The organism is Mesorhizobium ciceri WSM4083 (assembly GCF_000519305.1).
Taxonomy (GTDB): Bacteria; Pseudomonadota; Alphaproteobacteria; order Rhizobiales; family Rhizobiaceae; genus Mesorhizobium; species Mesorhizobium ciceri_B.
This window is the reverse complement of sequence record NZ_JAFG01000016.1, coordinates 1-57,671: the sequence shown is the minus strand read 5'-3', so window position 1 is coordinate 57,671 and position 57,671 is coordinate 1. Positions and strand designations below refer to the sequence as shown.

At 59.4% G+C, this 57,671-nt stretch carries 46 protein-coding genes and 8 pseudogenes (1 of these 54 running past the window's edge); 35 read left to right on the top strand and 19 right to left on the bottom strand.

Annotated elements, in window-relative coordinates:
• Both panB and panC read left to right on the top strand, forming a co-directional pair.
• Nucleotides 1-277, top strand: the 3' end of a protein-coding gene (panB, locus tag MESCI2_RS0123490; protein ID WP_027038696.1) for a 3-methyl-2-oxobutanoate hydroxymethyltransferase. It extends 563 nt beyond the left edge of the window; the window shows 277 of its 840 coding nt (coding positions 564-840); its start codon lies off the left edge, out of view; the stop codon is at nucleotides 275-277.
• Nucleotides 277-1,158 carry a pantoate--beta-alanine ligase gene (gene panC, locus MESCI2_RS0123485; protein WP_027038695.1) on the top strand — a complete coding sequence of 294 codons (882 nt, stop codon included), beginning with the start codon at nucleotides 277-279 and terminating at the stop codon, nucleotides 1,156-1,158. The genes panB and panC overlap by 1 nt, the downstream gene beginning before the upstream one ends.
• 95 nt (nucleotides 1,159-1,253) lie before the next feature.
• Here panC and MESCI2_RS0123480 read toward each other — a convergent pair whose 3' ends face one another.
• From MESCI2_RS0123480 to MESCI2_RS01000000135240, 4 genes and pseudogenes are all read right to left on the bottom strand, one after another.
• A complete protein-coding gene (locus tag MESCI2_RS0123480) occupies nucleotides 1,254-2,237 on the bottom strand; it encodes a beta-ketoacyl-ACP synthase III (RefSeq protein ID WP_027038694.1) in 984 nt (327 codons plus the stop codon).
• Nucleotides 2,234-2,947, bottom strand: a pseudogene (locus MESCI2_RS01000000135250) (aminotransferase class III-fold pyridoxal phosphate-dependent enzyme); the annotation flags it as partial. The gene MESCI2_RS0123480 and the pseudogene MESCI2_RS01000000135250, both read right to left, overlap by 4 nt.
• Nucleotides 2,917-3,219, bottom strand: a complete 303-nt coding sequence (locus MESCI2_RS0123470) for a hypothetical protein (RefSeq protein WP_027038693.1) — start codon at nucleotides 3,217-3,219, stop codon at nucleotides 2,917-2,919. The pseudogene MESCI2_RS01000000135250 and the gene MESCI2_RS0123470, both read right to left, overlap by 31 nt.
• A 1,628-nt stretch (nucleotides 3,220-4,847) precedes the next feature.
• A complete protein-coding gene (locus MESCI2_RS01000000135240; RefSeq protein ID WP_050596648.1) occupies nucleotides 4,848-5,270 on the bottom strand; it encodes a phasin in 423 nt (140 codons plus the stop codon).
• Between MESCI2_RS01000000135240 and MESCI2_RS1000000138935 the strand changes: the two genes are divergently transcribed.
• The 4 genes from MESCI2_RS1000000138935 (at nucleotide 5,176) to MESCI2_RS0123440 (ending at nucleotide 7,151) form a co-directional block, all read left to right on the top strand.
• Nucleotides 5,176-5,706, top strand: coding sequence for a DUF6946 family protein (locus tag MESCI2_RS1000000138935; RefSeq protein WP_245270442.1), 531 nt, complete (start codon nucleotides 5,176-5,178; stop codon nucleotides 5,704-5,706). The two genes, MESCI2_RS01000000135240 and MESCI2_RS1000000138935, sit on opposite strands and share 95 nt — an antisense overlap.
• Nucleotides 5,648-6,169: a hypothetical protein gene (locus MESCI2_RS0123450; RefSeq protein WP_027038692.1), complete on the top strand. Its 522-nt coding sequence runs from the start codon at nucleotides 5,648-5,650 to the stop codon at nucleotides 6,167-6,169. The genes MESCI2_RS1000000138935 and MESCI2_RS0123450 overlap by 59 nt, the downstream gene beginning before the upstream one ends.
• A gap of 295 nt (nucleotides 6,170-6,464) precedes the next feature.
• Nucleotides 6,465-6,713 carry a type II toxin-antitoxin system Phd/YefM family antitoxin gene (locus MESCI2_RS0123445; RefSeq protein ID WP_027038691.1) on the top strand — a complete coding sequence of 83 codons (249 nt, stop codon included), beginning with the start codon at nucleotides 6,465-6,467 and terminating at the stop codon, nucleotides 6,711-6,713.
• A gap of 3 nt (nucleotides 6,714-6,716) precedes the next feature.
• Nucleotides 6,717-7,151, top strand: a complete 435-nt coding sequence (locus MESCI2_RS0123440; protein ID WP_027038690.1) for a PIN domain-containing protein — start codon at nucleotides 6,717-6,719, stop codon at nucleotides 7,149-7,151.
• Between the two features lie 500 nt (nucleotides 7,152-7,651).
• On the opposite strand, the pseudogene MESCI2_RS01000000135235 reads toward MESCI2_RS0123440, so the two are convergent.
• From MESCI2_RS01000000135235 to MESCI2_RS0123425, 3 genes and pseudogenes are all read right to left on the bottom strand, one after another.
• Nucleotides 7,652-8,561, bottom strand: a pseudogene (locus MESCI2_RS01000000135235) (LysR family transcriptional regulator).
• Nucleotides 8,562-8,881: 320 nt separating this feature from the next.
• The gene (locus tag MESCI2_RS1000000137275; RefSeq protein ID WP_081738868.1) at nucleotides 8,882-9,103 is read right to left on the bottom strand and encodes a hypothetical protein; all 222 of its coding nucleotides are present in this window, start codon (nucleotides 9,101-9,103) and stop codon (nucleotides 8,882-8,884) included.
• Nucleotides 9,104-10,309: 1,206 nt separating this feature from the next.
• On the bottom strand, nucleotides 10,310-11,422 hold the full coding sequence (locus MESCI2_RS0123425; RefSeq protein WP_027038689.1) for an IS110 family transposase: 1,113 nt from the start codon (nucleotides 11,420-11,422) through the stop codon (nucleotides 10,310-10,312).
• Nucleotides 11,423-11,697: 275 nt separating this feature from the next.
• On the opposite strand from MESCI2_RS0123425, the gene MESCI2_RS1000000138060 reads away from it, so the two are divergent.
• On the top strand, nucleotides 11,698-12,222 hold the full coding sequence (locus tag MESCI2_RS1000000138060) for a hypothetical protein (RefSeq protein ID WP_155936655.1): 525 nt from the start codon (nucleotides 11,698-11,700) through the stop codon (nucleotides 12,220-12,222).
• Between the two features lie 122 nt (nucleotides 12,223-12,344).
• Here the strand turns inward: MESCI2_RS1000000138060 and MESCI2_RS0123420 are convergent, their stop codons facing one another.
• Both MESCI2_RS0123420 and MESCI2_RS1000000139205 read right to left on the bottom strand, forming a co-directional pair.
• Nucleotides 12,345-13,442: an IS1595 family transposase gene (locus MESCI2_RS0123420; protein ID WP_027038688.1), complete on the bottom strand. Its 1,098-nt coding sequence runs from the start codon at nucleotides 13,440-13,442 to the stop codon at nucleotides 12,345-12,347.
• Between the two features lie 625 nt (nucleotides 13,443-14,067).
• Nucleotides 14,068-14,376, bottom strand: a pseudogene (locus MESCI2_RS1000000139205) (KUP/HAK/KT family potassium transporter); the annotation flags it as partial.
• On the opposite strand from MESCI2_RS1000000139205, the gene MESCI2_RS01000000135230 reads away from it, so the two are divergent.
• From MESCI2_RS01000000135230 to MESCI2_RS1000000138540, 6 genes are all read left to right on the top strand, one after another.
• Nucleotides 14,369-14,881 (top strand): hypothetical protein, encoded by a 513-nt coding sequence (locus MESCI2_RS01000000135230; protein ID WP_050596647.1) that lies wholly within the window; start codon nucleotides 14,369-14,371, stop codon nucleotides 14,879-14,881. The pseudogene MESCI2_RS1000000139205 and the gene MESCI2_RS01000000135230 overlap by 8 nt on opposite strands.
• An 872-nt stretch (nucleotides 14,882-15,753) precedes the next feature.
• On the top strand, nucleotides 15,754-18,864 hold the full coding sequence (locus tag MESCI2_RS1000000136250) for a Ulp1 family isopeptidase (protein WP_245270440.1): 3,111 nt from the start codon (nucleotides 15,754-15,756) through the stop codon (nucleotides 18,862-18,864).
• Between the two features lie 198 nt (nucleotides 18,865-19,062).
• Nucleotides 19,063-19,299: a hypothetical protein gene (locus MESCI2_RS0123395; RefSeq protein ID WP_197031588.1), complete on the top strand. Its 237-nt coding sequence runs from the start codon at nucleotides 19,063-19,065 to the stop codon at nucleotides 19,297-19,299.
• A 36-nt stretch (nucleotides 19,300-19,335) separates the two neighbouring features.
• Nucleotides 19,336-19,482 (top strand): hypothetical protein, encoded by a 147-nt coding sequence (locus MESCI2_RS1000000139310; RefSeq protein ID WP_430981681.1) that lies wholly within the window; start codon nucleotides 19,336-19,338, stop codon nucleotides 19,480-19,482.
• Between the two features lie 11 nt (nucleotides 19,483-19,493).
• Nucleotides 19,494-20,534 carry an IS110 family transposase gene (locus tag MESCI2_RS0123390; protein ID WP_032901240.1) on the top strand — a complete coding sequence of 347 codons (1,041 nt, stop codon included), beginning with the start codon at nucleotides 19,494-19,496 and terminating at the stop codon, nucleotides 20,532-20,534.
• A gap of 204 nt (nucleotides 20,535-20,738) precedes the next feature.
• On the top strand, nucleotides 20,739-21,485 hold the full coding sequence (locus MESCI2_RS1000000138540; RefSeq protein WP_197031587.1) for a hypothetical protein: 747 nt from the start codon (nucleotides 20,739-20,741) through the stop codon (nucleotides 21,483-21,485).
• Nucleotides 21,486-22,091: 606 nt separating this feature from the next.
• On the opposite strand, the pseudogene MESCI2_RS1000000137250 reads toward MESCI2_RS1000000138540, so the two are convergent.
• Together MESCI2_RS1000000137250 and MESCI2_RS1000000138930 are read right to left on the bottom strand one after the other, a co-directional pair.
• Nucleotides 22,092-22,378 (bottom strand): annotated as a pseudogene (locus MESCI2_RS1000000137250) (transporter substrate-binding domain-containing protein); the annotation flags it as partial.
• A 187-nt stretch (nucleotides 22,379-22,565) separates the two neighbouring features.
• Nucleotides 22,566-22,866 (bottom strand): annotated as a pseudogene (locus MESCI2_RS1000000138930) (ISKra4-like element ISMet1 family transposase); the annotation flags it as partial.
• Between the two features lie 181 nt (nucleotides 22,867-23,047).
• Here MESCI2_RS1000000138930 and MESCI2_RS01000000135210 point away from each other — a divergent pair.
• Together MESCI2_RS01000000135210 and MESCI2_RS0123360 are read left to right on the top strand one after the other, a co-directional pair.
• Nucleotides 23,048-23,359: pseudogene (locus tag MESCI2_RS01000000135210) on the top strand (hypothetical protein); the annotation flags it as partial.
• 78 nt (nucleotides 23,360-23,437) lie between these two features.
• Nucleotides 23,438-23,728, top strand: coding sequence for a hypothetical protein (locus tag MESCI2_RS0123360; protein WP_155936652.1), 291 nt, complete (start codon nucleotides 23,438-23,440; stop codon nucleotides 23,726-23,728).
• Between the two features lie 169 nt (nucleotides 23,729-23,897).
• Here the strand turns inward: MESCI2_RS0123360 and MESCI2_RS0123355 are convergent, their stop codons facing one another.
• Nucleotides 23,898-24,587, bottom strand: a complete 690-nt coding sequence (locus MESCI2_RS0123355; RefSeq protein ID WP_027038681.1) for a GntR family transcriptional regulator — start codon at nucleotides 24,585-24,587, stop codon at nucleotides 23,898-23,900.
• A gap of 168 nt (nucleotides 24,588-24,755) precedes the next feature.
• Between MESCI2_RS0123355 and MESCI2_RS01000000135205 the strand changes: the two genes are divergently transcribed.
• The 20 genes and pseudogenes from MESCI2_RS01000000135205 (at nucleotide 24,756) to MESCI2_RS1000000137235 (ending at nucleotide 51,082) form a co-directional block, all read left to right on the top strand.
• Nucleotides 24,756-26,765 carry a hydantoinase/oxoprolinase family protein gene (locus MESCI2_RS01000000135205; RefSeq protein WP_050596644.1) on the top strand — a complete coding sequence of 670 codons (2,010 nt, stop codon included), beginning with the start codon at nucleotides 24,756-24,758 and terminating at the stop codon, nucleotides 26,763-26,765.
• On the top strand, nucleotides 26,762-28,519 hold the full coding sequence (locus MESCI2_RS0123345) for a hydantoinase B/oxoprolinase family protein (RefSeq protein ID WP_027038680.1): 1,758 nt from the start codon (nucleotides 26,762-26,764) through the stop codon (nucleotides 28,517-28,519). The genes MESCI2_RS01000000135205 and MESCI2_RS0123345 overlap by 4 nt, the downstream gene beginning before the upstream one ends.
• On the top strand, nucleotides 28,516-29,406 hold the full coding sequence (locus MESCI2_RS0123340) for a 3-keto-5-aminohexanoate cleavage protein (RefSeq protein WP_027038679.1): 891 nt from the start codon (nucleotides 28,516-28,518) through the stop codon (nucleotides 29,404-29,406). Before MESCI2_RS0123345 ends, MESCI2_RS0123340 begins: the two co-directional genes overlap by 4 nt.
• Nucleotides 29,403-30,179, top strand: coding sequence for an SDR family oxidoreductase (locus MESCI2_RS0123335; protein WP_027038678.1), 777 nt, complete (start codon nucleotides 29,403-29,405; stop codon nucleotides 30,177-30,179). The genes MESCI2_RS0123340 and MESCI2_RS0123335 overlap by 4 nt, the downstream gene beginning before the upstream one ends.
• A gap of 34 nt (nucleotides 30,180-30,213) precedes the next feature.
• The gene (locus tag MESCI2_RS0123330; RefSeq protein ID WP_027038677.1) at nucleotides 30,214-31,476 is read left to right on the top strand and encodes an ABC transporter substrate-binding protein; all 1,263 of its coding nucleotides are present in this window, start codon (nucleotides 30,214-30,216) and stop codon (nucleotides 31,474-31,476) included.
• 66 nt (nucleotides 31,477-31,542) lie between these two features.
• Nucleotides 31,543-32,406 carry a branched-chain amino acid ABC transporter permease gene (locus MESCI2_RS01000000135200; RefSeq protein ID WP_050596643.1) on the top strand — a complete coding sequence of 288 codons (864 nt, stop codon included), beginning with the start codon at nucleotides 31,543-31,545 and terminating at the stop codon, nucleotides 32,404-32,406.
• Complete coding sequence (locus MESCI2_RS0123320; RefSeq protein ID WP_027038676.1) at nucleotides 32,403-33,338, top strand: branched-chain amino acid ABC transporter permease; 936 nt, start codon at nucleotides 32,403-32,405, stop codon at nucleotides 33,336-33,338. Before MESCI2_RS01000000135200 ends, MESCI2_RS0123320 begins: the two co-directional genes overlap by 4 nt.
• On the top strand, nucleotides 33,331-34,089 hold the full coding sequence (locus tag MESCI2_RS0123315) for an ABC transporter ATP-binding protein (protein ID WP_027038675.1): 759 nt from the start codon (nucleotides 33,331-33,333) through the stop codon (nucleotides 34,087-34,089). Before MESCI2_RS0123320 ends, MESCI2_RS0123315 begins: the two co-directional genes overlap by 8 nt.
• Nucleotides 34,082-34,786, top strand: a complete 705-nt coding sequence (locus MESCI2_RS0123310; protein WP_027038674.1) for an ABC transporter ATP-binding protein — start codon at nucleotides 34,082-34,084, stop codon at nucleotides 34,784-34,786. Before MESCI2_RS0123315 ends, MESCI2_RS0123310 begins: the two co-directional genes overlap by 8 nt.
• A gap of 41 nt (nucleotides 34,787-34,827) precedes the next feature.
• Nucleotides 34,828-35,292 (top strand): acyl-CoA thioesterase, encoded by a 465-nt coding sequence (locus MESCI2_RS0123300; protein WP_245270436.1) that lies wholly within the window; start codon nucleotides 34,828-34,830, stop codon nucleotides 35,290-35,292.
• Between the two features lie 365 nt (nucleotides 35,293-35,657).
• A complete protein-coding gene (locus tag MESCI2_RS0123295; protein WP_027038671.1) occupies nucleotides 35,658-36,371 on the top strand; it encodes a CoA transferase subunit A in 714 nt (237 codons plus the stop codon).
• Nucleotides 36,371-37,012, top strand: a complete 642-nt coding sequence (locus MESCI2_RS0123290) for a 3-oxoacid CoA-transferase subunit B (protein WP_027038670.1) — start codon at nucleotides 36,371-36,373, stop codon at nucleotides 37,010-37,012. Before MESCI2_RS0123295 ends, MESCI2_RS0123290 begins: the two co-directional genes overlap by 1 nt.
• A 567-nt stretch (nucleotides 37,013-37,579) precedes the next feature.
• Nucleotides 37,580-38,139, top strand: a pseudogene (locus tag MESCI2_RS1000000138925) (IS66 family transposase); the annotation flags it as partial.
• A 1,040-nt stretch (nucleotides 38,140-39,179) separates the two neighbouring features.
• On the top strand, nucleotides 39,180-39,935 hold the full coding sequence (locus MESCI2_RS1000000137240) for a 4'-phosphopantetheinyl transferase family protein (protein ID WP_081738864.1): 756 nt from the start codon (nucleotides 39,180-39,182) through the stop codon (nucleotides 39,933-39,935).
• Between the two features lie 310 nt (nucleotides 39,936-40,245).
• Complete coding sequence (locus MESCI2_RS0123275; protein ID WP_027038668.1) at nucleotides 40,246-40,971, top strand: GntR family transcriptional regulator; 726 nt, start codon at nucleotides 40,246-40,248, stop codon at nucleotides 40,969-40,971.
• Between the two features lie 387 nt (nucleotides 40,972-41,358).
• Nucleotides 41,359-43,287 (top strand): amino acid adenylation domain-containing protein, encoded by a 1,929-nt coding sequence (locus MESCI2_RS01000000135190; protein ID WP_081738863.1) that lies wholly within the window; start codon nucleotides 41,359-41,361, stop codon nucleotides 43,285-43,287.
• 89 nt (nucleotides 43,288-43,376) lie between these two features.
• A complete protein-coding gene (locus tag MESCI2_RS0123265; protein WP_081738862.1) occupies nucleotides 43,377-48,698 on the top strand; it encodes a type I polyketide synthase in 5,322 nt (1,773 codons plus the stop codon).
• 853 nt (nucleotides 48,699-49,551) lie between these two features.
• Nucleotides 49,552-50,148, top strand: coding sequence for a phospholipid N-methyltransferase PmtA (gene pmtA / locus MESCI2_RS0123260; protein WP_032901238.1), 597 nt, complete (start codon nucleotides 49,552-49,554; stop codon nucleotides 50,146-50,148).
• A gap of 219 nt (nucleotides 50,149-50,367) precedes the next feature.
• On the top strand, nucleotides 50,368-50,670 hold the full coding sequence (locus MESCI2_RS0123255; RefSeq protein ID WP_027038664.1) for a DUF982 domain-containing protein: 303 nt from the start codon (nucleotides 50,368-50,370) through the stop codon (nucleotides 50,668-50,670).
• A 163-nt stretch (nucleotides 50,671-50,833) separates the two neighbouring features.
• Nucleotides 50,834-51,082, top strand: coding sequence for a DUF982 domain-containing protein (locus MESCI2_RS1000000137235; RefSeq protein WP_081738870.1), 249 nt, complete (start codon nucleotides 50,834-50,836; stop codon nucleotides 51,080-51,082).
• Nucleotides 51,083-51,517: 435 nt separating this feature from the next.
• Here the strand turns inward: MESCI2_RS1000000137235 and MESCI2_RS0123250 are convergent, their stop codons facing one another.
• The 7 genes and pseudogenes from MESCI2_RS0123250 to thiC form a co-directional block, all read right to left on the bottom strand.
• On the bottom strand, nucleotides 51,518-52,993 hold the full coding sequence (locus MESCI2_RS0123250; RefSeq protein ID WP_027038663.1) for an NAD-dependent succinate-semialdehyde dehydrogenase: 1,476 nt from the start codon (nucleotides 52,991-52,993) through the stop codon (nucleotides 51,518-51,520).
• Nucleotides 52,994-53,143: 150 nt separating this feature from the next.
• Nucleotides 53,144-53,929: a hydroxymethylpyrimidine/phosphomethylpyrimidine kinase gene (locus MESCI2_RS0123245; RefSeq protein WP_032901236.1), complete on the bottom strand. Its 786-nt coding sequence runs from the start codon at nucleotides 53,927-53,929 to the stop codon at nucleotides 53,144-53,146.
• Entirely contained in the window at nucleotides 53,899-54,501 is a 603-nt protein-coding gene (locus MESCI2_RS0123240) for a thiamine phosphate synthase (protein WP_027038661.1), read from the bottom strand. The genes MESCI2_RS0123245 and MESCI2_RS0123240 overlap by 31 nt, the downstream gene beginning before the upstream one ends.
• Nucleotides 54,498-55,271, bottom strand: a complete 774-nt coding sequence (locus tag MESCI2_RS0123235) for a thiazole synthase (protein ID WP_027038660.1) — start codon at nucleotides 55,269-55,271, stop codon at nucleotides 54,498-54,500. Before MESCI2_RS0123235 ends, MESCI2_RS0123240 begins: the two co-directional genes overlap by 4 nt.
• Before the next feature lie 2 nt (nucleotides 55,272-55,273).
• Nucleotides 55,274-55,471: a sulfur carrier protein ThiS gene (gene thiS, locus MESCI2_RS0123230; RefSeq protein ID WP_019863212.1), complete on the bottom strand. Its 198-nt coding sequence runs from the start codon at nucleotides 55,469-55,471 to the stop codon at nucleotides 55,274-55,276.
• Entirely contained in the window at nucleotides 55,440-56,441 is a 1,002-nt protein-coding gene (gene thiO, locus MESCI2_RS0123225; RefSeq protein ID WP_027038659.1) for a glycine oxidase ThiO, read from the bottom strand. The genes thiS and thiO overlap by 32 nt, the downstream gene beginning before the upstream one ends.
• Nucleotides 56,438-57,671: pseudogene (gene thiC / locus MESCI2_RS01000000135185) on the bottom strand (phosphomethylpyrimidine synthase ThiC); the annotation flags it as partial. The gene thiO and the pseudogene thiC, both read right to left, overlap by 4 nt.

Below are 57,671 nucleotides of genomic sequence, written 5' to 3'. Positions count from 1 at the left end.
ACCGGAAGCTCTTGCTCGGCTGATTACAGAGCAAGTAGCCATTCCCACAGTCGGTATCGGTGCATCGTCCGCCTGCGATGGGCAGATCCTTGTTGTCGACGATATGCTGGGCCTGTTTGGCGCGTTCAAGCCAAGTTTCCTCAAACGCTATGCAGAGCTGGGACCGGCTGCCGACGCAGCGATCGCAGCCTACGCAAGCGAGGTGCGCGAACGCCGCTTCCCGGCTCTCGATCATGTCTTCGGCGATGAGCCGCGGAAAGTCAGTGAGGTTGTCTGATGAGCACCGCAATCGTCCGCATCGTCTCCGAACTGCGTAGCATCGTTGCCGCTTGGCGGCGCGAGGGTCTAAAGATTGCTGTTGTGCCAACAATGGGCGCCCTGCATGAGGGTCATCTCAGCCTCGTGCGAGCCGCCCTGGCCAAGGCTGATCGGGTGATTGTGACCCTGTTCGTCAACCCGAGCCAATTCAACAATGCCGCTGATCTGGCTGCCTATCCGCGCACGGAACACGATGACGCGGCGAAGCTCGCATCGGTCGGCGCCCATATTCTTTATGCTCCCAACGCAGCCGACATGTATCCGCCAGGCTTCGTGACCACAGTTTCGGTCGGCGGCGTGAGTGAGGGGCTGTGCGGCACGTTTCGGCCTGGCCACTTCGATGGTGTGGCGACGGTGGTCACGAAACTTCTTCTGCAGAGCGGCGCCGATCTGGCGTTTTTTGGCGAGAAGGACTTTCAGCAACTCCACGTCGTTCGCCGGCTTGTACGTGACCTCGATATCCCAATCGAGATTATCGCAGGCCCGACGTTGCGCGAGGCCGACGGCCTGGCGCTGTCGTCGCGCAACACGCGGCTGTCTTTGACCGAGCGCCACAGGGCGCCCCGACTGGCTGAAATCCTGCTGCAAACCGTCAAGCAGCTGAGTTCGGGAGAGTCTGTAGAGCGTGCCCTGACTGAAGGTCGAAAGGCAATTCTCGCGGCCGGCTTCTCGAAGGTTGAGTATCTGGAACTGCGCGCGGATACCGACCTTGCTTCGCTGGTGACAATGGATCGACCAGCGCGGCTGCTCGTCGCGGCCTGGCTCGGCCAAACACGGCTGATCGACAATGTCGAGGTGCCGTTGCGGCGTCCTGCAGTGGCGCAGCAAGCCGCTGCCTGAACGACGTGGCATGAGCGCCCGGGCGGCGCATATAATGCTTAGTTGGCGCTCCACATAGGGCGCTGCCGGCGCGCCGATTGGCGGGGATCCGCCGGTTAAATGCCGACCACCAGTGCACCGCCTGTCAGGCCAGCGCCGGCTGCGGCCAACAGCAGTTTCTCGCCTGGCTGAAACGGATTGGCGCCATGCGCGACCGACAGCGATAGCGGGATCGTTGCGGCCGACGAGTTGCCGTAGTCGGCGATGGTCTTGACGATGCGCTCGTCCTCGATGCCGAGCGATTTGCCGACAGCATTGAAGATGCGGGCATTTGCCTGGTGTGGCACGAAGCGTGTGATGCCACATGTCGCAACGCCCGCCAACTCCAGCGCCTCTGCGGAACAGCGGCTCATCATCTCCACAGCCTTAACGAAGACCTCGCGGCCATCTGCAATGGTCATGCGGGTTTCGGCGATGTCAATTTCTTCGGAAAACGGCCGATTGCTGCCGCCCGCGGGGATATGGATCAGGCCATAGACGGAACCGTCCGAGGCAAAAGAAGAGCCGAGGATGCCGTGGGCGGCATCGCTGTATGGGGCGAGTACCACAGCGCCCGCGGCATCGGCGAACAGCACGGCGCTGGCGCGCTCGGCCGGATTGATGCGACGGCTCAAGATGTTGGCAGCGATGACGATGGCCGGTTTGTTGTGCAGGCGAACAAAGCCATCGGCGAAGCTCATGGCATAGATGAATCCGGCGCAGGCACCCGCGAGGTCGACCCCGCCTGCCTTCTCGAGGCCGAGCCCGTGCGCCACCAGCGGCGCGCTCGGCGGCAGCAGGTGGTCCGGTGTCGAGGTGGCGAGCAGCAGCAGGCCGATCTCCTTGCGATCAATGCCGGCGGCCTGCAGCGCCATGTCGCCTGCCTTGGCCGCCAAGCCGGAAAGCGTGTCGCCTGGCTCGGCCCAGTAACGCGAGCGGATCCCGGTACGCCCCTCGATCCAGCCTGCCTCCAGCTCGAGGCTTGCCTCGATCTCACCATTGCCGACCCTGCGCGCCGGCACGTGATGGCCAAGGCCTATGATGCGCGCCGCGCGGTTCATTGGCTGTTGCCCGCAAGCCCGGCCGCCTCGTCTATTGCCGCGTAGAGGCCGTCGAGCTCGTCCGACGTCACGCAATAGGGCGGCAGCACATAGATGACGTTGCCGAGCGGTCGTACCAGCAATCCGCGTTCGAGGAAGAAGGCGCGCAGCCTTGGGCCGACCTCGGCCAGATAGCCTGCATTGCCAACGCGAAGGTCGAGCGCGGCGATGGTGCCGGTCGTTCGCACATTCTCAAAACGCGGGTCCCCGTTGAACGGTGCAATTTTCTCAGCTTGCATCCGCGACAGCGCGGCCACGCGTTCCGCTACTGGCTCGTCCTTCCAGATGCCGACATTCGCGAGCGCTGCCGCGCAAGCGATCGGGTTCGCCGTGTAAGAACTCGAATGGAAGAAGGTCTTGGCTCTGTCGCGGGAAAAATGTGCGCGAAAGATCTCATCGGTGGCAAGCGTCGCCGCGAGCGGCAGCGAGCCGCCCGTCAGCCCGTTGGACGTGCACAAGATGTCGGGCGCGACCGCTGCTTGCTCGCAGGCGAACATGGTGCCGGTGCGGCCCCAGCCAGTCATGACTTCGTCGGCGATGAACAGCGTCCCGGAGCGCTCGGCAATCCGTTTGAGTTCTGCGAGAACCGAAGCCGGATACATCAGCATGCCTCCGGCGCCGAGTACCAACGGCTCGACGATCAGTGCGGCAACCTCGCGGTCGCGCGCCAGTATCGATCATCCGGCGCCGCCTGGACGCGCTCTCTGGGGATAAACCACTCCCCTCCTTGTGGCTCATTCATGTAGGTGGGACGAGTTAGCCTGACGTAATAGCCGTCTTTGGTCGCCCTGACGTCGCTGGAATCGATTGGGTGACAGTCTTTGTTGCCGCAGCAGTTATAATGAAGAATGGGATCCGTCTTGCCGGTGTACCAATCGTGGGCCTCCGCATCGCCAGCCAGGATGAGCCACACCAGTGCAATATGCCTTTGCGACAGCCCCATGGAATTAACCCCTCACATTTTTGCATATAGCATATTAGCAATCGCTAAAGGAACTGGCAGAATGCTGGCAGGCACCAGATCATGACCGGTCGCGATGCCATTTGATGTTGCTCTTGATGTTGCAGCCGGCGGATGAGCCGATTGCGCTTACCGCGATCACCAGATCGGATGAGTTTCTGCCACAAGCAATTTCCAATCCCCGCGTCCGCCAAGGCACCGACAAAGATCCAAGCATAGGGCGCCGGCGAACGTTGCTAATTCTTCGAGGTCGATCCATCGCCGCGTTTTGACCTAACAAGGGACGAAATCCTCTTGTCCAGTTCATCCAAAGTCGCCATCAGGCGATTCACTTGGGACAACGTGTTCGTCATCTCCGGACCGTACCGGGTGACTACATACTCCCGTGCGGATGTCATCTGCTCGAGATGCTGCTGCGTGCGCTTGCGCAGAACCAGACCGGACTTCTTCGCACGTTCCACCCGCTTGGAAAGGTCGTGTGCTGGAAGCCACGTATTTCGGCAGCATGAACGCCGGCTTCCCGAAGAAAAACGTTTAAATAGAGCTCAATGGCATGAACAGCGACAAGCCGGCACGGCGCCAAGGATAGCCCGTTCAGTTTACGGGCGAGGAGACTGTGCGCTGCCTCACGATATTCACTTGCCAGCCGAATGATCTGCGCCGTGTCGGCGCCTTCGCCTGGGTAAGCCCCTTCGCCCATCTACTGCCCCCACGGTATGCTCTGGTGGCGAGCATTGCCCAACTGCTGCTGTTCCGCAAGGTGAATGACTCCGTTCGTACCCGCATATGCTGTGCTTGACGCCGAGGCCGACGAGCGATCATCATTTCGCGAATCTACAGGGCGCGCGGCAATGCTTATGTTGGTTGCTGACAGGTGGCCAATCTATGAAAGTCGATGGATCCTACATCGATCGACGAGGTACTCCACAAGCGCAATTCCTCCTACCGTTGCCCAGAGTGCGATCCGGCGAGGTGCTATTTCCCGAAGCAGAGCTCGTCGTCGCCGCTACCGACTACGCCTTCTGGCAGACGGTCAGCACGCCGTTGATATGGTCGGGATGCATGAGTGATCAGCAAAGTGTCGACCTGGTCCGGAGGGACGGCCGGCAAGCCCGCATAGCCGCATCCTCGTCAATGCCTATCACGCTAATCTCGGCAACCCTGTGCTTATCGACGCCGGTATGTCGGACAGCAGGGCTGGCGCTGGGCCGTCCCCCGGCGTGCTCTGGGCTTGTTGAGGCTAGCCGCTCTTGTTTGCGAAGGGTAGTCGCGGCAATGGACCCTAGACTAAGACTAGCTTCCAGGCGGGAACACGTCGCTGTCGACCTTGGTGGATTGGCAGAGACCCCGAAGCGGTGCGCAGCGCGATTGTCGAGACGGCGACAAGCGGGGCATTCCCCGACTTGCCGCGCACCACCTCATTGCATGAAAAAAATCGCACGGATTGTCCGCCTACAGCGGGGAGAACCAAGAAGCGCCGAAAACCGCGAGGACGACGTCACTGCGATGAGGTCGGGCAGACAAAGCCGTCCGACCAAATGGAAGAAGACCAGCGCGAGGTGCCCCAGTGGACGAGGTACTGACTTTCGGTCTCGGGTTGCCTGAAAGAATCAGGCGGCCTTGTGTACCTTCAAAGCCTTCTCAAAGGCATCCTTGATCGGCTTGGACACGTCCTCCGTAGCTCTCAACATCAATGCCTGGAGGGCCTTGGCCTGCTCGGCGGACTTCTCGATCTGTTTGCGCAGGAATGCGGTCTGCAGTTCGAAAAACTCGGACGGCGACTTCACGGCAACCAGTGCTTCGAGGTGCGTGAAGCCGGCTTCGGCATTGGCTTGCAGAGCGGCAATCGTCTTCAGGAGCATCTCGTTGCTGGTGGTCTTGGCCATTTCAAAGGTGGGGTCGAAAGCCCTTTGAGCCGTTTCGGCATCCGAACTCAATTTGGAAAATGTCTCCTTCGACCGCTCAATGCCCTGTTCGGCGACAGCACGGATTCCCGAGCACAAGGTGCCGTTGGCCGGTGGGGGCCGTGACAGCCAAAGCGATGTCTTCGCTTTGATCCGATTTGGCGAAGAGACATGCGCGGCTACCATTGAAGGCAAGGTCAAGGAACCATTCGGGCCAACAGTCGGCGAGTGGTTTGCAGAACCCTCAGTTGGCAAGCGACTTCGCATGCTTCAAATCCGCGATCTGCTGGGTTTAGACGCCGTACCTCCATCGGACGTGCGCTACCAACTGCTGCATCGAACCTCATCAGCATTGTTGGAGGCGAAGCGGTTCAAGACGGACGAAGCGGCGATGATCGTACATTCCTTCTCCGTCTCCCGGACGTGGTTCGCTGACTTCGAGCGGTTTGCCAGCCTTTTCGGCATGTCGGCTCGACCAGACCAACCAATCATCATCGTTTTGAAAAGTGGCCGACGCCTTCGGTTGGGTTGGGCGACGGGAAATCCAGAACATCTCTCACATTGAAGGCTCCATCATCTTGCAAAGGAGACTGTACACGTCAAAGCAGATGGGTGACGCCTGCGAGATGGTGGTCGCCGCTGAACTGACCCTTGCCGGAGTGCCCGCTCTCAAAGTTCCTGACAACTGGCCTGGCTACGATGTCATCGCTCAGCCAGTCGGGCATTCCCCGCAAAGGGTGTCTGTAAAGTCTCGAACGTTCAAACAAGGGCCGTCCTACGTCACCTACTACGACTTCGATCAGTTCGATTGGCTTGCAATCGTTATCCTGCTGCCAGATGTAACAAATGGCAGGGCAATTTACCTGATCCCGAGAGACGTTTCCGACGCCCTCGCGCGCAGGGATAAACCAACCAGCAAGACGGCTGCCGAGCGCTATTTCCGGGTCGATCAAGTTGAGAGCTTGTTTGAAAAATATCGCAACAACTTCATCCTCAACCCTGTCGGGCGAGACCTTGTGGCAGCGTAGTGCCGTAAGACGAGATACTTTCGACCAACCCTTCCGGATTGCGGAGCGGCAAGGAGGGAGTGCCCCGCCGGCGTGGTGATTGTGGCAGCCTTGAGGTGTCGTGCTGCTCTCGGAACGTCTGGAGTACGACTGAGCTCGCCGAGCAGAATCGGCAAATTCCATCGTCCGGGGTTGCGGCGATTTCCGCCCACGGCAGCACTCCAGACGTCAATTGAAGGATAGGACAACGATCCTATCTCTTGCACCTGTCAACAAAACAGACTATGACCATCGGTAGTCATATGGAGACGTCGACATGAGGGAGATTCAGCTGAAGGACGCGAAGGCCACCTTGTCGGCGGTGGTCGAACAGGCCGTTGCCGGGGAGCCTTCCGTGATCACCCGCCACGGCAAGCCGGAGGCCGTGCTCGTGTCTTTCAAAGAATGGGAGAGGGTTTCCAAGGTGCCCAGCTTTGCAGACCTCCTGCTAGCCTTCCCGGGCGACCCCGACGACATTCCGGAACGGAGGCGGAAGCCCGCCCGCGCTTTGCGTGAGGGCTTCTAGCCCGTGTATCTGCTGGACACGAATATCGTGTCGGCCGACGCGCCGACGAAAAAGGAAGTCGGCTTGCAGCCGTTCGCCGACTGGCTGCACAAGAACAATAACCATCTGTACATGTCGACGGTCACGGTCGCGGAAATCGAGGCGGGCATTACCCGCGCCGTCAGGATCGGCGCGACGACGAAGGCGGCACGGCTGCGCCGCTGGCTCGCCGCCGTCGAGCAGCTCTATGCTGGCCGCATCCTGCCGTTCGGCATCGAGGAGGCCCGCCACGCCGGCGCGATCATTGACCGAGCGCGGGCGCATGATCCCGGCTTCGAAGACATCGCGATAGCCGCCACGGCGGCAGCGCGAGGCTACACGGTCCTGACGGCAAACGAGCGGCATTTTCAGCCGCTCGGGGTGCCGTGGGCGAACCCGCTCAAGGAACTCCCGGCTTAGTCCACGCGCTCGAAACGAGCGACTGCAAAGCGGTTGGTCTCGATCCAAGATTGATCGCGGTCGTAGATGTAATCTGCCCCCCACTGATCGCGGTGATTCGCCCGCACCGAAATTCGCACCGCGAGGATACTTGTTTCTTGCGGCGCGCGGGTCGTTCCTTCCTCAAGTTGAGGTAGCCGAGATCGCCCAGCGTTGTAAACTGATGCTTGGCTCGTTTCGAACAACCTTCAGGTAACCGTTCAATGGCCAGCATGCGGAAATAGGTCGACAAAGCCCCCACAATTCCCTGATGACCGTGCCAGCTCAATGGAAATCGATCCATATTCCTGCCAGATACTAGAACGGCCGATATCCGAACCGAGCCTCGCTGCTCTGCAATTTCATCGCGACAGTCGCATGCGGTCAAATATCGAATGTCGCCCAAAACCATCTCCAGATTGATGCGGCTCAGGCAGTCGCGGAGGAGCGGTAGCACCTGGAACTTGGTTTGAAGCATCTGCCTAAGCCCGGTCCGGAGCCGTGGCCGACCAGTGCCTGCTCTCGATCAAAGTCTTTACGACCTTTGGGATCAGCTTGCGGACCGCGGAGACGGCTGGAGAGCGCTCATCTTTCGGGTTGACGGCGAGTACAACGGAACGGCTGATCACCGGATCAATAATCTTGACCGTGCGGACCTTGCCTTGCACGCCTCTTTCTGAATGGCCGACGGGGTAAGGATGGAATAGGCCTTTCCTTCCATGACCATATCGATGATCGTGGAAAGGGAGTCGACTTCGAATCTGACGTCCAGCACACAACCGTGTTGGGCAACGACGTCCGCCACCGAACGCCGGACATTGTTGTTGCGCATGGGAACCGCCAGCGGAAACGCGTGCAGGTCGGCAAGCCGTATCGACTCTTCGAAAGGCGGTTGGCCGGGCGGCACCACCAGGCAAAACTCTTCGCGGGCCAGCACCGTCATTTTCCCCACGCTCTCGGCAGTTCGGTAAAGGACAGCCAGATTGAAACGGCCGCCAGCCATCCACTCCTCCAGCGGTCCCGTCATTCCCTCGATCATCTTCAGCGAGATCCTCGGCAATTCGCTTCTTACCGATTCAATCAGGGGACCACTAAGGACGCGAGCGGCTCCGGACGGAATGCCAATGGTCACCTCTCCGGAAGGAGCCGCCACCGAGTTGGTCAGTTCGGCCTCGGTGAGCTGAATTTCCTTCAGGATGATCCGCGCGCGCTCAAGCAGCTTGTCTCCGGACGCCGTGAGGCTGACACCGGTCCTGTCGCGAACCAGCGGTTGGGTGCCGAACCCTTCCTCCAGTTGACGCACATGCAGGCTTAGAGCGCTTTGAGCGACGTTGAGGGTCGCAGCTGCACAAAGTATCTTAGCTGCCTGATGTCCACGATGAACAAATCCAAACGGGCATGATCCCCAGTGCTTTGATCCCAAATCAGGGTTCTGTTCTCCTGGCGTGGTGGTAGCACCCTTCCGCCTGTTCGGGCATTGAGACCTGTCGCCGAGGACCCGGCCCCACGACCGCGCTGGTCGCGTCCTTACAGGTAAGCCGTTATCCGCCCTCGGTGCTCAAATATTATCGCCGCTGACGCCGGAGAGCCCCGTAGCCTGTGGTGCCGACACTCTTGCGTTGCTGAGCGGAATCCGTCGACCCGGGCAGGACGCCCGGTGAACACGTCAATGATCGACCAAAGATACGCTCTTCATTTCATAGCGCTTGGCTTTATCGTTCTCGGCGCGTTTGAGATTGCCACGCCCGTCCGTTATTTTTCGTGCGCCTGAACTCGATCACCTTTGCCGGTTGCTTGCAATGCTCGGCGGTGATCACCGCCTCTATAAGCAGGTCAATGGCCAAGCGAGAATCCCGGCTGACTTGATCATGTCCGCATAAATGGTTGAGGGCCTCGTTGAGGTGGACGCGCGCTGCGGCGAAATCGCTCTTCAATTAATTCTCCGATCAAGTAACCCAACCTACGCCGGATATGGCCGCCCGCCTCTCAATGGCTTGGAATATCCACAACCGTTTTTGATTCAAATCGGCAGGATCCAAGTCGGCGGCGCCAGAACAGCCGCAAGCAAGAGAGCATTTGGGCGAGCGCGAAGGCCGGCGCCACATCATATCCGAGACTGATGCAAGGCCGGTTAGACAGATCGACAGGTCCGCCACGCTCCCACACATGGCGGATTCGTCGGGTAGGAATTATTTATCGCGCGATCGCGGAAGTCCGCTTTCAGCGCTCCCGTCCGTCTCGTTTCCCTCGGTAGCCTAAAACGTGTCGAGATCAGTTGGCCTCATATCCGGCAGCTTTGAAGAAGTTTTTGCCCTCGGTTGGCTCGAACAGGTGGCCGATATCCCGCATGCCGCTCCGGGAGGGCCAAGAACGCACGCCTTTGGTAACCCTTGATTGATTATCGGCCCCATACTGCGATGCATTATGTGGCCAATTCGCTCTCATTGATCGACAAGAAAAAAGCCCTGCGGCTTGGCCGCGAGGCTTTCTTGGACGTCTGCTAATATTGAAGCCCTCGCATGAAGCTGTTCAAACGCGACGCGGTTTAATTTCAGACGATCCAATCGGCTCATTTTCCAGAAACGAATATTGCGAAGGCATGGATCACGTTAGATCGGCGATGTCCTGAGGGAGCATCGCGTTTTTTGCTATCTTCGAATTCAGGGAGTCGTTTGGTTTCCCAACCGGGCTGTCAAAATTTGGGGTTGAAATTTACTTCCGAATTGTTCGGTGCTATGGGACCCACCAACACGCAGCTAACTCTTATGACCGTGGTCAAGAGTGATGGATGAACTTTTCCGCCCCATGTCCTTTGTCACAGGTTTGTCCTTCGTTGATTGGCAGCACGGGGACGGGATGGACCCTTGAGACGACGGTTGATCCAGCTCTTATCCGCGGATTGGTTACCGCTCTTCCGTAATTCGTCTTGGGGCTTTCCCTGTCTAATATCGGGCGTTGGGCTGATGCCCAGCCACATAGTTAGCACGGGAGTTCCCCACCGTGGCCACATCCCGTCGCCGTGCTGCCCGTGATTTGTGCCGGGAGACCCGGCGCGGGCAGAGCCCCCTCAATCCGGCGGCGCCCGCGCCGGGTGGGCCCTTGCCGGGATTCTGATCTTCGATGAAGAAGCGCACTGCATCTCAACGCACCGGTTCGACTTGGTGGCCGATGGCCCACAGGAACGCCGCCATCTCGCGCGCGATCGCGGCAACGACGATGGGTTTCTTCTTGCCGGCGGCCGTCAGGTGCCGGTAGCGGGCGCAAAGCCGGGTCTGCGCCTTCCAGGCAATCTCGCGCACCGCCTTCGGCAGGCCCTCGAGGCGGACGCGAATGGGCTCCGTTACCCTGGCGGGAAAGCGGTAGCTCCAGGCGCCCTCCACCAGGACGCGGCGCGCTCGCCGGTTGCCGGCCAGCGTCAAGCTACCGCGCTTGACCGTCTCGCCGGTTGACCGCTCCGACGGCACCAGGCCGAGAAAGGCCATCAACTGCCGCGGAGTGTCGAAGCGGCGCACATCGCCGACTTCGCTGACGAAGGTGACGGCGACGATGAAGGACACACCACGCAGCGCCTGATAGGCCGCCACCACCGGCGCCATCGACCAGCTCGGCACCAGTTCGGCCAGCTGGGCATCGGGCCGCTCCAGCCGGTTCTGCGCATCGCTGATCACATCGACCTGGTCCTGGAAGACGATCTGCTGGGCCGGATGGTCGAACTTCTGCGCCGCCAGCCAGCGGGCGTGGGTCCGGCTCCAATTCTTATGCCCGGCAAACACGCGACCATGGCGCAGCAGGAACGAGATGAGTTGCTGGCGCTTCTTGCGCAGATCCTCGCTCGCAGAGGTCCGAACGCGCACAAGATCGCGCACCGCTTCATGCACTGCGTCCGGAACCCAGATCCCCTTCAACTCGCCGGCCCGCAGCAGCCGCGCCAGGCTGACTGCATCGCGCCGGTTGGTCTTGACGCGCTCGCCCGGGCGCTTCGGGATCAGCGACGGCGCAACGACATCGCAGCGGTGGCCGAGCTCGACGATCTGCCCGTAAAGCCCGTAGCCGGTCGGGCCGGCTTCGTAACAGAAATGCAGGCGCGGATGCTTTTTCTCCAGCTTGCGCACGAAGCGCTCGACTGCCGCCGGCTTCGCATCGATCTCGCCGAAATAGCGGACCTCACCATTCCGTCCGCCTTCGGCAATCGCAATCGCGTGCTTGGCTTTCGACACATCGACACCGACGTAAAAAACACTATTCTCTTCCACGGCCCGTCCTTTCCTTGCTTGGGGATAGGCTCGGCACTCCCGGGCAACCCCCGTTTGCTTTACAGCTGCAAAGACTAAGGGCGGGCCGCCGCTCACACCACGGTCATAACGTCTACTCTACCGCGGGGGGTGAAAGAGTGACGCAGCGGTCTCTCTGCCGCAAGGTTCGGTGACCTTCTGGCGGGAGACCTGCGAGTTTTTGGCGGGCCCTCGACGACCGAACCACTCGCCGGCCGGATAAGGGCGGAGCAGGTCAACATCGTGCTTCGGAAGCGTTGGGTAAATTCGAACGCGTGAGCAAGCACTGTACGAAACAGCGTGATGGCGTAGCTTACTATCAGGATTGCCACGGGCAGATTGACGGCGCCTTCAACCCACACAATCGCGCCTGCGATCATCCCCGCACACAGGCAGGTAATGACGACCTGGGCGGCACTTGTTGCCCCGCTGAAGAACAGAACGGGAAGTGCTCCCCACCAAGTGCCGAACAAGAAGACGCCAATGCCGAACCGACGAAGACCGGTAGCGCATACGCGACGGCCGCAATAGGAATTGTGGAAAAAGAAGCGGCACCGCTTTGGGGCTCGCCCGACCAAACGAATGCCGTCCTCTGGGCGAGTGTTATCATCGTAGCCTCAGCTGTCGTAGGCTTAAGAGCGAGATCATCGTTTCAGTCGGTCAAACCAAGGTCAGTGTCTCGCCGGACTACGCAAAACCTGGTGCGCAACGCCATAACAAAAGTGGCCGCATTGAGTATGTTCGCAACCATGCCAAGAGGCGGTGCTGATTTCGAATTTTGAAGAAACGATTTCATTATTACATTCGTTAGGTTCCCTATCCGTAACAGTTGCTCTTGACGATTTTGGCACCGGCTATTCATGGGGGCAGAACAAGAACTGTTCCCAGCGACACGCGGCCTTTATCAACCAAAGACAGCTACGGCTGATTTGATGACGATGCCGCCATCTGGGCTTCGGCGCATCTGACGACCCGTGGCGGTGCGGAAAACATTCATCAATTGCAGCGCAGGCGGCACGCGCGACCACAGGGTTCGCACGCTCTCCCGGCCATGCCGGGTTTTGCGAATGACGGTTCCTGTGACGACGCGCTGCGACCATCGGAAGCCAATCTCGTGGAAATACAGGTCGGCATGCTGCGGGCTGATATGATGAAAGACGCCGGCGATGGTACGGCGGACGCGGGAGTTGAAGCCCTCTACCGAATTGACGTGGACGGCGTCGCGAACATACTCACCACTGGAATGCTTCACGGTCTCGTGCTTGGCAAAGCTCTCACCAATGGCCATGAATGCTTTCCACTCGTCGCTCATCAAATGAGCTCTCGATTCGATCTGCGCTTCAATGACGCGTTCGCTTGCTCGCGCTGAGAGACCGGTCACGACCGCGGCACGCGCGTCACCGGCCGGAGTGCCGGGCGTGACGTCGGTCGGCCGCTGCACCATGGCCATGACCGGCGCCTTCTCCGTGTTCGCCTGACCTTTCCGGCCCCGTCCCGGAGGTGGGCCATCCGGCCGCTTTCGGGGACTTCCCCCGAGATGGAAATGGTCGATCTCCACGATGCCGTCGAGCGCGTTATCCCGCGCCACCATGAGACGCAGTGCATGCCCCATCCGCCAGGCGGTTGGCTGGCTCACCCCGAGCGCCTCGGCCAGGCGCACAGACGACAAGCCCTTGTCGGATTGCAGTAACAGCCACATGGCCTTCAGCCAAACACGCAAGGGAAGCTTCGTGGAGTGCAGAGGCGTGTGTGTCGTCACCGTGAACTGGAAGCGGCAATCACCGCCGGAACATTGATAGAGACCCGGTCGCGCACGCCGCTTGCCGGTGTCGCGGCCCGCAAGCGCAATCGAGCGTTTGAATCCGCAGGCGGGGCAGATCCGGCCATCCGGCCACACCATGCTTTCCAACAGCCGACGGCAATGATCTTCACTACAGAAGGCCCCGACCATGTCCTCAACGGTGCGAATGTTAGAAAGCGCCGCCAGCATCGTTTCACGCATTCTCGATTCTCCGGGTCAAGCCCGAAGAATCGCATGAAAGGCCATAGATCACAAGGATATTGCTGTCTTTGGTTGATAGAGGCGGCGTGTCGCTGGGAACAGTTCTTGTTCTGAACCCTACCTACCGCCCATCCAGGCGTCGGCATCATTGAGACCGACTAATAATCAGGCCTTGCGCGTCTCGTGCCTAATTGTGCTCGAAAGCCTGCCAGCTGCAAATACAAAGGCAATATGCCTCCATACCTGCCGCATATGCTCGCTGGACGGGAGAAGCATTTTTGGTCGCCGCATCTCAGTAAGAATGCACCCGATACCATCTCTCCTGCCGATAGCTACATACCAACATAATATTTTCCTCCTCAGGATCATCGCAGATAATAGTCGACAAGACCGACAGTTCCGCCAGTGGACTCACCACTTAGGAAGGCGCGAAGCTCCCAAATCGTGTGAGCAAGCCCCTTAGAAAAAGGAAATGCCTGCGTGACGCCAACACCACCAGACGACATCATGCTATTCACTCTGGATTGCTTAATGAAGAATAAGCATCCTGGTCGGCACGCAGGTGGAAAGGCTTTTCAAAAGCGTTTCTTGCTGAAATAGAAGGGAGGCCGTCCTAACGCTTCGCCTCGCCGCGGTTGTCGGCGCGTAGCACGAATGATGTATTTGATCGTCATGATGATCGATGATCAACGACTGAACGCCGAGGATATGCGCGTTCGGCGCATTGCCGCCCGACGACGCCACCCCTCACGAAAGCATAGATCGGGCTGGTGCCGATATCGCCATCTAGAGCGCCCGGCATCAGAACCTTCATGCTACGCTGTTCGATTTCAGATCGGCTCGATTGGTCGACGGGTTCTGCCTCACTGCCGGTGTTGGGCAGGGTCCTAAGACACTCGCCAAACAACAGTATTCGAGGAAAACGAATGAACATCCCTCCGTGGAATCCCGCAGAAGAACGCTATCCGGCCGAATCGTTTGTGAGAGCGCGCGCCCAGCTCGCCGCAACGTTGACGGGTGCTCCTCTGGAGGCGCTCAAAGACGAGATCGACCTGGCCGAGCAGCAGTCAGCGCAGTGGTCGGGGGCCGTCGCCTCTCCCGACGGCCTTGTCGATCGGGAGCGCATTCTCGGCGACGTGACCGGGTCGTCATATGTCAAGCTGCATCGCTTTCAGAACGAGGATGCCGATTGCAAGCCGCGTACGCCTCTGGAGCGATTTCCCATGGACCGGGCGCGCCAAGCTGGTTGGCATATGCGCGGCAATATAGCGGCATCTCCTTTCGTGTCGTTGGTTGAGGCCCCCTCAAAACTGGTCGTTTCGCGCGACCATTGGGCGAAAGCGATCGCCAATAATGCGAGCGCGCTGCATACTTACACTGTGCCGAAGTCCGCGGTCTGGACGCCAGACGACGTGCTGAGCAAAATTGGCTCGGAATGAAAGTCGAGGATCACAACAACATCGATGCGGATGTGGAGCTGATGTGCTCCCTGGGTAGAACGCCAACCCAAGAGACCGAGCGCTTGTTTCTGGGCGGCAATTTGGAGGATTACAGGACAGCCAGCGAACCAAATCCGTACAAAAGCCAGGGTAACGAATAGATAACCTGCCTATCGTGCCATCGCGGTAGGTGCCTTGATTCGTGAATGCTCCACCGGCTAAAGCCGGTGGCTTCAGGTTAGGGGCTTATACCAAAGGCTCTGAGGGCTGACTCTCTAGCAGGCCTGCTAGGACTTCCCGCCTTGACTGATCCGTGACCCTTATCGCGGGCGATGGGATCAGCGGTGAAGATGCGGACGGATTATTCGGCTGTGGCGCTTCGGCGACTGGCGAAGGCGGCGAAGGCCATCAACCAGAGCAGGCGCTTGCTGTCGCTGGCCGGGGTCATGGACGGGATGAGCCGGGAAGATGCTGCATGGATCCCACAAACCACGCACCCGATAGGCCATGGTTCCCTACGGGCATAATAGTCGTCGATCCGTAAAGGGTGAATCACGAGGAATTTAACGTGCGGGTCGCCAGCTATCCGATCATCAGACGAGGCTTTTTATGAAGTACCACAAAATCACTCAGTCGAAGTCGCAGCGAGGGGCGTCCAATTGAAGAGTTGGAGCAGGACGTGCAGTTCGAGACCAATCGGGGCATCATCCTGGCACCGGGTACCGGCTGGGCTGGCGAGAGTAATGTGCGAAATGGGAGGTGCGTGAGACGGCTGTCCTCCCTTTCTGGTTGCCGAGCCTAGCATCGGCTTTCTGAGGCTCGGGTCTCTGTCGAGAGTGCGCCCGAAGATTCATCTGATCAGGGAGAGTACCGTGGAAGTGAACTATAGCGATCCGAACTATTGGAACAATTGGTACGCCGTGCAGCAAGAGCTGCTGCGTGCGAGACAACACTCAGACAATTTGCCTGCCGGTCAAGCCGGCTTCGAACAGCAGCTGAGCAAACTGCACGTCAGTTCCTCTGATGAGAGCTCCGGTGATGCTAGTCTCCCTGATGCTGGTTCGCCCGATACTCCACCCGCACAGGCCCATGGAAGTATCCAGCGCACTGATATCGGCGGTTCGATGCGGATGCCGCCGCAATCCAACCCGCAGGACAATCCATTCAGCAGTACGCGGCACAGTGTCGACATTCCTCGCGCTCACTTTGGCGCGGCCATACAAGGTTCTCCATCTGACTTGCGCAACAGGGCACTGGGTAGCATGCGCGACACTGCGTCATCGGAACCGAAGCCTGCGGCGCGCACGAAGGAGAGAAAAGGCGGTGGATTGCTTTCTCGGGTTAAGTCGGGGCTTGGCAAAGTGCTTGGAGGAAGTCGCGGTGAAAAGTCGTTGGGCGGCTCCGCGTCGGATGCAGTCGATTCAGAGCTTCGTATCTACGCCTATAAGCGCACCCGTGCGTCCGAAGATGATGCAGCCCTCATTTCCGAGTTCGTGCGCGCGGCCGCAGGAAGTTATGCTTCCAGCACACTTCAGTCGATGGTGGACCAACTGAGCCGGTTCAGCGAGTTCCTCAACTCTAAGAACTTGACACTGGCCGGTCTGGTTGAAAGCCCTGTTCAGTTGAAAGCCCATGCGGATGAATTTGTGAACGCGGGGGGCGTCAAGCGAGTGCGTGCGGCATTGGAAGCGCTTCGGAAGTTCCGCGCCGGCGAGTTGTTGCCTCGGCCTCCTGCGCCACCTCCTCGTTCTCAGCCGCCTGCTCCTATCGGAGACGCGCTACTCATTCACCAGTTCGCCGCAGCAGCCCGGGCACATGAGGTGCCCGACAAAACTATCAGGTCTCATACGGAGGTTCTTAATAGCTTTTCTAAGTGGCTCACGGCCAACCAGAAGCCATCCCTGAGATCTCGGTTTCGAACCGAAGAAATAGCCGAGGACATCATGGCATTCGGCGAGGAGAATGACCCCAAGGGCCGCCTCTTTACGGCCCTCAATCATCTCCGAAGGATTCAGCCTGACGGGGCAGGGTTCGAGGCGCTCGGATCCGGGCCCCGCGTCATGGGGCGCCGTACTTTGAGCGCTTATGAGAGCGACGCCGACATCATCGACGACGCGACCAACGAAGCCTTGCGTAAGCTTGGACCGGCAGCGGCTGCCAAAGAGAGGGCGCCTATCCTCAAGATCGCTAGCAATCAGCGCAAGCTTAGTGAGTGGCTGAAAAGAGAGGGCAAGGAGAGCATAGCGAGTCGACTCAACGGCAATGAGCACCAGAAAAAACAACTGCAGAAAGATATTTCGGAGTTCAAGCGAGCCATTGGCCAACCGTACATCGGGTTGGGTATCAACAAGCTTCGGCATCCTCAGGGCGACGAACTCCAGCACGGGCTGCATCCTTATGACGACGACGCCAACATCATCGATGGCCTGGTCGAGGAAGAGTTGAGCAAACTCGGATCCGGCCGGACTTCCAAGACCGTCCGCAATACTGCTTCGGGGCAACGAAAGTTCAGCGATTGGCTCCGAACAATGGGCAGGGAGAGCATCGCGAGCCGGATCAACGGCGATTGGCATCAGCGCGATTCATTGGACAGAGATCACCAGGAGTTCACGAAAGCCAAAGGTAACGTTGGCATTGGCTTCAAGAGGCTTGCGCAGTATGTGCAAGTCGTCGAGACAAACAGGGCGTTGGGTGTAGCCTTCCCTGACCAGCCAAGTCGTGAACCGCAGCTAGCCGGCGCGAGCTTGTCGTGGTCGCCGCGAGTGCCGTCCGACTTTGATCCGAGTGAGTGGCCGACGCCGCAGGGTCCGTCAGGGCAGGTCGGCTTGCAGGAACCGGCTGGGTCGAGCTCGACCTGGTCGCCGCGGGTGCCGTCCGACTTTGATCCAAGGGAGTGGCCAGCTCCGGAGCGCGCGCCAGCTCGGTCCTCAGACATCTACCGCGGTCTCGCTTCTTTCGCTGATCTGCCGTCCACACCGCAGGAAATGCGTGACAACGCCCAGTCAAGGCCGGTGCTCATCCCTGCCGGCAGACCGCCGTTCTTCATCGATCCATCAGGCATGCCGCAAGAGCTCGAGGATATCGGATATCTCGTCGGCGAGGATTGGCAGCATGGCTCACAGCCGGTGCCGGACTTCCTGCTCGATGTACTGGACAATAAAATGCTGTTGCCGAGTTCGCGAATGGCTCCCCAGCCGGTCTCTATCAACGGTGAAACCTACTCCATCGCGTTGGGGCCGCGAGGAAGCCGCGACGCCCAGCTGATCCATCACCCTGGCCCATCCTTGGTTCCTGATAGCCGGATCGGCGCTTCGACTGCGAGTGCCTCTGCCGGCGACCGCAGCGGACGGGTGCTCCGTGCCGAGCAATGGCTGGGCGACGACCATATCGAGAGGGATTACGAGATCCTGAGGCAGGAGTTGGAGGGGAGCAATCCAGATCTCGCCGTCCGGACCCGATTCGTGGACCCTCTCATAGCCAATTATCGACTGCGCTCAGGCCCCGAGATCGATATGCTAAGCGCGTTCCAGCGCATCGTCCATGATCAGAATGGTGATGACACAGTCGACTTCCTGTTCCTGCCCGTGAACGATGCCAGTGCTACGGATCCTGATCTCCGCGGCAGCCATTGGTCGCTGCTGTTCGTAAATCGCAGCGACCGGGAAAGGCCGGTTGCGTATCACTACGACTCCTTCGGAGGGTACAATGACAACCTTGCAGCAGAGCTCGCAGCAAGGCTGCGCGTCAGCCTGGAGTGGTCCGGGATGGCCCAGCAGCGGAACGTGCATGATTGCGGCGTGTTTGTGGTGGACGGCACGCGAGAGCTGGCTCGACGGTTGGCACAAGAACCGCGGCCACGCCGCGAGTCGCTGCACCTCGACAATCTTGTCGCCGATCGGCGGGCACTTCAGGAGCGGCTCATGGCTCAGCCGCCTGCGCGAGACCAGTCTGCTGGCCCTTCGCGAACTCGAAGATTGGGCTGATCGAGTTGGCTGGAGCGACTCTCACCGGCAGAGAGTCGGACAAGAATAGCCGCCACGGTACCAAGTGTCGCATTGCCTCACGAAACTTGTTACCGATCGGGTTTCGTTGCCTCACCTGAAATGTTACCCGCGAAGTCACATTCCGGCATGATGCCCTTGCCATGAGGGAGGGATCATGAAGACGAGATGACGCATGCCATGCGCAAGGAGCTCGCCAATATAGTCAGGGATCGCTACGCGGCCGCAACGAACAAGGACAAACGCCGGATCTTGGAAGAATTCATCGCGGCGACAGGATATCACGAAAAATCAGCGATCCGTGTCCTGAACAGCTCGTCGGAGCTGAAGGTCTGGCGCAGCGAACAGGCGGACGCGTTGCTGTTTGGCCCCTTGAACAAGGAGCCGCCGATCCTGGAGATCGCAGGGCCACACTGAGGCGCCGTGGCGCTCGCTAAGGAGGCCGGGAGCAAAATGGATGAGGCAACGCTCGAATCTCGAGGAACATCGTTACGTGAGGCAATACGGCTTCTCTCCCAGATTGATGGTGTGGAACGGCCCCGCTACCGACAGCATCTAAGTGCTAGAACGTGGTCGTTGCGAGCAACGCCACAAGGATAGGGAGCCGTTCCGTGAAGCAGGTTAGCACCATCGGCCTGGATTTGGCCAAGAACGTTTTTCAGATTCATGGCGCCGACGCCGAAGGCGCGCCGATTTTCAATCGCAAACTGCGTCGAGCCGAGCTGCTGGGCTTTTTCGAAAAGCTTCCGCCGTGTCTGGTTGGTTTGGAGGCGTGCGGCGGTTCGCATTATTGGGCGCGCGAGATCGCGGCGCTCGGTCACGACGTGCGTTTGATCCCGCCGATTTATGTGAAGCCCTTCGTGAAACGAGGCAAGACGGACGCCGCCGACGCCGAAGCGATCAGCGAAGCCGTCACCCGCAAGACCATGCGTTTCGTTCCGATCAAATCGGCTGATCAACAAGCGGCGGCCATGGTGCTGAGGACGCGCGCCCTTTTGATCCGCCAGCAAACTCAGGCGATCAACGCGCTTCGCGGGCATTTGTCGGAGTTGGGCGTTATTGCCGCCCTCGGCACGGCTAAAGTCGCTGCGTTGATCGAGATCGTACGGGACGAGGAGGACGTTTGCCTGCCAAAAGCCGCTAGACTGGCTTTGGCTGAGATCGCCGATCAGATCGAGGCGCTGACGCGTCAAATCGCGAAGCTCGAACGAGGGATCGTCAGCGAGGCGAAGCGCGAAGAGGACATGCGACGGCTGACCACAATTCCGGGCGTCGGAGCGATTACGGCGGCTTCCGTCAAAGCGCTGGTCCCGGATCCCGGCGGGTTCAAATCTGGCCGTCACTTCGCCGCTTGGCTGGGACTGACGCCAAAGCCTCATTCGAGCGGCGGCAAGGAGCGGCTCGGCGGCATATCGAAAATGGGCAACCCGACGCTCTGCTCGCTGCTCGTTTGTGGCGCGACGTCGGTCTTGCGGCGCGTTAAGGGAAACGACAAAGCGCTGCGATGGCTAGTCACCCTTTTGGCGCGGCGGCCTTTCAAGGTCGTCGCGGTCGCGCTCGCCAACAAGATGGCGAGGATTATCTGGGCGCTGCTCACCAAGGGCGGGACATATCGAAATACTGGTGCGGCAAGCGGCGCAGCACGCGCCTGAGCCGAACGACGACCAGGACGGACTGGCCGGCGCGACGCCGGACAGAGGCGAGGTGCACAATTAGACGATGACCCACGGGACGAAATCCCGAGGCGAGAGAGGCCGGCGCGACAATGCGCTTACAGCGCGTCAGATTGATCAGCCCCTCGCATCGCGAATTTCATCGAGGCCAGCGGTCTTAGACCGCGCTGAAAGGCCGGACATATGACCGCACCTATCCCGCTGGGTGAAATGTCTGAAAAAGCGCTTGCCCGCGTGGCCGTTCCACATATGTCGCGCTACACCGCTTCCCGGGAAGCCTACGCCGAACCTGGCCAAGGTCGGATCCAGGCGCTCCGCATGGCTTGGCCGATCGCGTGTCGCCGATTGGAGGAGTTCCCCAACATTAACGCCATGCAGCTCTTCGACGAGTTGTGCGTCCAGTTCCCAGGCCGGTTCACCCGCAAGCAATACAAAACCTTCGCCCGACGCGTCGCTGTCTGGCGCGAGGCTGCCCGCGCGCGTGGCGTTGTCATCGGACCCAAGACGTATTGTCTACTCAGCGACAAGCCGCGTGGCCGACGTCCCGACACCTTCAAGGATCATTGGGAGGAGATGACGCACTGCCTGGAAGAACGCCCGGATCAGACCGCGCTTGAACTGCTCGTCGAGTTCCAGGTCCGCTACCCGTGTCGATACCGGATCAATACTCCCCAGAAGTGCCGTTTGAATCTTCCCAGTTTAGCGTTGCCACCGGTCCTCCGGGGCGCGCCCCGGAGGACCGGCGGCACGTCATCAGCGATACTGCTCTCGATGGTCGAGAGGGGAATGGCGGTGATCAAACTCGGGGAGATAGTCATGATCTTGGCCGACTCGGATCAGCCGACAGAACGATTGGGTGAAGGCGAAGACGTCGGGCCGCTTGAACGTATAGCAGCCCGGTCCCCGAAGAATCGCCTTCAACCAGGATGAGCGCTCGTGCTGCCATTGGTCGTAACTCCGAGTTGCGAGCGGCGAGCGGACCATGTGCACCAGTTTTATACTCGCCTGATCCCTCGGGACAGGCGAGGTGTATCATGGCCGCGAGTTTAAGACCGCAAAGGTTCCGTAAAGTTATATGACGCCTTTGTTACCGCCAAAGTTAGGCTCTTTACGCGTCTCCTGGAGACGAACACGTCAACCGGATAAAGAGGTCGATCCTCGCGGACGAATTGCGCCGTCGTCAAGCAGCCGAATAACGACGCTCTGATGGTTTCAATGCCGGATTTCTCCCTTGGGCTTGCGACCGAGTGTCGAGGCAGTCGCAACAGCCGAGATCGTGTCCGCGGGCGAGCGATCTGGATTTCTTCCGCGATGTCGGAACCAATGCTCTGAAAAGCGACTGCGTTCGCACCCCGACGTGGCACGCCGCCACTATGCCGAGTCCGGAACAGCGCGCTCGTGAAGAGATCGTCCTGACTCGGACGGGCGGCGCGCGTGCGGGGGTGGCGCGCCCTCCATCAAGCCGCTATCGCCTGGGGGCGAGCGCGCGACGTAGATGACCGTCGCACTCATCATCAGAACGATCAGGCCTTGTTCGGCGCCGGTGATGACCTTGAGGCCCGCGACGTCCTTCGGCTCCTTGATCGAGGTGATACTGCTGTCGGCCTTCACATAGAAGCCGAGCACGTCCTGGCGGTAGGTCGAGAAGTCAAACTTCTCCTTGCGTCCTCCCTCACGGTGACGTTGCTGATGATGGCGTCATATCCGGAGGCGAGGCCGAGCGGCCAGTCGACCCAGGCGACCGGCACGAGGTCGAGCTTCAGCCCGAGCGTCTCGGCGATCAGCACGGTGATATCCGGATCGGTGCCGACAACGGTCTTGGCGATGTACGAACCGCCGGCCTTCCAGACTCCGTACCGGGGGCTTTTCCTGCTTGCCCCCGATTTCGAGGATGCCAAATTTCCGGGCCAGCGCAGCGAAGAATGGGAGTGGCATCGGCATAGGTCGCTGGTCGGTCGCCATTGAAGATCGAAGTAACGCCGACGCGAGACACGCTCCAGAGAGACCCGAGCGGGATCGAGCCCTATGATCGGCGATCTGCTGCATCGGCTGGATCTTCATGGCGGTGTGGAACCAGTCGATGATGTGGGCCGTCGGCTTCGGCATGGCGCGGGGCAGCCGCTTGAGAATTTCGGCACCGTCCGAAATCACCGTCACATCGCCAAAGCCGCGGTAGCCTACCTCCCGAAGGGCATGAAGGGCGCGATCCCGGATTGCCCGTTGGTCGGTGCTGGCGGTCACGAAATAGCGGGCCGCCGCCATCGCCTCGCCCGCCGCGGCTGCATCGGGCCACAACGAGCTCAAAGTTGCGCGCTGATTTGGGATCGGCGCTGCGGACATCGCTTCCCGCCATTGACCGGGACATCAGAGCGGTGAAGTGGCGTCTGTGGCACGGGCGGGTCGATCGCGCGATCCGCGACCTGGGACAACTCTTGGAGAGAGTGATCTATTTGCGGGGAGGCGGCGAGTTCTCCGTCGCCCGTCTTCACAGCCTCGGCTCGCAGCTGCTGACCTATATCAGATCGAACCGCGGCGCGATCATCAACTATGGCAAGCGCTACCGAGCCGGGCTTCGCGTCGCAACGACCCTGGCTGAGTCAGCGGTGAATTCACTCGTCGGCAAGCGGATGGTCAAGAAACAGCAGATGCGATGGTCACCCCACGGCGCTCACATGCTCATGCAGGTCCGCACGGCAGATCTCAACGGCGAGCTTCGCGATCGATTGCGGGCACCGTTCCGACAGCCAGAGCCGAATGTCCCACCACTATTGAAACCCAGACCGCCGCTCCTGCGCGCCGCCTAACCCCAGAGAAATTACCGGTCTCAGGTGGGCGCAATCTCACATTAAGTGCAGTGTGACACGCCATGAAAGATCCAGCCGATGCAGCAGATCGCCGATCATATAGCTCGTTCCCGCCATCGACCGGGACATCAGAGCGGTGAAGTGGCGTCCTTGGCATGGGCGGTCGATCGCGCGATCCGCGACCTGGAACAACTCTTGGAGAGAGTGATCGATTTGCAGGGAGGCGGCGAGTTCTCCGTCGCCTGTCTTCACAGCCTCGGCTCGCAGCTGCTGACCTATATCAGACCGAACCGCGCCGCGATCATCAACTATGGCAAGCGCTACCGAGCCGGGCTTCGCGTCTCACGACCCTGGCTGAGTCAGCGGTGAATTCACTCGTCGGCACGGCGCTCATATGCTCAGCCAGAGCCGAACGTCCCACCATTGTTCAAGCCCAAGCCGCCTCTCCTGCACGCCGCCTGACCCCAGAGAAGTTACCGGTCTCAAGGCAACTGACTATGTCAGTTGTCATTCGACGTAGAAAGCCGCAGGCCACTCGCTATGCGGATGGTCTGAATGCGTCCGCATTGGCGATTGCGTTGCCGGCTTCTTCTAGGTCCGCGACCAAGCTCTTGACGGCGGAGTCTTTGTCACCCTCTCGAACCGCATCAATTATCTCAGCGTGGTGCCGATGCCCTGAGAAAGACATTGGTGTAGTCTTTAGCAGGCTGAGCAGCGGGCCATAGCGCATCCACAAAAGTTCGATGAGGTTTACGAGCTCCGGGTTGCCGCAACGCTCATAAAGGGCAAAATGGAATCGGTGATTGAGCTGAAGATAGGTCCTTGTCCCCAGAGCGCCGCGGGCTGCTTCCACATCCATTCTGGCGTTGATTTGCGCCAAAATGTCCGCGAGGTTCGGAAGTCTCTGTGCTACTGTCATCCCAACGGCCTTGCCTTCAAGATCCGTGCGCAACGTCAAAAGGTTCCGAAGTCGTTCGACACTGGCGTCCGGAATGAACATTGAACGGCGCGGCGCTGACTCGAGCGCGCGTGCCGTTACAAGGCGATTGAGCGCTTCACGAACCGGCATGTGGCTAGTCCCAAAAGCGTTCGCAAGTTCCTCCAATTTTAGCTTCTGACCAGGCGAAAACTCCGCCATCATTATCGACCGCTTCAGCTCCTCGTAGACGTGCTCAAGGTCCGAATTGGTCTGGCGCGGCTTCAGCGAAGGCAAAGTGGTGGCAGGCATCGTGACTCCAGGAGAAGACAAGGCCAGGTACACATATCGCGAACGCATTGCTTGATCAACGATCAAAGAGCATTTTTTTGCCACCAGCGGACAATCGCAAAAAATTGGGGTTGACAGGCGTCATGTTTTGACGGCAAATCCTTGATCAACGATCAAAGGGGAACGTCAATGTGGAAGGTTGGAGTTGATGTTGGAGGAACCTTTACCGATCTATTCGCGGTTAACATTTCTACGGGCGAGGAGCGAACCGGCAAGGTTCTGACAACGCCCGAAGAGCGGTCCAAGGGCGTGCTCAACGCAATTGCCAACGCCGATCTGACGCCAGACGAGATTTCTCTCCTCGTTCACGGAACCACGACTGCAACAAACGCACTTATCGAACGTAGCTTCCCTGACGCCGCGATGATCACAACCGAAGGTTTCCGAGACGTTCTGGAAATCGGCCGGATGCATCGTGAGCACCTTTATCGGCCGTATCAAACGAAGCCGGCTCCACTGATCAGAAGGCGCTATCGATACACGATTGACGAACGGACCAATGCAAAGGGCGAGGTCGAAAAGTGCGTCGACGCCGCACAGCTCGAGCCGATTATTGCCTCGATCTCTGAAGCACGCATTGGTTCGGTAGCCGTCTGTCTCATCAATTCGTACGCCAATCCGGCAAATGAGCGGAAAGTTGCGGAGATCCTGTCGGACGCGCTCCCGAACATTCGCGTGACGGCTTCTGCTGACGTAAAGCCCGTCTTCCGGGAGCACACGCGTTTCACGCTAGCTTCAATCCGCGCAACCATTTTGCCGGTCATGGCAAATTACTTCGAGCGGCTACAGGCTCGCCTACTTGAGGGTGGGTTCTCGGGAAACCTCATGATCCTCAAGAGCAACGGCGGGATGATGGGTGTCGACCAAGCCCGGCTGCGCGTTGAGGAGCTTGTGGAATCCGGTCCTGCTGGCGGTGTGGGGTATGCCGCCGAGATAGCGCGCACTGCTGGTTTCCCGAACATCATTCACACCGACATGGGCGGTACCAGTTTCGACGCGTCCATCATCGAGGACGGCCAGGGCCTCATCACTCGTGAGTATGAACTCGAATTCGATATGCCCGTCGCGGTTCCAATGCTGGACATTCGATCGATTGGTGCCGGTGGGGGCTCTGTCGGATGGGTTGATAGTGGCGGTTCGCTTCGGGTAGGCCCCATGTCGGCGGGTTCTGTGCCAGGGCCAGCTTGCTATGGACGTGGAGGTATTAGACCTACGATTACCGACGCCAACCTGGTCCTTGGCCGGATCAGTCCAGATCTCTCAGGAAAGTTCAAGCTGGACGTTCCAGCTGCCCGCGACGCGGTCGAAACGATCGCGACCAAGCTCGATCTTACTATCGAGCAGTGTGCCGAGGGCATGATCCGGATCGCGACGGAGGCGATGGCGCAGGCCGTGAAGCTCGTCTTGGCGTCGCGTGGTCGCGATCCGCGCGACTATGCATTTGCCAGTTTCGGCGGTGCAGGTCCCTTGCACGCTTGCGCAGTTGCGGAAGCGCTCGCCACGCCCACCGTCATTGTTCCTCGGTATTCCGGCGTCGCGTCCGCATACGGCGCTCTGCGTCTCGCGATCAAACACGACGAAGAGGTCTTTCACTACGCGCCGCTGACGGCAGAGGAACTCGATCGGGTTAGTGTGAAACTGCAGTCGCTTGGCGAAGCCGCCGTCGACGCGCTAGTCGCTCAGGGCGCGAAGGTCGAGGACTTAAGCGTCAGTTTTGTGATGAGGATGCGGTACGCCGGGCAGACATTCGAGGTGGACGTTGTTCAAGATCGCGGCGCAATAGAGGATCGCGATGTTCAACAGCTGGCCTCGTCATTTCACGAAGCGCACAAGCGCGAATTCGGCGTGAGATCTGACGATTTTCCGGTGGAGATTGTGGCCTTGGCAGTAACTGCCGAAGCGCCTTCGCCCGCCGGCCCCCTGGAATCCGAGCAGAATTCGCAACTTGCTCCTTCACAGCAGAAAGGTCGCAAGGTTTGGTTTGGCGATTGGACCGAAGCTCTCGTCCATGATGCCGCAGGTGCTCAGATCGTGAGCGGTCCCGCTCTCATTGAGGATCCTCACACCAGCATTGTCATTCCTCCGGGTTGGGCCGCTCGGTTTGACTCAGCTCGAAACTGCATTCTGGAGAGGGCATGATGGCTAATCCAATCGATCCCATCACGTTTGAAGTTCTGCGTAACACGTTTGAACACGTCTGCCGCCGCATGACGGTTATCCTCCAAAAGTCCTCATTCTCGCCGATCCTGTCTGAGAACCTGGACTTCTCCAACGCGATCTACGATCCGACGTTGCGCTTGGTTGGACAGACGGCCAATTGCCCGGTGCACCTCGCCGCGATGCATTTCAGCGTCCAGGCCGTGGCCAGGAAGTTCGGCATTGAGACTTTGCGCCCTGGGGACGTGGTGATCCTCAACGACCCGTACGATGGCGGCACGCACATCAATGACGTGACCCTGACGATGCCTGTCTTCTACGAAAATGAGCTGATCGGCTTCGCGGTAAGTCGTGGCCACTGGATGGATCTTGGCGGAGGTGGCCCGGGCGGGCAGGGCTTTGGTACGCATGTCGCGGGCGAAGGTCTTCGACTGCCTCCTTTGAAATTGTATCGCGACTACCAAGTCGACCAGGATCTGCTCGAAATCCTCCTTCGGAACACGCGAACGCCTCACTACGTCAAAGGCGACCTTCAGGCTCACATGGGAGCGCTCCTTGCCGCCGAGGACGAGCTGCGCGCGACAGCTCGTAAGTACGGTCGGGCAACTCTCATCCAAGGAATGGGCGACATGATCGGTTACACCGAGCGCATCGTCCGGGCGGAGATCGAAAACATTCCGGACGGCGTGTACGAAGGAGCCGATTACGCCGATTCCGATGGCATCACCGACCAGAAGGTTTGGGTTCGCGTCAAACTCACGGTGGCGGGGTCCAACCTACATGTGGATTTCGCAGGTAGCGACCCGCAGGTCGCTGGCGCGATCAACTCACCATTCGCGAACACAACCGCAGCGGTTTACACCGCCTTGCAGTTCTTCCTCGCGCCTGATGCTCCGCCCAATGCTGGGATGTTCGCTCCGATTTCGTTGAGCCTGCCGGACGACTGTTGGCTGAATGCTCGTTGGCCTGCTCCGGTAGTCGGTTGCACGACCGTGACGTCGGGCAAAGTGCAGAGCGCCATCTGGCAAGCTGTCGCCAAAGCAATCCCGAGTCTGGCGATCGCTCCAACCTGCGCAGACGCAAATTGGTTCGTCGCCGCTGTCCGTGGCCCAGGAAACCGTATCGATGTGTTCTCAGACATCCCTGCTGGCGGCTGGGGCGGCACGCCATACAACGACGGGCTAAACGTCACGCTGGATCCTCTGGGCAACTGCACAAATATGCCAGCGGAGGCAGCTGAGCTCCTCTACCCGGTGAGAGTCGAGGCATTCGACTTGCGCCAGGATTCTGGCGGTCCGGGAGAGAACCGTGGAGGGTTGGGCGCAAGGTTCAAGTTCCGGTTCCTGAACGGTGGCGAACTCTCGATCGAGACATCCCGTACCATTGAGGGTAGCCCGGGTGTCAACGGCGGCGGTATGAGCCCCGTCCAGCTTCTCGTTCAAGAATACCAAGACGGTCGCCGGGAGATCATCGGCGGACCTCGTCCCGACGGAACGTGGCGCAGTCCGCTTCTGTCCTCGCACAAATTTGGACCCGGTGAGGCCTTCGAGTTTCTGTCGACCGGAGGTGGTGGCTGGGGCGTGGCTCAAACCCGGGCCCCAGAGAGAGTTCGGCAGGACGTGATCGACGGCTATGTCTCGCACCAAGCTGCGCGTCGGGACTATGGGGTCGTGCTGGATCCCAACACGTTCGAACTGCTTCACGATCAAACCTCAAAGTTGAGAAACCTGGCATGAACAACGAGATATTTATCACTTGCGCCGTAACCGGCGCTGGGCCGGGGCCGCGAAAGAATTCGAACGTTCCGGTCACTCCTGCGCAGATCGCCGAAGACGTGCTCGCGGTTGCCGAGCATGGCGCCGCTATCGCCCACGTCCATGTTCGCGATCCGGAAACGACCGAGGGATCTCGCGATGTGAAGCTGTACGCGGAAGTACTCGAGCGCGTTCGCGATAGAAACGACAATATCATCGTGAATATGACCGCAGGCATGGGAGGTGATTTGGTCCTTGGCTCCAATGACCCGACCCAGCCGCAACCTGGCACCGATCTGGTCAACCAGAAGACGCGCCTCCTTCATGTAGAAGCGTTGCGGCCAGATATCTGCACGCTGGATTGCGGTTCCTACAACGTAGGCGAGGGAAACCTCGTCTACATCTCCACGCCGGAACAAATCCGCGAAGGTGCGCAGACCATTCGCCGGCTCGGCGTGAAGCCTGAACTTGAGGTGTTTGACCTTGGTCATCTCGACTTTGTGACGAAACTGATCGGGGAAGGCGCGTTTGCCGGTCCGGCAATGATTCAGTTCTGCCTTGGCGTGAACTACGGAGCTCCTCCCACCACCGCAGCGATGAAAGCGATGGCGGACGCGGTTCGAGGGTCCGACGTGGTCTGGTCGGCGTTCGGCGTCGGTCGGATGCAAATGCCGATGGTAGCGCAGGCAGTTCTTCTCGGCGGTAATGTACGGGTCGGTCTCGAAGACAATATCTGGCTCGACCGCGGCGTACCGGCGACCAATGTTTCGCTGGTGAAGCGGGCGCGTGAGATCGTGGAGCGGATGGGTGTGCGGATTATGTCCTCATCGGCAACGCGTGATCGCCTCGGCCTAGGTGCAGTCGTATGACTGCCCTTAAAGACAAGCGTGCGATCATAACAGCTGGCGCGAGTGGAATTGGTCGCGTGGTTGCCAAGAAAATGATTGCAGCCGGTGCCAAGGTCGCTGTCTGCGACGTCGACGCAGATGCCGTCGCCGACTTCGCCGCTGAAAACCCCGACTCGACTGCGGTCATATGCGACGTGGCCGATCCGAAGAAGGTTTCAGAAGCAATCGAGACGATGTTGAAAAGCCTCGGCGGGGGTACTGACATCCTTTTCAACAACGCTGGAATCGCGGGACCGACGGCTGCTATCGAAGATATCTCACCAGAAGAATGGGGCAGGACTGTCGATGTAAATCTTACGGCCCAGTACCTGTTCATTCGAGGTGTTATGGCTGGGATGAAGGCTCAGCATTCAGGGGTGATACTGAACATGTCTTCGGCAGCGGGTCGTCTCGGCATGCCGATGCGCACGCCATACGCAGCGGCAAAATGGGCCGTGATTGGATTGACGCAATCCCTGGCGATGGAAGTCGGCAAGTTCGGAATACGGGTCAACGCCATTCTTCCAGGGTCTGTCCGCGGCCCACGGATGGAACGCGTAATGGCCGCAAGAGCCAAGGCGACCGGACGGCCACTCGCGGAAATCGAGGCCGAAGAAGTGGCCACGATGTCTTTGGGACGAATGATCGAGCCAGAGGAGATCGCTGACCTGGCGATCTTCGTCTCGTCTGACGCCGGTCGATCGATCTCCGGGCAATCGCTTGGGGTGTGCGGCAACACCGAAATACTCAAATAGCTCATCTTGGGGAACTAAAACTAGGGAGAATAAAATGGACTTGATGACAAGAATAATTGTTGCTGGCGTCTTCGCCTGCGGGCTCACAGGATACGCGAGTGCACAAGAAACCATCAATATCGGCGTCGTCCAGCCTCAGGCCGGTGAATGCGCTCAATGGGGCGTGCCGATCACCCGCGGGGTGCAGATCTGGGCCGAAGAGTTCAACGCAAATGGCGGCATTGCTGACGCAACAGGTAAGAAACACCAGATCAAGGTAACTACGTACGACAATAACTGCTACACGGCCGGCGATGAACTGACTGCTTTCCGGCGCGCAATCCTGGATGATAAGGTCAACTTCATTCTGCAAACCTTCACGCCGGCTTCTCGGCAAGCCGTTGCGCAGATCGCGACGGAAAACAAGGTTCTGACGACAAGTTACGGTGCTGGCTATCTCAATGCCAAGTATCCCTTCCTGATTGGATCGGTGACTGGTTCGCCGGGCTCGTATATGTTCTTGGTAAGTCACCTTCTTGAGACCCGGCCCGACATCAAGAAAGTCGCCATCGTGACGGCGGATCATTCGTTCGGACAGGCTGCGCTAGCCTACTACAAGGCAGGTATCACTCCCTATGCGAAGCGAGTCGAGATCGTCTACTCCCAGCCATATGATCCAGCATCGACATCCGACATGCTCGGGCTTGCAACGCCGATTTTTGCGTCCAGTCCTGACCTGATCGTCGAACTCGGGTTCACGCCGGGACAGCAGGCACTGTTCATCGAAGCCATGGAGCAGCTTGGATATAAGGGACTCTATGGTAGCGAGGGCTGGACAATGGGCCTGGTTACCGAGCGTATTCCTGCCGCCCAGCTCGCAGGTCGCGTTTTCAGCGCATACGTGGTTGATGCCTCTGAGCCGAGCTTCAGCCCTCGCGTCTCGAAGTTCTACAAGTCTTATGTTGAAAAGTACGGTCAAAAAGAATGGTCAGTGCTGGCCTCTGTGGCCTACGCGGCAATGACTACGGTGGAAGCGGGCATTCAGAAGGCAGCTGCTCCCACTGGAGATGCAGTCAGACAGGCGCTGTTTACGACCGATACGGTTGACCAGCCGCTGTTCGGCAAGTCCCACTGGGGTGGTGCAGAAATGTATGGGGCCAACAATTGGCTGCTCACGCCGCTGCCAGTCTACGTGACTGACGACAAAGGCGGCGTGAAGGTGGATGCGGTGGTCGACGTTGCCAAATGGTGGAACGCGAACAAGGACGCGGCGCTCCCGGTCCTCGCACAGGGCGGTCAGGTTTCCGCCAACAAGTAGAAACCCCAGCGTAGAAGTGGTCGCGCTGATGCGACCACTTCGACGCCGCAGAGGTGGTCGACCCTCATGCAAATCGTCCTGAATTGTCTCTCACTCACGTCGTTCTACCTTTGCTTCGCCCTGGGCCTGGCATTGGTGTTCGGGGTGATGCGGATCATCAACTTCGCGCACGGCGAGTTCTTCATGATCGGCGCCTACGTGACGTATTTTTGCGTCGCCACGCTTGCACCCCAAATCGGAGGGCCAAGCGCCTGGCTCGTCGGCGCGATCGTGGCAGCAGCAGTAACCGGGCTGCTAGGTGCCGTGCTTTACAGAGCGGTGGTCGTGCCATTGGCTGACAAGCCGCTTGCGATTTTCATTTCGACGCTCGCGCTCTCGTACGTTCTGCAGACGATTGTCGTTCAGATATTCGGTCCGGTTGGCCTCTCCATCTCGCCCCCACTGCGCGGCGTCGTGAGCGTGGGAGGGGCAATCCTCCCAGCCTCGCGGGTAATGGTCATTGTAGCCGCGGCCGCCCTTTCAACAGGTTTATGGATCTACCTCATGAGAACTGAGCCAGGTCGTCGCATCCGCGCGGTTGCTCAGAATCCTCGAGGTGCATTGCTGCAGGGCATTAAGACGCGGAATGTTGGCAATCTGACGCTGATCATCGGATCGGGAATCGCGGGTATCTGCGGCGCATCGATGGGACCGATAAGCCAAATATCGCCCTACATGGGTGGTCCTGCTCTCTGGAAAGCGTTCATCATTATAATTGTGGGCGGGATCGGCAATGTCTGGGGAGCGGTGGCGGCGGCGGCAATCTTTGGGGTGCTTGATACACTTATGTCGCAGTTCGGCGGCGGGCGCTTTCTTGCCCTGACGAGTGCGGCCATCATGCTGTTCGTCCTTAGCGTAAAACCCTCCGGTCTATTCGGGGAAAAAGAATGATGGGCGCTCTGCATCGGGACATCGCAACCATCATCATTGTTGGGCTTGCACTTGTCGTCGGCGGGCTCGTCGGCACGCCATACATTCTGGGAGTCTTGATCATCTTCGGCATGGTCTCGATCCTGGTCTTGTCCTATCGGACTATCACCACGATGGGTGGCTGGTCGTTCGCCCACGTCGCCATCATGGGCATAGGGGGCTACTCAGTAGCCATCTTCTCCAAAGCGCCTTTTGAAGTTCCAGTGTTGGTTGCGGTGGCACTTGGCGGGGTCTTTGCTGCATTGTTCGCCGCGATATTGTCTTGGCCTGTTCTTCGTACTCGTCAGTACTACTTCTTCTTATCGACTTTCGCCGCGGGCGAAGCGCTGCGCCAGTGCTTCATCCAGATCAAGGAAATAACCGGCGGCACGGCGGGAATCGCTTTCATAGCCCGCCCTGGAATTCTGCCAGATCCGTCATCGGCGTTTCAGTTTCTATGGCTTGTCGCGGTCATACTTGTATTGCTGGGCCTATTCTACGCAGCGCTGGACGCGTCCGACACCGGCAAAAAGATCAAGGCCGTCGGCGAGGACGAAGCCCTGTCTTCTTCGCTGGGTATAGACGCCTGGGCGCTTCGTGCACTCGGCTTCATTCTCGGCTCATTTGGAGCTGGCATCGCTGGTGGGCTTTTTGCGTCCTACAACGGCATCATGTCTCCGTCCGACATCAACGCCATGCTGATGTTCAAGATCGTGGCCGCGTGTGTGATTGGTGGCACTGCCCGATTTTCGGGGCCACTGCTCGGTTTGCTCTTTCTAACCCTGATTGAAGAGATATTCCGCTTTGTGCCTGAGTTCGTGCCGATGATCTGGGGCGCGCTCGTCATCGCCGCCATCATTCTCAGCCAGCGCGCCGGCGGAGGCCTCAAGCTTCGTAAGGTGATTAATGCTTGAGGTAAGGGAAATCAGCCGTGCCTTCGGACGCCTCAAGGCAGTTGAGGGAGTCACGCTTTCCGTAATGAAGAACCAAATCCGCGGTCTTATCGGTCCCAACGGATCGGGCAAATCGACGACGATGAACCTGATCAGCGGCAGTCTTAAGCCTTCCGCAGGAAAAATCGAGCTCGAGGGGCAGCGGATCGAAGGCAAGGAGCCGCACCGAATCGCTCGGCTCGGCCTCATCCGAACTTTCCAACTGACCAGGGTATTCACGTCAGGTACCCTCCTAGACGCGGTCGCTCTCGGAGTCCGTGCCGCCAGCGGATCACCGTGGAGTCCGGCCCGTTGGATCCCCGCGGGCGATCAGGCCGAAGTCAATCATGCCGCGTTAGTTGCCCTGGAACGGATGGGGCTGGCACATCGCGCTAACGAACTCGCGGGCAGTCTTCCTGGCGGTCTGCGACGGATCCTCACCATCGCGACAGCCTTGGCCGCAAAGCCCAAGATCATGCTCTTGGACGAGCCGCTGGCAGGGCTGAACGCGACGGAAAAGGCGGAAGTTGCAAACAGAATCGAGAAGCTCAGGACCGACGACGTTTCCATTCTGCTGGTCGAGCATGACATGAGGTCCGTCATGCGTTTGTGCGACCGAATTACAGTGCTGAATTTCGGCCAAGTCATTGCAGAAGGTACACCGGCCGAAATCGGAAGGCACCCGGACGTGATCAAGGCCTACTTGGGTCAGAAAAGGGTCCGCGATGCTTGAGGCGCAAGACATCGTGGTCGAGTATGGCGGCGTGCGCGCGCTGGATCAACTGAGCTTCTCGGCTCAAATTGGCGACGTCACCGCGGTCGTGGGCAGCAATGGTGCTGGCAAGACCACCCTGATGAACACCATCTGCGGCTTGATACAACCAGTATCGGGAGAGATCCGGCTGGATGGGGAGCGGATCGATGGTCTTGCACCGGATGAAATCGTGCGACGGGGCATTTCCTTGGTACCCGAGGGCCGAGAACTTTTTCCGCGCCTTTCGGTGCTTGAGAATCTGTTGCTCGGAGCGACAGTACGACCGGACCCCGCTACGAGGCGAACGACGCTGGCGCGGATCTACGAACTGTTTCCAGTGTTAGCGGACCGACAGAGCCAGAAGGCTGGCCAGCTGAGTGGCGGCGAGCAGCAAATGCTAGCGTTTGGCCGGGCGCTGATGTCGTTACCCAAGTTGCTCCTGTTGGACGAGCCATCGATTGGCCTTGCGCCTATGGTCGAAGAGCAGCTCATCTCGGCGATAAGGGACTACTCGCTTGAAAACGGGATCGGCGTCTTAATTGTCGAGCAGAACGCGATGCTCGCGTTGGAATACGCGCAACACGCGTTCGTAGTCGAGCAGGGCAGGGTTGCCCTCTCGGGACCCGCCGCAACCGTCAGAGACGATCCGGCAGTCATCGCATCGTATCTCGGCTAGCAAGTTTTCTGGCGGCCGTCCAAAACCGCATGGAGTTCCGAATGAACACTCACCACGCAGATCTGTTTCGGCAACCCAAGTTGATAGCCGGTGTAGTGCATCCATGGCATTTGGATCAGTTTGGTCACATGAATGTTCGCGGCTATGCGCCCTTCTTCGATGACGCTTCTTTCCTGTTTTGGCATCAGTTGCAGCTGAGCCAGCAGAAGATGATCGATGAGCTTGGCGTTCATTCCGTAACACTCCGAGCGTCCACGGAATTCAAAGCCGAGCTGAAAAAGGGCGACTGCTTCTCAATCGTTGGCTGCGTTCAAAAGGTTGGCAATAAAAGCGTCACGCTCCAATTTTCTATGGTGGACCAGAAGAGTGAAAGACTTTTTGCTGTCTACGACACCATCGAGGTATTCGTCGAGGCGGAAGGCGGAACCTCGGTGACAATTCCGCAGCCAATACGTGACCGGTTGTTGGAATTCCACAAGGAGGCCGGCGTCGCTGGCACAATTTGACTATGAGCAGTGGCGCGGAAGCAAATCGAGCTAAGAATGAGCCTCGCGCCGTCATGGGGGGTGCGTTCTCCTGGATTGACGTTCCGGCCGGTCACTCAGATACAGATCTCTCTTGGGCCCAGATTTTAGGTTCTCTCCTGTCGAAGATCTGGCCCCGCCGTTGTCAGTCCGTCGAACTGAAGGGCAAGCCTGCGGTAGATGCTTGCTCGCATCCTATCCTAGCAGTCGCGCCCGATTGCATTGTTTGCGTAGGCCGTCCTGGGCCGCGTTGAAAGCCCGATCGGTTTACAAATGGACGGTAGTTCAGTCCGTGAATCCGTGCTGTTCTGCACCAGATTGTCACTGAGGGGGTGAGGGAGAGCGTCGTGCAAAAAGTCTATTCGAGCGCTGTGGAGTCGATAGCAGGTCTGCTCGCCGACGGGATGACAATAATGTCGGGTGGCTTTGGCCTTTGCGGGATACCCTCCGCTCTTATTGAGGCGATCCAGCTTTCCGGGGTGAACGGACTAACCATCATCTCGAACAACGCTGGCGTCGATGGGGCCGGGCTCGGACTACTGCTTGAAAGTCGTCAAATCAGTCGAATGGTGTCGTCGTATGTCGGGGAAAACAAGCTGTTTGCGCAGCAGTACCTAGCTGGCGAACTGCAGATCGAGTTCAACCCGCAAGGGACTCTCGCGGAGCGGATCCGCGCCGGTGGCGCAGGAATACCTGCCTTTTTCACAAAAACCGGCGTCGGTACAAGCGTCGCTGAAGGCAAAGAGGTGCGCAGGTTTAACGGCGAGGAGTTCGTCATGGAAACTGCGCTTTTTGCAGATGTTGCACTGATCCACGCTTGGAAAGGCGACTTCGAGGGTAACCTCGTTTACCGCAAGACTGCCAGAAATTTCAATCCAATGATGGCGACTGCTGCAAAAACTACGGTTGCTGAGGTCGAGTGTCTCGTAAGCACGGGCTCCATCGACCCAGATCAAATTCATACGCCGGGGATATTCGTCTCTCGCATTGTCCACGTTCCGGATCCGGAAAAGCGGATTGAACAGAGAACCGTTCGCAGATTGGCCGAGGAGACTGTCTGATGGCTTGGACGCGTGAACAGATGGCGGCTCGAGCGGCACAGGAAATTAGGGATGGCTTCTATGTCAATCTCGGAATCGGCATCCCGACACTTGTCGCTAACTACGTACCAACGGGAATTGATGTTCGCCTTCATAGCGAGAACGGCATGCTGGGGATGGGGCCATTTCCACTGGAAGGCGAAGAAGACCCGGATCTGATCAATGCTGGAAAGCAAACGATCTCTGAGCTTCCGGAGACGAGCTTCTTTTCCAGCGCGGACAGCTTTGGGATGGTCCGAGGCGGCCACATTGATCTGTCAATTTTGGGAGCCATGCAAGTCGCAGAGAACGGCGACCTGGCGAATTGGATGATCCCGGGCAAAATGGTAAAGGGCATGGGCGGCGCAATGGATCTGGTCGCTGGTGTCAGGCGCGTGGTCGTGGTCATGGAGCATGAAGCCAAAAGTGAGCCAAAGCTGCTCAAGGAGTGTACCTTGCCCCTAACCGGAAGAGGCGTAGCCAGTTTGGTGATCACAGATCTAGCTGTGTTCGAGATCGACAAGAACTCGGGTCGAGGCATGATTCTCAGAGAACTCGCCCATGGCGTAGCTCTTGAAGAGGTTCGGGAAAAGACTCGCGCTAGCTTCGTTGAGTGCCTGTGAATCTGGAGGGTTCCGTGTGGGTCGCGGTCGCAATTGGGCGGGCGCGCACGGGTCGCGACTACATGAAGCCTGATTGAACTGAACTGCGGGATACGGGCGGGGCTATGGGGTTTTGAGCTCGGCAGTATGTCCGAGGCGCCGCAGCGGGCTCGCCGATCTTGGGCGGCCGGCCGTCGTCGCGACGCGGATGATCGGCGCCATCGGGTCATTGCTGAGGTGCAGCGTTGATGGCGATGACCTTGGCTGGCGATGCGGGAGCAAGAGGATTTGTGGGCGCGCTCGAATGAAGCCACACCGTTGAATTTTCACGGGGCCGGCGGATGTGAAAAGGGCACGGGTTGCGACGAAACTACCGCAGACAAGAGCCTCGGGGCGCATTTCGCAAAAGCCGGACAGTGATTCTGCCAAGTCGCGAACTGGAGTGGAGTGCACCTCCAGACTGAGACAAGGAAAAGCGCGGACAGTTTGGCGGTGTCGGTCTCGGGTGCATTGTTGCGTTCATGGATGATTGATCGATTGATCTCGCCGTTTTCGGCGCCGGAAAAGTTTCTCGGCATCGCGGCACACCACCCGCAGATCTGCCTGGGGGATCACCGCGGCATAGTGATGTGCGACGGCTATTCCGAGGTGCGGGCCGCCGGAACAGGCGCTCCGGTTCTTCGAAAAGCTCTGCCGTTTGAAAGGCTGGCCCGGAACGAAATCCCCGCCGACGGCGAACGCGAGATCACTGTATTTGCCGCTTCCGCCAGCAACATGGTGTCCCCATCCTCAATGCTCTCCTAACAGCAAGCTCGGCGGCGCCGTCTCCTAAGCCCTGAACCAATGGGAATATCGAATATCTGACGCGTTACACCGAGGACGCCAGTATGCTGATCGACAACAACCTTCTGGAGCGACATCGGGATTTTTGCCACTGGCCGGAAAAGTTGGCTGTTCAGCGATGCCGGCGAAGGAGCCAGAGCCCAGAGCCAGCGCCATCGTCTATAGCTTGGGCTGACCTTGCCGCGTTTACCCGTCGAGCCGCTCGCATGGTTGCACCACGTTTTCCCCGAACTGCCTCAACGCGCGGTCGATACTGATATCCCGATCTGCTGCCCTTCAACTTCGCCAAAACCGCTGCAGCCTGATCCTGCGGACGCGTCCGTCTGAAAGCGACCGTCGTTGAAAGAGCGGTATCAACGTGCGGGGAAATGAGCGCCTACGTTGTTGGCGATGAGCGCAGCCGTCCAGCACGTAGCCCCCTGAAGGAGCGCCAAACGCCTCGCGGGATCGTTGTTCTCACGAGGAGATTTTCGTAACCAGCCAATGTCTCAAACTTGGAAAACATGCGCCGTCAAACTGATCCGGCAGAGCCGTAACAGGGGCGTTCATATGCTTTTCGGTGGAACCAACGCCTCGACAAGAATCTCTAGGGAAGAGGTGAATTTCCTCAATGCCTGGCAAAGGAACAAGAAAAGAGTCGATCTGACCCCGGACAGTCGAGCATGTTTTCGCACCATCAGCCGCAGTGCGTGGTCGATCCGCTAGACCATCGGCTGACTCAGGATCTGGGCGAATCGTACCGAGCACAAGCCCTAATCGCCCGCAGCGGCGTCCACACGGCGTTCAACCAGATTCGGAAGGGCAGCTTGGCTCGAATGCACCGGGTTGGATCGTCACCGTGAACTGGAACCGGCAGGCGCCGTTAGCATTCATAGAAACCCGATCGCCCACGCCGCTTTCCGGTATAGCCACCAGCAAGGGAAATCGAACGCCTGTAATTACAGGCCGATGCGCCGCACGCTAGCTGATCGGCCACCAGGATTTTGACACGCCCTCGATGTCCCCAGCCATGCTCCTGCACCAGATCGGCCTTCAGAAGCCTTTGGCCAGGGCGATCTTCCTATCGACTTCCGGCTAAAACCCAACCGGCCCGCAGTTTTTCAGCATCATTCGTTGCTTCATCCGGTTGTTCGCGCCCCGGCAGACCCTCACCAGCCGAACCGGCGCCTGGAACACGCCACCAGGCTCACGTCATGGCGCGGGGCGAATGGCGCAAGCCCTCTGCTTCGCCACCAAACGTTAAGTTGCTGTGTAATAAATCCGCAACATAATTTAACAAAACTGTAATATTTGCCACAAAAAATTATGATAGAAACGCGGCAGGTATAGTAACGTAGGCTACAGGATGACTGCTCTTGCCGATCCCGGACTAGTGACTCTCTCCGCTCGTTCACGAGGATTTTTCACCAATACTGAGTTACATGCTCCCGGATTCCCCAACTCGGTCTTGGTGCGCGGCAGGTTTGATCTCGAAAGCTATACGGACGACCTGTTTAACCGGCTGGCGTTACACTGCCCTGCCAGCCTGTCTGCAGCGGTGGCCATGCGCCGTGCTGAGTTTTTAGCCGGGCGAGCGGTGGCACACGCGGCATTGCGGGCGCTGGGTCAATCCGCTGCTGAGATTCCAATCGGCCCAGGCGGGGCTCCACTCTGGCCTTCGTCATCCACTGGTTCGATAACACATACGCGTGGGCATTGCGCTTGTTTCGCCATCGCCAGTGGCCACTGGCGGGCAGGTGTCGACGTTGAGGCGCTGGCCAGTGGTAATGCTCTGGATGCGATCCTAAACATGACCACCAATGAGGATGAGCGGGCCTTGATCGCTCGACAAGTGGTCCTCGCTCCAGACTGGCTGGCGAGCTTGGTTTTTTCGGCCAAAGAAACACTCTTCAAAGCGCTCTATCCTGTAGCAAGGCGCTTTTTCGGATTCGACTGCGCAGAGTTACGAACGACGCCCAGAAACGGGCAGCTACGACTGCACTTAACACAAACTATCTGTCCCGAATTGATCGAGGGTCAACACTATGACATTCGTTTTTGCATCGCTGCTGGCCATGTGTTGACCTGGTTGGCAGTAACACACCACCATGTGTCAATGTAGCGGCTCCGGCCGATACATTGTTGAGACTCCTGAAACCTTGGAGCCGGGGCGCTGGAGCTGGCGGCTGCCGTCGGCGGCCGCGCCCGTCAGGAGCGCGTCTCCAGCCATACCACGCAATTACTATGAGCGGGTTTAATGCGTTGCTGTACCAACCGGTTTGCGATGCGGCGCACTTCGTGCGTGGACCAGCGGATCAGGGCTCGGGTGGCTGGTGCCCCCGCCGTTTTCATGCCGCGGGTGAAACGTGTTCACAGGGCTTTCGAAGCCCCCATTCCTGAGGTCACCCCCGAGTATTTGGAGATCATGCCAAATGGCGACAAAAACCTTGAAGTACGACATGCCACCGTTGAAGGCTTCGCCGAGCTCGGCGATTGAGCACGTCTATGCCGAACTGAAGAACGCTTTGATGTCCGGGGAATTTTCGCCCGGCCAGCCGATGCGTCTCAAGGAACTGGCTGTCGCATTCGGCACTAGCCACATGCCGATCCGCGAGTCGCTCAACCGGCTCAGCGGCATCGACATACTCGAACGGGCGCCGCGTCAGTCCGCGCGCGTTCCGATGATCACTGCTGAAGGCCTACGCGATCTTCTGGAAGTGCGCCTTCTGAATGAAAGGCAGGCCGTAGTCTGGGGGGCGAACAAATCTGTCGGGAAGAGCCTGAACTATATCAGAGAGATCAATGCCAAGATGGATCTGCTCAATCTGGAGAAGAACTCTGACGTGAAGAAGTATCTGAAACTGAATCAACTATTCCATTTTGCCGTTTACAACCTCTCCCAAAACAAGGTCTTGATGAACACGATCGAGACGCATTGGCTTCATGCGGGCCCGATCCTCAGCCTGAGGCGAAAGGAACCAAATTTTGTTCCGGGCCACCATAATCATCACGAAATCATCGACCACTTGGAGAAGGGCAACGGCTTGGCAGCCGCCGACGCCCTCGAGCGCAACATCATGGAAGCGCATGAGCAGATTTTTGCGATCCTTGACAAGTCCGAGCCGAAGGATCGTGCGGGAAATCGGGTCGCTGCCTAGCTTGGTTGGGAACACGGAATCGTGTCCCGGGATGGCAACAAGCTCGTATCCCTTGGCTCGTCGAAGGCCGAGCACGCAATTGCGGTTGCCGAATGCGGCCGGCGTGGGGAGAACCGGTACTTCGACGAAATCCAGCCGCCGCCGCGCGTCAGGCTGTTCGCGACCTGGGACGGGCGCAACAACCTGATAGACAAATCTTCACTGAGTGGTTGTGGCGCAGCCACAAATACGGACGCGTCTTCCTTATGACTCGAAACCGGCAACGAGCTGCCTCGACCGAAGCATTAAGGAAATGTGAAGTTTTTGTTAATCGATTGACAGTGCAAATTGCCGAGAATACATCAAAATATCACAGCTTGTCAGTGTCGTAGCATTCTGAGTGGAAACATGGAAAGTTTAAAAAGGGCCGTAGGCCCGTCAATTGCAGCATCCGTACTTTGGTGTGCATCGAAATTTCCTCATCGTCCTGCTGTCATTTTCGGAACAGAAGCGATCAGCTACATGGATTTGTGGCTGCGAGCCTGTGAGATAGCTCGCGCACTAAAAACTGGACGTGAATCGAGTTTGGACCGCGTGGCCCTTTATTTGCCCATCGGCATTGACCGGATCGCGGCGATCCTCGGCTGTCAAATCCTAGGGGTTTCCTACGTTCCTGTGGAACCGAATCTTCCAGTGAGTCGCATTCGTGAGATGCTTGCGCAAGCGGATCCGAGCGTGCTCCTCAGTTCAAGGGCCGTCTGTTCGGCGATCCTCAAGGATGTCTCGTCGTGCTCGACGGTAATGGTCGAGGAAGTTGGAGTGGGCGCAGCCGATGGTGGATCGTCGAACCGAGATTTGGTGCTGCCGCCGAAGTCCGGTGGCTACGTTATCTTTACCTCGGGTTCGACTGGCAAGCCGAAGGCAGTCGACATGGGAGGAGCAGCACTTCAAAACCTCGTGGACTGGCAGATCGAACTTTCGACACTGTCAGACAATGCGGCAACGGCTCAGTTCGCCCCCATTTCGTTTGACGTATCGTTTCAGGAGATCTTCTCCACCCTCTGCTCAGGTGGCCGTATCGTCGTTCTGACGAATGAACAGCGGATCGACCCCGATTTGCTCTCGGACGAGATACAGCGTGCCCGGGTGGAACGATTGTTCCTGCCCTTTATCGCCCTCCAACAATTGGCGTCGAATTGTGTGGAGCGCAATCTGTTTCCCGACAGTCTACGGGAAATCCACACCGCCGGCGAGCAACTCGTGGTCTCTTCCGCTTTGCGCGAGTTTTTCAGCAAGCTCCCCCAGTGTCGGCTCTTCAATCAATATGGTCCCTCCGAGACACACGTCGTCACTTGTCATGAGCTTGATAGCAATCCGGCTGAATGGCCTAGGTTGCCGCCTGTCGGTTGGCCTCTGCCGAATGTCGAACTGTTTATTTTAGGTGAAGATGCCCGACCGGTGAGGTTAGGAGAGGTGGGAGAGCTGTATATTGGTGGCGCTTGCCTCGCTCAGGGTTATTTCCAAGATAAGGAGCGAACAGCGGAACGGTTCGCGGTTATTGATATCAATGGCGCGCCAAGGCGATTGTATCGGACCGGCGACTTTGCTACGTCAGATGAACATGGTTGTTTTTTCTTCTGTGGTCGCCGTGACCACCAAGTCAAGATCGACGGCTATAGGGTTGAACTTGGAGAAATTGAGAGCGTCATAGCGGATCACCCAGACGTAGCCGAAGTCGCCGTCGTTTTTGAGCGTGATGCAAATGGAACGGGACGACTGATCGCCTGCCTTACGAGCAAAGATGGCGCGCCAACCGACTGTCTCGAGACAGCAGTTCGCGCCCATGTCCGTGAGAAGCTCCCTGGCTACATGGTGCCGGACCGTGTCCAGATCATCGGCGCGATGCCTAAAAGTGCGAGTGGCAAGGTCGATCGGAAATCAATCGCCGAAAGGCTGTGTGCCGAAAAGGTCAACACTTCGGCACCGCCTGCCGAGAAGCCAGCCTGTGCCACTACGAGCGGATCGGTGAAGTACAGCGATCTGTGCGGCGCGATCACCTCTCACTGGCGGGAGCTCCTGGACCACTCCTCGCTCTCGGACTCCGATAACGTATTCGATTTTGGCGCTCGTTCGATCATGGTCCCGGAGCTTCAACGCCGCCTCCGCCGCCAATTCGGGATTAACATGCCCGCGATCTTGGTCTTTCGGCATCCTTCGCCGAGGGAGCTTTCAGCATTTTTGTCGGGGAAATCGGCGAAGGGCGATGCAGCGAACACGACGTTGGCTGGTCTCGCAAACCGGCGTGTCTCGACCAAAAGACGCGCTTCTCCGCGCTGATCCTGCGCACCGACGACCCGCGCCAGCGGGTCAGATTAGCGCGCTCCGGAAGCCAAAGAGCAGATAAACGGACCAGCGACGAGGTAAAAATGAACGGCCCGATTCACACAGCTACGCCGATCGCGATTATTGGCATGGCCTGCCGGTTCCCCGATGCTGATACGCCCAAGGCGTTCTGGGAAAACATTATTGCCGGACACGAGAGCGTTCGTCAGTTGTCGGATGTCGAACTCGCCGGCGCGGGCGTCGAGCCCGAGGAGTGGGAAGCGGACGATTATATTCGCCGCGGCGCGCCGCTTGCAGGCCTCAGCTACTTCGACGCTGACTTCTTCAGCATCATGCCTCGTGAGGCGGCTCTCCTCGATCCGCAGCATCGATTATTCCTGGAAAACATTTGGCACGCCATCGAAGATGCTGGCTACGCCGTCCGTTCGACCGAGATGACAACGGGCATCTATGCCGGCTCCGGCCCGAACAGCTATTTCGCCAGATGCGTAGCCGGCTCGCACGACTTCGGCAAGGAAGGCATGCTCGACACCATGTCCGGCTTTCAGGCCATGCTGGCAAACGATAAGGATTACCTAGTGACTCGGGCGGCCCATCGCCTCAACCTCATCGGGCCCGCTATCAACGTCCAAACAGCTTGTTCGACCTCACTCGTAAGTCTCCATCTGGCCTGCAGCGGCCTGCAGAACGGCGATTGCGACCTGGCGCTGGCGGGCGGAGTCACGGCAATCATTCCCGACAGTGCTGGCTATCGCTATCAAGAGGGCATGATCTTGTCCCGCGACGGACACTGCCGTCCGTTCGATGCTGAGGCCAGCGGCACGGTGTTTTCGAGTGGCGTCGGCGTGCTTGCCCTTCGACGCCTCGATGACGCGCTTGCCGAGGGTGACACCATCCACGCTGTTATTCGCGGATCGGCGATCAACAATGATGGCAGCGACAAAATCAGCTTCTCGGCGCCGAGCGTCGAGGGGCAATCGAGCGTAGTCGCAAGAGCACTCATCAACAGTTCGCTCGCGCCGGAAACAATCTCCTACATTGAGACGCACGGAACGGGCACGAAACTGGGTGATCCGATCGAGATCGAAGCCCTTAGCGAAGTCTTCGCCGGTTTGCCGGCGGATGTCGCCCCGATTACCCTTGGCTCGGTGAAGGCCAATATCGGCCATACGATCGCCGCTTCCGGCGTCGCCGGTGTAATCAAGACCGTCATGGCGCTGAAGTCGCGAACCTTGCCGCCGGCGGTTAATTTCGAAACGCCCAATCCGGAGATCAACTTCGGTCGCCTCCCCTTCGCCGTGCCGGCGAGCGCTGTGCCCTGGAAGTCGGAGGGTCCGCGGCGCGCGGGCATCAGTTCGTTCGGCGTGGGCGGAACAAATGCCCATGTGATTTTGGAGGAAGCACCGAGCGAGACGAACCGCTCATCTAAGCCGAAGGATGCGCCGCAGCACCCGGACGTTCCTCGTACGCTGAACATCTCGGCACGGACGCCACATGCGCTGGGCGCCCTGGCCAAGAGTTTTGCCTCGCGACTCGATACGGCACAGCCCAATGAGCGCGACGCCATCTGCTTCACCGCAAACACCTCCCGCCGCGCTTTTGAGTATCGGAGTTTCGCGACCGGTCGGACGACCACGGGGTTGGCCGAGAGTCTTCGCGCAAGCGATTATGGCCGTGTCGACGTCTCCAAACACGTGATTCCCGCCGCCCTGTTCACCGGACAGGGCGGCCAGGGCGAATCTATGGGGCGCGGACTCTACGAGAGTGATCCGATCTTCCGCGAAGCCTTCGACACCTGTGACGCGGTGGTCGCACGGCTTCGCAAACACGGATTGGGCGACATTCTTTACGGTGACGGGACGCTTGCCCATTTGGTTCACGATACCGAATATACCCAGCCCGCCCTGTTCACGATCGAACTCGCACTCGCGCGCGTTCTCGAAGCTAGGGGCTTCGTCCCAGAGATCGTCATGGGCCACAGCATCGGAGAATACGTTGCGGCCCATCTTGCCGGCGTGTTTTCACTCGAGGACGGGCTGCAGCTGATTACCAAGCGCGGCGAACTGATGGGTCGGCTTCCGCGCAATGGCGGGATGGTCGTCCTGACGGCTGATCGGGACACAGCCTATCAGATGATCCGGGACGTCGAAGTCGAGCTCGCCATCGCAGCGGAGAACGGACCAGCCAGTACGGTGGTCGCGGGCGAGACGGATGCACTTGAAACGCTGATCAAGGTCGCCGAGGAACAAGGCGTCCGCACGACGCAGTTGAAGGTCTCGCACGCCTTTCATTCGCATCTCATGGATCCGATCCTCGAACAGTTTGAGGCGTTCGCGAGCACCCTCGATTTTTCCAAGCCCGATGGCCGGCTGATCAGTGCGAAAACAGGTAGGGTCGCCGGCGAAGAAGTCGCTGATGCGCGCTACTGGACCGACCATGTTCGCCAGCCAGTCCTGTTCCATCAGGGCCTGATGACCGCGCAAGCAATCGGGGCGAATCTCTTCCTCGAAATCGGGCCGCACCCGGTCCTCACTCCGATGGCGCAGGCGGCTCTGGATGGGGTTGCCTCGCCCTCGCAATTCGTCTCGAGCCTCAATCGCACCCGCAATGACGAAGAGGTTCTCGCCGAGACGGCGGGCCGCCTTTTCGTCGCCGGCCTTCCGATCGATACACTCACCGATCTGCCGGATAATGAACGCCGGCTCGTCGATCTTCCGCTCTATCCCTTCGAGCGTCGGCATCACTGGATCGATACGAAAGCGAGCGACCGGCTGGCATGGCACTGCCGCCGCGAATGGCACGTGGAAAAGCAGTCGGCGCCGCAACTTCCGAAAGACAAGGCCCTGTGGATTATCCTGGGCAATGCCCTCGGTCTCGCCGGACGTTTGGCTCAGGCTATGGAGGCGAAGCGCGAAGGGTCCAAACAGACAGCGGTCGTTCTTTCGAATGTCGAAACAGGTCTATGTGGCGGTGTGCTCGACGAGTGTGTCGCGGGGATCATCGTCACCCCTGAAAGCGCGGAAGGCGCGTCAAGTGGACAAATCGGCGAGGCGGCGCACAGCCACGCCGCCGCCCTCATGCAGTTCGTCCAGACGGTTCAGGCAGCCGCCAATCATAGCAATCTAGCGAAGGCGAAGATTTGGGTCGTCGGCCAGTCCGGCCGCGCCGTGCCGCAAACAGACACGCCAATTCCGGACGCCGCTCGTCCAGCCTCACTGGTCAGCGCCTCACTGCATGGCATGGCGATGGTGCTCGCGAGCGAACATCCCGATCTGTGGGGCGGTGACATCGATCTCGGGGCGGAGCCGAGCGACGCAGAGATCGCGGTCGCGACCGGCATTCTCGTCGGTGGCTCTGGGTCGGAAGCCGCCTACGCTGTGCGCGGCGAGGAACGCTACGTCCTGCGCCTCGGTGAAAGCGGCGGTTTGGGCCATTGCGCGGTCGATCCGCAGAAGACCTATCTTGTTACCGGCGGGCTTGGCGCTCTTGGCTCGCTAGTGGCCGAACGGCTGATCACTCGCGGTGCGCGCCGCCTCGTGCTTCTCAACAGGGACGTCGCGGACGGCGCCAAACAGGAACGGCTCGAAGCCCTACGCCGTTCAGGCGCTGAGATCGCGGCGCATGCGGTTGACATCGCCGACCAGGTCGGAGTCGAGCGAATCCTGGGCGATCTCTCGGAAGCGGGCCATCAACTCGGCGGGATCATCCACACCGCCGGCATTGTTCAGGACGCCACGCTCGGATCCATCGAGGAGGCGAGCGAACTCGAACGCGCACTCCGCGCCAAGCTTCAGGGTACGCTCGTTCTCGACAATGCGAGCCGTCGCTTCTCACCCGACTTCTTCGTCTGCTTCTCCTCGGTTAGCGCGCTTCTCGGTATGAAAGGCCAAGCAGCTTACGTGGCGGCCAATGCCGCCATGAACCGCATCGTCGAGGGGCGCAACGCCGAGGGTCTGCCAGGTGTCAGCATCGAGTGGGGTCCGTGGGCGGAAACTGGGATGGCTTCCGGACTCGACGAGCGCCTGCGCAGGCGCCTGAGCGATTTCGGCCTGCTCGCGATTCAGAACCGGGAGGCGCTCGAGCGGCTGGAGGGCCTGTTCGCCTCAACCGGCACGCTCACCGCAGCGCCGATCCTGTGGCGACGTTTCGCCAAGAAGCAGTACGGAGAGGCGCCGGCTTGGCTCACGTCTGTGTCGAATGTGTTGAAGAATCCGCAGGCGGCCAACGACGAGGCGACAGATCCACTTGCTCGGCGCTTCGGCTCGGTCGCGCCGAGCGAACGCGGTCAGGCGATCGAAAGCTTCCTGCGCGGAGAAGTCGCCCGTGTGCTCGGCATCGCCGATCCGGACAGCCTGCCGATGGGCGAAGCACTCAACCGAATAGGATTCGACTCCTTGGCTACAATTGAATTCCGCAACGATCTCGCCAAAACCGGCATCAAGGTTTCGCTCCAGAAGCTCGTGATGGGTGCCTCAATTGCGGAGATCGCGGCCGACACTCAGACGCAGGTGACCGCCGCTCTCGGGGGCGTTGCGGATGACGAGACAGGACCGACCGCGCCGGTCATCGCCTCCAGCGCCCAGAACTACGACAAGAGTGCGGTGCTCATTCCACGTCCCAAGCCCGACGCGCCGATCCGTCTGATCTGCTTTCCCTATGCCGGCGGCGGCCCGCTCGTATTCCAGCACTGGATCGACAGGATGCCGGATCACATAGAGTTGGGCATCCTGCAGATGCCAGGCCGCAGCGCGCGCCTGGAAGAGAACTTCTGGATGCGGATGGAGGACATGGTCGACGGCATCGTTCCGCAGATGCTGCCCTTCCTTAAGGAAAAACCCTTCGCCTTTATCGGGTTTTGCTATGGCGGCGTCCAGGCTTTCGAGGTTGCCCAGCGGGTGCGCCGCGATCACGGGCTAGAGCCGGAACACTTCTTCGTGGCCGGTGGTCGCTCGCCACAGATTTACAATGACGACCAGTTCGCCATCGACGTCCAGCAGTTCAATCACGGGACCGGCAAATCCGAACACGAACTCGACGAGAGCGAGTTCGTCGAGATGCTAAAGGCGGTAAATTTCGCCAACAACAAGGCGCTGTTCGAAGATCCCGAAATGCGCGCGATGATGCTTCCGATTATCCGAGCGGACTACGAGAGCAACAACGCGTATCGCTACCGTTCCCATCCTCCGCTCGACGCCCCAATCACAGCGATGGGAGGCCGCATCGACCCGTATGTTACGGGCGACCACATTATCGGCTGGAAAGAGCATACCACGAAGCAGTTCAAGGCGCATTTTTGCGCTGGCGGTCACTTTTTCATGGAACACCAGATCGAACTCCTTACGCGCATTGCAGTCGAAGACCTCGAGCCAGTCGTCCAGCGGTTGGCCGCAGATGGCTTGGCCTGACCACCGGCGTCATTCCCGTTCGGCAAGCCATGTCCGCAGAGCCGCCCCTGTGTCGGCAAGCGACCGAGCGTTGTTGATGGCATAGAACTCGGCGCTGCCTCGATTCCAGCGGCCCAAGTGCGCTCTGCCTGGGCGGTGCCTCCACCAGGGCGGCCGCGAAGCCAGAGCGCCATGGACAGGCAGATGCCTGGTGCAGCGATGATGTTACGAAAAAGCATGGTCTTCCCCTCAATCAGAGATGTGGTGTTACACCGTTCAGGGCAATGGTAGAACGGTGAACGAGTCATCTGCTTGAGCCGATTTCTGGGGTGTAGCGCCAAACGGAATCCAAAGAACAATTCGAAATGGAACAAAAATCCGCCCCACGTTGCTTCACCTGCAGTAAGCGTGCCGCTGCGCCCGGAGTTGGCATGCCGAAACAGTGTTGTCTGGATAGCTTGTCCGGACCGACCGCGGGACGACACTATGGAGGTACCAACCGCCTTGACCTTCATCGGCTGGACCGCGGATCGGCCGCTCAGGCGTTCTAGGTGTTTGAAGATAGATAGATCGCACCGAGCGCAAGGTGAGAATCAATCATGCAATCGCCTGGGCGCGCGACGCTACAAACCGCGAAGGAAGTACCGATGGGCTCGTACTCTTGTCAACTAAATTGGAGGTAGTGAAGCTCGAATGCAGGGATGCAGTTGTGGCGATCCGGCGCCGTCGTCCAGCATGTAATCCGTCAGGGACGAAACGCCGCGCGAAAATCGCTGTTCTCACAAGGAGATTTTTCGTAATCAGCCAATGTCGCAAACCTGGAAAACATGCGTCGCCAAACTGGCCCGACAGACAGCCGTAGCAGGGAGTGAATATGGTTCTTCGGTTGAAGCAACGCCTTGGCAGGAAGTTCGAAGAAGAGGTGAGTTTCCTCAAGGCCTGGCAAAAGGACAAGAAAAGGATTGGCGCGCTCATGCCAACATCTGTCCATGCCGCGCGCCGCATGGCAAGTGTTGTCAATCCGGCGTCCGGTATGCCAGTTCTTGAGCTCGGTGCCGGAACCGGCGTGATCACCAGGGCCATCCTGGAGAAAGGCATCAAGCCGCAGCAGCTGGTTTCGATCGAATATTCCAAGGATTTTTACGATGGCCTGACGCGCCGCTTTCCGGGCGTGGATTTTCGATTGGGCGATGCCTTTGCCTTGAGTGAGGTCCTGGGAGAGCGGTGCGGGGACAAGTTCGATTGTGTGGTAAGTGCGTTGCCGCTGCTGAGCTTTCCGATGGAGCAGCGCATTGCCTTGCTCGAGGACTTGCTGGCGCGCATTCCTGTCGGCAGACCCGTGATGCAAATCACCTACGGCCCTTTGTCACCAGTGACCAAAATGCCCGATCGCTATATCGTTTCTCACTATGATTTCGTCATCCGCAACATTCCGCCTGCACAGCTGTGGACCTACCGACGAGCACTCTGACCATGCCGGCAGATGACGGCTTTTTCGCCAGGTTTGTGGCTGCTGAAGCGCAACAAACGCTGGGTCATCCTGCGCGATCGAATTGCTTTCGAGGATGGAGACAACGCATCTTGTCTTCACTTGAATCATCATCGCCCTGGCAGCACAATCTGCAATGTCGTGAGGCGCCGAAGCGGTCCGGCTCGCGCAATTGGCTGTTGAGCATGTTGGGAGGAACGAATGAACGCAGAGGTTTTCAGCAGCCCCATTTTCGTGAAGCGGTCGGCCTATATCGTCCAAGAAATTGCCGGCCTCGAGGACGCTATCGATTTCCTCAATGAATGGCCCGAAGGTCGCAGAGATTCGACCCACGAGACCGCTCTTAGGGCGTGTTACGACGCATATAGTGGGCGCACATTTGTAGGCGCTGCCTGCAACGCCTTTGTCGGCTTTGCGAAGCGAGCCGCCATATTGGAGGATCCAACCTCCGCTATGCAGTGGATCGCCGCGTGTAAGGCGGGCAGCGGAAAAGTGCAGGCGTAGACACTTCCACGAATTGTGTAACACTGGCGCAGGGCAACACTGTCGAGACTGCACAACTGGCCAGGGATCGCCTGGACGTCAGCGATCAAGTTCAGCCGCGGGGACGCAGCCGAATTTCGGCTGAGGTGAAGTGCGACCTGTCAGGGCAGGTAGCGGGGGCGTGATGAGGGGCTTGAGCAGATTTGAGAGACCAGTTGTTGTTCAGGTCAGCCGCCACGGCTCGGAGCGCATTGTGCTCGATGTCAATGACGCGGCAACGATCTTGATGCGGGATCTCCGTTCTCAGACCAAGAAACGCAACGCAGCGATGGACGCCTGTCTACAGGTATTGCGTGGTGAGGCTCACCCACCAGCTGCTCGGCGGGCTTTCGTCGCGGCCGCGCTCGAAGCGAAGATTTTGCGCGGCGATTGAGAACTAGGTGGGTTCAAATAGCGGATCTGCAAGAGCGGCGGAATGGGATTCAGCTCCTAGCAGAGGCGGAGAACAGCAGTTGTGACGAGCAATTTGGCTCGCGCATCAATACCTGCTCTTCGAGCCAATGCAGCCCTGCTATGAAGGCGCCGGATGTTGCACCGGAATGGGCGGACTCTGGGCGGCATGCCTGGTGCCATCCTTCTCTCCCTCGAGGCGGAAAATCGGAAGCCTGGCCAATTTGCGCGTGGTCGTAGGCGCGGTGCAGCAGAGTTGGATCGATAGCCTGTAGGAGGCGGTTCAGATTGAACGGTCCGCCGCCGCAGACCAGCGCCAGCTACTGAACAGAAATGCTCCTCGGCAACATCGCGGAAAAGGGCGCGTCGTAATCTGGAGCACTACCAAACCCCTGTCGCCGACAGCCCTTCCATGGAATCAGATCCCGCCCATGCAGAGATATTTCATTTCAAGATAATCCTCCAGCCCGTGCCGAGACCCCTCGCGCCCGATACCGGACTGCTTCACGCCGCCAAAGGGGGCTGCTTCGGAGGACATGCGTCCGGTGTTTATGCCCACCATGCCGTACTCCAAGGCTTCCGCCACACGCCAGACGCGCTTGAGGTTGGACGCATAAAAATAGGCGGCAAGCCCGTAGATCGTGTCGTTAGCTTGATAGACGACCTGATCCGCATCATCGAAGCGGATGACCGGAGCCAACGGCCCGAATGTCTCTTCGTGCGCCACTGTCATCTCGCTGGAGACCTGGGTGAGCACCGTCGGCTGGAAGAACGCACCCTCCTTGCCGATGCGTTCGCCTCCGCATTGAACTGTACCGCCTTTTGCGATGGCATCGGCGATATGGGATTCGATCTTGGCAAGTGCACGCTTGTCGATCAGTGGTCCGACAGCCACGGCCGGATCGAAGCCGTCCCCTACCGAAAGGCGGCGGACCTTCTCCACGAATTTTTCGACGAATTCATCGTGGACGTTCGACTGGACATAAAGGCGGTTGGCGGAAACGCATGTCTGACCGGCATTGCGAAATTTCGCCTGCATCGCGCCGTCCACGGCCGCATCGATATCGGCATCGTCGAAAACGATGAACGGGGCGTTGCCGCCAAGCTCGAGGCCGACCTTCTTGATCTGATCCGAGCACTGGCGCATCAGGAGTCGGCCGACCTCGGTTGAGCCGGTGAAGCTGATCTTCCGGACTTTCGAGTTTGAGCAGAGTTCACGGCCGACCGCATCGCCTTCCGAAGCATAGATCAGGTTGACGACGCCTTCGGGAAAGCCAGCATGGTGGGCGAGAGCGAACATCGCTCCCGCCACTAGCGGCGTTTGTTCAGCAGGCTTGAGCACGATCGTGCAGCCTGCCGCCAGCGCCGGCGAGATCTTGCGCGCCACCATCGACGCGGGGAAGTTCCATGGCGTGATTGTGCCGACGACGCCGATCGGCTGCTTGATCACGATCATGCGGCGGTCGGTCGAGGGCGGGGAGATCGTCTCGCCATAGATGCGATTGGCCTCTTCAGCGTACCATTGCAGATACGCGGCCGCATGCGTTACCTCCGATTTTGCTTCAGCAAGCGGCTTGCCCATCTCTGCGGTGAGGATAGCTGCGAGATCATCGGTGTGATCGACGATCAGCTGATGCCATAGCCAGAGCATGTCGCTTCGCTCCCGGGCGGTCAACGCCGCCCATGCAGCTTGCGCGATATAGGCTTTGTCGATCGCTGCGCGCGTCTCCTCAGCACCCATATCTGGAAGTTCTGCCAGCAATTCGCCGGTCGATGGGTTGAGGACCTCGAACGTTTGCTCGCCAATTGGCGTGGCAAGTGCCGGCATGCGGTCGAGAGCGCCGAACAGGTCGGGAGATTTCAGGTGGCGCATCAGCGGTTGGCATAGAGGCATCCCGGCTTCCTCCTCAAAGCGGCGTGTTGTTCATAGGCGGGCGCGACCGTGTATGCCGCATTCCACCCCTGATAGGGCCTTTCACGTCCTGGGGGTAGACCAAGCGATCGCCTCCCAGACTCGACCGGAGCTTTGATAGATTGGGTCTGATCAGCTTTTCGGCTCGATGTCCTTCGAACTCGCAAGCGCATCGAAAACATACTGCTTGGCGCGGCTGACGCTCGCTTCCAGCGACGCTCCAAGAGCAAGCGAGGCGGCGACTGCGCTGGACAGCATGCAGCCAGTACCGCGCATCCCACGTGGCAAGCGGGGCGCCTCGAACCGAACCGCGGGGAGGTTCGGTTGCAACAGCACATCGATGCAACGGGTTCCTTGCGCATGGCCGCCCTTGACGAGCACGGCCCTGACCGTTCTCGACAATTCGTCAGCTTGACGCCAAGCCTCTTCTTCATCCGGGGCCGGTGCCGATCCGGTCAACCTTGCCAGCTCGACCAGGTTGGGCGTTACGAGCCGGCAGATCGGCATCAGATCACGAGTCAGCGCATCGATGGCATCGTCCGCCAGCAGCGAGCTTCCCGAGGTCGAGGCCAGGACCGGGTCGAGCACCACAGGCACTTGGCGGTTGCTGGCCAAAACAGCGCCGACCGCCTCGATCGCCGCCGCCGTCCCAAGCATGCCGATCTTGACCGCCGCGACAAGGTTGGCATCGAACGCGGCGCGCATCTGGGTAGCGACAAGTTCCGGCGGCATAAGTTGGACGTGCTCGACAGCGACATGCGTCTGAACCGTCACGGCTGTGACGGCGAGACAACTGCGCAGCCCCAACGTGGAAACCGTCTCGATGTCCCGAACAAGTCCAGCCCCGCCGCTCGAATCCGAGCCGGCGACGATGAGAACGTGCGGCATCATCGCCACGGCGCCGTCGCCGCCAGCCATTTGAGGAGACGGACCTCGGGACGGGGGTTCCCAAGGATGTCGGTGACGACCGCGGCGCTCTGAGCCTGGGCGAAGACGCCGGTCGCGCGCTCGACGGTCAGCCCGCCGATGGCCACGAGCGGAAGAGTACCGACACGCTGCTTCCAGACAGCGATGCGGTCGAGCCCCTGGGGGGGCCATTTCATGATCTTGAGAACGGTTGGGTAGATAGGGCCGAGCGCCACATAATCGGGTTCAGCCGCAAGAGCGGTTTTGAGCTCGGTGTCGTCGTGGGTGCTGAGGCCCAGTCTGATGCCCGCCCGCCGGATCGCTGTTACATCGGCCCGTGCGAGGTCTTCCTGGCCGAGATGGACGAAGTCGCAGCCTTCTTCGATGGCGAGCCGCCAGTAATCGTTGACGACGAGCTGGCAGCCGTGGCGTTCGCATATCGCCTTCGAAGCGCGGATCTCCTGGCGCAGCGAAAACTCGTCCTTATCCTTGATGCGCAATTGCACCAGCTTGACGCCGAGCGGCACGAGACGCTCGATCCAGGCGCTGGAATCGACAATCAGATAGAGGGGGTCGAGCCTCATCGAAACGCTGCCATGCCGATGACGGGAGTTGAGGGGATGGCCATGTCGCGCGGTTCGAGCATTCCCGAGCTGTAAGCCTCACGACCGGCCTCGACCGCCTTACCGAACGCACGCGCCATGCCGACCGGATCAGCGGCCTTGGCGACCGCCGTGTTCAGGAGGACTGCGTCAAAACCGAGTTCCATGACGGTCGCCGCATGCGAAGGCCTGCCAAGACCTGCATCCACAATCAGTGGGACATCGGGGAAATGCCCACGCATCGAGCGCAGCGCCATGATGTTGACCGGCCCGAGAGCCGAGCCGATCGGCGCGCACCACGGCATCAGAACCTTGCAGCCCGCGCCGAGCAGCCGCTCGGCGACAACGAGATCGTCAGTGGTATACGGGAACACTGTAAAACCGTCTTCGCACAGGATGCAGGCAGCTTCGACCAGGCCGAACACGTCCGGCTGTAGCGTGTCATGGTTGCCGATCACTTCGAGCTTGATCCACGACGTGCCGAAGACCTCGCGCGCCATCTTCGCGGTCGTGACGGCTTCCTTCACGGAGTGACAGCCGGCGGTGTTGGGCAAGATCCTCACGCCCAGCGAGTTGACCAGCGACCAGAATTTCTCGCCGCCCCAGCCGCCGGCCATTTCACGGCGCAGCGAGACCGTCACCACCGAGGCACCCGACGTCTTGACCGCATCGGCGAGGATGGCCGGCGAAGGATACTGGGCGGTGCCGAGAAGCAGGCGCGAAGGCAGTGCCGCTCCGAGAAGATCGAACATGTCTAGCCTCCCTGCATGGGCGAAAGGATTTCGATCCGGTCACCGTCGCTCAACCGGAACTCCGCCCGGTTGGCCCGGTGCACGAGGTCGCTGTTGACGGCCGTCGCCAGCCATTCGCCTTCATAGTCGAGCGCTGCAAGCAGCTCGGCCAGCGTGGTGGCCGCAATCTCATGCGCTTCGCCGTTGACCATCAATTTCATGAGCAAGCTCCTTGGTTCCGTCTTGATTGAAAACCAGGTCGGCCGCCTGGCGCGCCATAGCAGGGGCGAGCAGAAAGCCATGGCGATAGAGGCCGTTGATCGCGACGGTCCTTCCGCGTGCCTCGACACGCGGCAGATTGTCGGAAAAGGCCGGGCGAACACCGGCGCCGGTCTCGATGACGCCAGCCTCGCCGAATGCCGGATGGAGAACGTAGGCCGCGCCCAAAAGCTCCATCATCGAACGCGCCGTCACCGGTCCCGAGGACCGGCTCTCGATCATCGTCGCGCCAACCATGAAACGGTGGCCGGTGCGCGGCACCACGTAAAGCGGAAAGCGCGGGTGAAGCAGCCGGACCGGGCGCGACAGCGACACATCCGGCGTGCGAAGGATGAGCATCTCGCCCCGAACCCCGCGCAGTCCGTCGTCTTCCGCCGCCATCCCCGTGCAGTCGATCCGGCGATCGAAACCGGAAATGTGCCGGGTATCGGCGCCGAAGCGGAATTCGACGCCCATCGCCACCAATCTGTCATGAAGTGCCGCCATCGCCTGGCGCGGATCGAGATGGGCCTCATCGGGGAAGAATAGTCCGCGACGGAAGCGGCCGGCGAGGTCGGGTCCCAATAACCCGATTTCACCATCATCGACACGGCGATGCCCCGACGTGCGGCTGGCAAAGCGGTCGAGTTCGCCCGCATCGCGCGGCGCGGCCACGACCAGCGTTCCGGCCCGTATCACTTGGCCGGGCGTTGCCCTATCCCACCAGTCGGCTGCATCGCGTCCGAGATCGAGCACCGGCTGCTCGGCGCTTTCACGCTCGCACCAAGGCGCCAGCATGCCGCCAGCGAGCCACGACGCATTGCCCCCGAGAGCATGTCTTGTCTCGACAATTGTCACCGCCGCGCCGCGTGTGGCGAACTCAAAGGCGGCGGTGAGGCCGGCAACGCCGGCCCCTTTGATCAGCACCCTCATGATGGCTCATGCGCCTCCGGCATGAGCGGTGCGCCTGTCTCGTCCGCCGGCATGTAGAGATCGCCGCCCTCGCGATATTTCGCCGCCATCGCCGCCATGCCTTCCTTCTGAGCCTCGGCGCGGATGTCGTGGGAAATGCGCATTGAGCAGAATTTCGGTCCGCACATCGAGCAGAAATGCGCCAGCTTGTGCGCTTCCTTGGGCAAGGTCTGATCGTGGAAGGACCGCGCGGTTGTGGAAGGACCGCGCGGTTTCGGGGTCGAGCGACAGGTTGAACTGGTCCTCCCAGCGGAACTCGAATCTGGCCCGCGACAGCGCGTCGTCGCGGAGCTTCGCCGCCGGGTGACCCTTCGCCAGGTCGGCGGCATGCGCCGCGATCTTATAGGTGATCACGCCAATCTTGACGTCGTTGCGATCGGGAAGGCCGAGATGTTCCTTCGGCGTGACGTAGCAAAGCATGGCGGTGCCGAACCAGCCGATCATGGCGGCGCCAATGCCAGAGGTGATGTGATCATAACCCGGCGCAATGTCGGTCGTCAGTGGTCCAAGCGTATAGAACGGCGCCTCGCCGCAGACGGCGAGTTGTTTGTCCATGTTCTGCTTGATCTTGTGCATGGGAACATGGCCTGGCCCCTCGATCATGACCTGGCAATCCTTGGCCCAGGCGATCTTCGTCAGCTCGCCGAGGGTCTCCAGCTCTGCGAATTGCGCCGCATCATTGGCATCGGCGATCGAGCCCGGACGAAGGCCGTCGCCGAGCGAGAAGGACACGTCATAAGAGCGGCAGATGTCGCAGATTTCCTCGAAATGCTCGTAGAGGAAGCTTTCGCGGTGATGGTGCAGGCACCATTTGGCCATGATCGAGCCACCGCGCGAGACGATGCCGGTGACCCGGTCGACCGTCAGCGGGATGTAGTGCAGCCGCACACCGGCATGGATGGTGAAATAGTCGACGCCCTGTTCGGCCTGCTCGATCAACGTGTCGCGGTAGATTTCCCAGGTCAGGTCCTCGGCGATCCCTCCGACCTTCTCAAGCGCCTGGTAGAGCGGCACGGTTCCGATCGGCACCGGCGAATTGCGCACGATCCATTCGCGGATGTTGTGGATGTTGCGACCGGTCGACAGGTCCATCACGGTGTCGGCGCCCCAGCGGATCGCCCAGACCATTTTTTCGACCTCTTCGGCCATCGAGGAGGTGACCGCGGAGTTGCCGATATTGGCGTTGATCTT

Coding starts and splice junctions, on each gene's coding strand:
- panC (WP_027038695.1), top strand. CDS start 277: ATGAGCACCGCAATCGTCCGCATCGTCTCCGAACTGCGTAGCATCGTT.
- MESCI2_RS0123480 (WP_027038694.1), bottom strand. CDS start 2,237: ATGAACCGCGCGGCGCGCATCATAGGCCTTGGCCATCACGTGCCGGCG.
- MESCI2_RS0123470 (WP_027038693.1), bottom strand. CDS start 3,219: ATGGGGCTGTCGCAAAGGCATATTGCACTGGTGTGGCTCATCCTGGCT.
- MESCI2_RS0123445 (WP_027038691.1), top strand. CDS start 6,465: ATGAGGGAGATTCAGCTGAAGGACGCGAAGGCCACCTTGTCGGCGGTG.
- MESCI2_RS0123420 (WP_027038688.1), bottom strand. CDS start 13,442: ATGCGTGAAACGATGCTGGCGGCGCTTTCTAACATTCGCACCGTTGAG.
- MESCI2_RS01000000135230 (WP_050596647.1), top strand. CDS start 14,369: ATGAACATCCCTCCGTGGAATCCCGCAGAAGAACGCTATCCGGCCGAA.
- MESCI2_RS0123395 (WP_197031588.1), top strand. CDS start 19,063: ATGCGCAAGGAGCTCGCCAATATAGTCAGGGATCGCTACGCGGCCGCA.
- MESCI2_RS1000000139310 (WP_430981681.1), top strand. CDS start 19,336: ATGGATGAGGCAACGCTCGAATCTCGAGGAACATCGTTACGTGAGGCA.
- MESCI2_RS1000000138540 (WP_197031587.1), top strand. CDS start 20,739: ATGACCGCACCTATCCCGCTGGGTGAAATGTCTGAAAAAGCGCTTGCC.
- MESCI2_RS0123360 (WP_155936652.1), top strand. CDS start 23,438: ATGCAGCAGATCGCCGATCATATAGCTCGTTCCCGCCATCGACCGGGA.
- MESCI2_RS0123355 (WP_027038681.1), bottom strand. CDS start 24,587: ATGCCTGCCACCACTTTGCCTTCGCTGAAGCCGCGCCAGACCAATTCG.
- MESCI2_RS01000000135205 (WP_050596644.1), top strand. CDS start 24,756: ATGTGGAAGGTTGGAGTTGATGTTGGAGGAACCTTTACCGATCTATTC.
- MESCI2_RS0123345 (WP_027038680.1), top strand. CDS start 26,762: ATGATGGCTAATCCAATCGATCCCATCACGTTTGAAGTTCTGCGTAAC.
- MESCI2_RS0123340 (WP_027038679.1), top strand. CDS start 28,516: ATGAACAACGAGATATTTATCACTTGCGCCGTAACCGGCGCTGGGCCG.
- MESCI2_RS0123335 (WP_027038678.1), top strand. CDS start 29,403: ATGACTGCCCTTAAAGACAAGCGTGCGATCATAACAGCTGGCGCGAGT.
- MESCI2_RS0123330 (WP_027038677.1), top strand. CDS start 30,214: ATGGACTTGATGACAAGAATAATTGTTGCTGGCGTCTTCGCCTGCGGG.
- MESCI2_RS01000000135200 (WP_050596643.1), top strand. CDS start 31,543: ATGCAAATCGTCCTGAATTGTCTCTCACTCACGTCGTTCTACCTTTGC.
- MESCI2_RS0123320 (WP_027038676.1), top strand. CDS start 32,403: ATGATGGGCGCTCTGCATCGGGACATCGCAACCATCATCATTGTTGGG.
- MESCI2_RS0123315 (WP_027038675.1), top strand. CDS start 33,331: ATGCTTGAGGTAAGGGAAATCAGCCGTGCCTTCGGACGCCTCAAGGCA.
- MESCI2_RS0123310 (WP_027038674.1), top strand. CDS start 34,082: ATGCTTGAGGCGCAAGACATCGTGGTCGAGTATGGCGGCGTGCGCGCG.
- MESCI2_RS0123300 (WP_245270436.1), top strand. CDS start 34,828: ATGAACACTCACCACGCAGATCTGTTTCGGCAACCCAAGTTGATAGCC.
- MESCI2_RS0123290 (WP_027038670.1), top strand. CDS start 36,371: ATGGCTTGGACGCGTGAACAGATGGCGGCTCGAGCGGCACAGGAAATT.
- MESCI2_RS1000000137240 (WP_081738864.1), top strand. CDS start 39,180: ATGACTGCTCTTGCCGATCCCGGACTAGTGACTCTCTCCGCTCGTTCA.
- MESCI2_RS0123275 (WP_027038668.1), top strand. CDS start 40,246: ATGGCGACAAAAACCTTGAAGTACGACATGCCACCGTTGAAGGCTTCG.
- MESCI2_RS01000000135190 (WP_081738863.1), top strand. CDS start 41,359: ATGGAAAGTTTAAAAAGGGCCGTAGGCCCGTCAATTGCAGCATCCGTA.
- MESCI2_RS0123265 (WP_081738862.1), top strand. CDS start 43,377: ATGAACGGCCCGATTCACACAGCTACGCCGATCGCGATTATTGGCATG.
- pmtA (WP_032901238.1), top strand. CDS start 49,552: ATGGTTCTTCGGTTGAAGCAACGCCTTGGCAGGAAGTTCGAAGAAGAG.
- MESCI2_RS0123255 (WP_027038664.1), top strand. CDS start 50,368: ATGAACGCAGAGGTTTTCAGCAGCCCCATTTTCGTGAAGCGGTCGGCC.
- MESCI2_RS1000000137235 (WP_081738870.1), top strand. CDS start 50,834: ATGAGGGGCTTGAGCAGATTTGAGAGACCAGTTGTTGTTCAGGTCAGC.
- MESCI2_RS0123250 (WP_027038663.1), bottom strand. CDS start 52,993: ATGCCTCTATGCCAACCGCTGATGCGCCACCTGAAATCTCCCGACCTG.
- MESCI2_RS0123245 (WP_032901236.1), bottom strand. CDS start 53,929: ATGGCTGGCGGCGACGGCGCCGTGGCGATGATGCCGCACGTTCTCATC.
- MESCI2_RS0123240 (WP_027038661.1), bottom strand. CDS start 54,501: ATGAGGCTCGACCCCCTCTATCTGATTGTCGATTCCAGCGCCTGGATC.
- MESCI2_RS0123235 (WP_027038660.1), bottom strand. CDS start 55,271: ATGTTCGATCTTCTCGGAGCGGCACTGCCTTCGCGCCTGCTTCTCGGC.
- thiS (WP_019863212.1), bottom strand. CDS start 55,471: ATGAAATTGATGGTCAACGGCGAAGCGCATGAGATTGCGGCCACCACG.
- thiO (WP_027038659.1), bottom strand. CDS start 56,441: ATGAGGGTGCTGATCAAAGGGGCCGGCGTTGCCGGCCTCACCGCCGCC.